The organism is Streptomyces sp. NPDC015346 (genome assembly GCF_043078785.1).
GTDB lineage: Bacteria > Actinomycetota > Actinomycetes > Streptomycetales > Streptomycetaceae > Streptomyces.
The window spans coordinates 637,105-692,555 of sequence record NZ_JBIBTW010000004.1 but is presented as its reverse complement, the minus strand read 5'-3'; the positions used below and the strand labels follow the sequence as shown (position 1 = coordinate 692,555).

At 71.9% G+C, this 55,451-nt stretch carries 57 protein-coding genes and 1 pseudogene (2 of these 58 only partly in view); 35 read left to right on the top strand and 23 right to left on the bottom strand.

Annotation, left to right across the window (positions count from 1 at the left end; translation table 11 throughout):
• Positions 1–516: the 5' portion of an N-acetylmuramic acid 6-phosphate etherase gene (murQ, locus tag ACF06X_RS18305; protein WP_392288277.1), read on the bottom strand. The gene continues 405 nt to the left of window position 1, outside the view; the window shows 516 of its 921 coding nt (coding positions 1–516); it begins with the start codon at positions 514–516; its stop codon lies beyond the left edge, outside the window.
• Between the two features lie 44 nt (positions 517–560).
• Entirely contained in the window at positions 561–1,532 is a 972-nt protein-coding gene (locus ACF06X_RS18300; RefSeq protein WP_392288276.1) for a MurR/RpiR family transcriptional regulator, read from the bottom strand.
• A gap of 100 nt (positions 1,533–1,632) precedes the next feature.
• Here ACF06X_RS18300 and ACF06X_RS18295 point away from each other — a divergent pair, with 100 nt between their 5' ends.
• Both ACF06X_RS18295 and ACF06X_RS18290 read left to right on the top strand, forming a co-directional pair.
• A complete protein-coding gene (locus tag ACF06X_RS18295; protein WP_392288275.1) occupies positions 1,633–1,989 on the top strand; it encodes a hypothetical protein in 357 nt (118 codons plus the stop codon).
• A gap of 13 nt (positions 1,990–2,002) precedes the next feature.
• Positions 2,003–2,284, top strand: coding sequence for a DUF4031 domain-containing protein (locus tag ACF06X_RS18290; protein WP_392288274.1), 282 nt, complete (start codon positions 2,003–2,005; stop codon positions 2,282–2,284).
• A gap of 60 nt (positions 2,285–2,344) precedes the next feature.
• On the opposite strand, the gene ACF06X_RS18285 is transcribed toward ACF06X_RS18290, so the two are convergent.
• Genes ACF06X_RS18285 through ACF06X_RS18275 form a run of 3 tightly spaced genes read right to left on the bottom strand, consistent with a single transcriptional unit; the run spans position 2,345 to position 4,854 of the window.
• Positions 2,345–3,133, bottom strand: coding sequence for an ABC transporter permease (locus tag ACF06X_RS18285; RefSeq protein WP_392288273.1), 789 nt, complete (start codon positions 3,131–3,133; stop codon positions 2,345–2,347).
• A complete protein-coding gene (locus ACF06X_RS18280) occupies positions 3,130–4,134 on the bottom strand; it encodes an ATP-binding cassette domain-containing protein (RefSeq protein WP_392288272.1) in 1,005 nt (334 codons plus the stop codon). The genes ACF06X_RS18285 and ACF06X_RS18280 overlap by 4 nt, the downstream gene beginning before the upstream one ends.
• Positions 4,135–4,188: 54 nt before the next feature.
• Positions 4,189–4,854, bottom strand: a complete 666-nt coding sequence (locus ACF06X_RS18275; protein WP_392288271.1) for a DUF4097 family beta strand repeat-containing protein — start codon at positions 4,852–4,854, stop codon at positions 4,189–4,191.
• 245 nt (positions 4,855–5,099) lie between these two features.
• Between ACF06X_RS18275 and ACF06X_RS18270 the strand changes: the two genes are divergently transcribed.
• The gene (locus ACF06X_RS18270; protein WP_392288270.1) at positions 5,100–5,867 is read left to right on the top strand and encodes a helix-turn-helix domain-containing protein; all 768 of its coding nucleotides are present in this window, start codon (positions 5,100–5,102) and stop codon (positions 5,865–5,867) included.
• Positions 5,868–5,912: 45 nt separating this feature from the next.
• On the opposite strand, the gene ACF06X_RS18265 is transcribed toward ACF06X_RS18270, so the two are convergent.
• Both ACF06X_RS18265 and ACF06X_RS18260 read right to left on the bottom strand, forming a co-directional pair.
• Complete coding sequence (locus tag ACF06X_RS18265) at positions 5,913–7,154, bottom strand: Cmx/CmrA family chloramphenicol efflux MFS transporter (RefSeq protein ID WP_392288441.1); 1,242 nt, start codon at positions 7,152–7,154, stop codon at positions 5,913–5,915.
• A 216-nt stretch (positions 7,155–7,370) separates the two neighbouring features.
• On the bottom strand, positions 7,371–8,105 hold the full coding sequence (locus ACF06X_RS18260) for a hypothetical protein (protein WP_392288269.1): 735 nt from the start codon (positions 8,103–8,105) through the stop codon (positions 7,371–7,373).
• Between the two features lie 142 nt (positions 8,106–8,247).
• On the opposite strand from ACF06X_RS18260, the gene ACF06X_RS18255 reads away from it, so the two are divergent.
• From ACF06X_RS18255 to ACF06X_RS18175, 17 genes are all read left to right on the top strand, one after another.
• The gene (locus ACF06X_RS18255) at positions 8,248–9,693 is read left to right on the top strand and encodes an MFS transporter (protein WP_392288268.1); all 1,446 of its coding nucleotides are present in this window, start codon (positions 8,248–8,250) and stop codon (positions 9,691–9,693) included.
• Between the two features lie 96 nt (positions 9,694–9,789).
• A complete protein-coding gene (locus tag ACF06X_RS18250; RefSeq protein WP_392288267.1) occupies positions 9,790–10,971 on the top strand; it encodes a trans-sulfuration enzyme family protein in 1,182 nt (393 codons plus the stop codon).
• Positions 10,972–11,138: 167 nt separating this feature from the next.
• Positions 11,139–11,654 carry a MaoC family dehydratase gene (locus ACF06X_RS18245; protein WP_392288266.1) on the top strand — a complete coding sequence of 172 codons (516 nt, stop codon included), beginning with the start codon at positions 11,139–11,141 and terminating at the stop codon, positions 11,652–11,654.
• A 56-nt stretch (positions 11,655–11,710) separates the two neighbouring features.
• Complete coding sequence (locus ACF06X_RS18240; RefSeq protein ID WP_392288265.1) at positions 11,711–12,562, top strand: class I SAM-dependent methyltransferase; 852 nt, start codon at positions 11,711–11,713, stop codon at positions 12,560–12,562.
• A 118-nt stretch (positions 12,563–12,680) separates the two neighbouring features.
• A complete protein-coding gene (locus tag ACF06X_RS18235; protein WP_392288264.1) occupies positions 12,681–13,730 on the top strand; it encodes a class I SAM-dependent methyltransferase in 1,050 nt (349 codons plus the stop codon).
• Between the two features lie 24 nt (positions 13,731–13,754).
• Positions 13,755–14,648 (top strand): diiron oxygenase, encoded by an 894-nt coding sequence (locus ACF06X_RS18230; protein WP_392288263.1) that lies wholly within the window; start codon positions 13,755–13,757, stop codon positions 14,646–14,648.
• Positions 14,649–14,696: 48 nt separating this feature from the next.
• Positions 14,697–15,584 carry a hypothetical protein gene (locus ACF06X_RS18225; RefSeq protein ID WP_392288262.1) on the top strand — a complete coding sequence of 296 codons (888 nt, stop codon included), beginning with the start codon at positions 14,697–14,699 and terminating at the stop codon, positions 15,582–15,584.
• Between the two features lies 1 nt (position 15,585).
• Positions 15,586–16,044: a holo-ACP synthase gene (gene acpS / locus ACF06X_RS18220; RefSeq protein ID WP_392288261.1), complete on the top strand. Its 459-nt coding sequence runs from the start codon at positions 15,586–15,588 to the stop codon at positions 16,042–16,044.
• A gap of 11 nt (positions 16,045–16,055) precedes the next feature.
• Entirely contained in the window at positions 16,056–16,313 is a 258-nt protein-coding gene (locus ACF06X_RS18215; protein WP_392288260.1) for an acyl carrier protein, read from the top strand.
• Positions 16,310–17,521 carry a methionine adenosyltransferase gene (metK, locus tag ACF06X_RS18210; RefSeq protein ID WP_392288259.1) on the top strand — a complete coding sequence of 404 codons (1,212 nt, stop codon included), beginning with the start codon at positions 16,310–16,312 and terminating at the stop codon, positions 17,519–17,521. Before ACF06X_RS18215 ends, metK begins: the two co-directional genes overlap by 4 nt.
• A 4-nt stretch (positions 17,522–17,525) precedes the next feature.
• Entirely contained in the window at positions 17,526–18,509 is a 984-nt protein-coding gene (locus ACF06X_RS18205; protein WP_392288258.1) for a carbohydrate kinase family protein, read from the top strand.
• 24 nt (positions 18,510–18,533) lie between these two features.
• Entirely contained in the window at positions 18,534–21,995 is a 3,462-nt protein-coding gene (metH, locus tag ACF06X_RS18200) for a methionine synthase (RefSeq protein WP_392288257.1), read from the top strand.
• Between the two features lie 56 nt (positions 21,996–22,051).
• Entirely contained in the window at positions 22,052–23,470 is a 1,419-nt protein-coding gene (ahcY, locus tag ACF06X_RS18195) for an adenosylhomocysteinase (RefSeq protein WP_392288256.1), read from the top strand.
• Entirely contained in the window at positions 23,470–24,135 is a 666-nt protein-coding gene (locus tag ACF06X_RS18190; protein WP_392288255.1) for a maleylpyruvate isomerase family mycothiol-dependent enzyme, read from the top strand. The genes ahcY and ACF06X_RS18190 overlap by 1 nt, the downstream gene beginning before the upstream one ends.
• 117 nt (positions 24,136–24,252) lie before the next feature.
• The gene (locus ACF06X_RS18185; RefSeq protein ID WP_392288254.1) at positions 24,253–28,014 is read left to right on the top strand and encodes an amino acid adenylation domain-containing protein; all 3,762 of its coding nucleotides are present in this window, start codon (positions 24,253–24,255) and stop codon (positions 28,012–28,014) included.
• A gap of 62 nt (positions 28,015–28,076) precedes the next feature.
• A complete protein-coding gene (locus ACF06X_RS18180) occupies positions 28,077–28,406 on the top strand; it encodes a DUF2087 domain-containing protein (protein WP_392288253.1) in 330 nt (109 codons plus the stop codon).
• Positions 28,403–29,029, top strand: coding sequence for a LysE family transporter (locus ACF06X_RS18175; RefSeq protein ID WP_392288252.1), 627 nt, complete (start codon positions 28,403–28,405; stop codon positions 29,027–29,029). The genes ACF06X_RS18180 and ACF06X_RS18175 overlap by 4 nt, the downstream gene beginning before the upstream one ends.
• Positions 29,030–29,137: 108 nt before the next feature.
• Here the strand turns inward: ACF06X_RS18175 and ACF06X_RS18170 are convergent, their stop codons facing one another.
• The 3 genes from ACF06X_RS18170 to ACF06X_RS18160 form a co-directional block, all read right to left on the bottom strand.
• The gene (locus tag ACF06X_RS18170) at positions 29,138–29,356 is read right to left on the bottom strand and encodes a type II toxin-antitoxin system VapB family antitoxin (protein WP_392288251.1); all 219 of its coding nucleotides are present in this window, start codon (positions 29,354–29,356) and stop codon (positions 29,138–29,140) included.
• Positions 29,357–29,483: 127 nt separating this feature from the next.
• Positions 29,484–29,693, bottom strand: a complete 210-nt coding sequence (locus tag ACF06X_RS18165) for a DUF397 domain-containing protein (protein WP_392288250.1) — start codon at positions 29,691–29,693, stop codon at positions 29,484–29,486.
• Entirely contained in the window at positions 29,650–30,528 is an 879-nt protein-coding gene (locus tag ACF06X_RS18160; RefSeq protein ID WP_392288249.1) for a helix-turn-helix domain-containing protein, read from the bottom strand. Before ACF06X_RS18160 ends, ACF06X_RS18165 begins: the two co-directional genes overlap by 44 nt.
• A gap of 217 nt (positions 30,529–30,745) precedes the next feature.
• Between ACF06X_RS18160 and ACF06X_RS18155 the strand changes: the two genes are divergently transcribed.
• The 4 genes from ACF06X_RS18155 to ACF06X_RS18140 all read left to right on the top strand — a co-directional run bounded on the left by ACF06X_RS18155 (position 30,746) and on the right by ACF06X_RS18140 (position 32,544).
• Entirely contained in the window at positions 30,746–31,126 is a 381-nt protein-coding gene (locus ACF06X_RS18155; RefSeq protein ID WP_392288248.1) for an ATP-binding protein, read from the top strand.
• 36 nt (positions 31,127–31,162) lie between these two features.
• Positions 31,163–31,555, top strand: a complete 393-nt coding sequence (locus ACF06X_RS18150) for a RidA family protein (protein ID WP_392288247.1) — start codon at positions 31,163–31,165, stop codon at positions 31,553–31,555.
• A 286-nt stretch (positions 31,556–31,841) separates the two neighbouring features.
• Entirely contained in the window at positions 31,842–32,036 is a 195-nt protein-coding gene (locus tag ACF06X_RS18145) for a hypothetical protein (protein ID WP_392288246.1), read from the top strand.
• A 202-nt stretch (positions 32,037–32,238) separates the two neighbouring features.
• A complete protein-coding gene (locus tag ACF06X_RS18140) occupies positions 32,239–32,544 on the top strand; it encodes a hypothetical protein (RefSeq protein ID WP_392288245.1) in 306 nt (101 codons plus the stop codon).
• Between the two features lie 13 nt (positions 32,545–32,557).
• Here the strand turns inward: ACF06X_RS18140 and ACF06X_RS18135 are convergent, their stop codons facing one another.
• Positions 32,558–33,298 carry a PIG-L deacetylase family protein gene (locus ACF06X_RS18135; RefSeq protein WP_392288244.1) on the bottom strand — a complete coding sequence of 247 codons (741 nt, stop codon included), beginning with the start codon at positions 33,296–33,298 and terminating at the stop codon, positions 32,558–32,560.
• Between the two features lie 173 nt (positions 33,299–33,471).
• On the opposite strand from ACF06X_RS18135, the gene asnB reads away from it, so the two are divergent.
• From asnB to ACF06X_RS18105, 6 genes are all read left to right on the top strand, one after another.
• Complete coding sequence (gene asnB / locus ACF06X_RS18130) at positions 33,472–35,298, top strand: asparagine synthase (glutamine-hydrolyzing) (protein WP_392288243.1); 1,827 nt, start codon at positions 33,472–33,474, stop codon at positions 35,296–35,298.
• Between the two features lie 39 nt (positions 35,299–35,337).
• A complete protein-coding gene (locus tag ACF06X_RS18125) occupies positions 35,338–36,288 on the top strand; it encodes a PrpF domain-containing protein (RefSeq protein ID WP_392288242.1) in 951 nt (316 codons plus the stop codon).
• Positions 36,289–36,381: 93 nt separating this feature from the next.
• On the top strand, positions 36,382–37,119 hold the full coding sequence (locus tag ACF06X_RS18120; protein WP_392288241.1) for an SDR family oxidoreductase: 738 nt from the start codon (positions 36,382–36,384) through the stop codon (positions 37,117–37,119).
• 31 nt (positions 37,120–37,150) lie between these two features.
• Positions 37,151–38,716, top strand: coding sequence for a class I tRNA ligase family protein (locus ACF06X_RS18115; RefSeq protein ID WP_392288240.1), 1,566 nt, complete (start codon positions 37,151–37,153; stop codon positions 38,714–38,716).
• Positions 38,717–39,003: 287 nt separating this feature from the next.
• Positions 39,004–40,314, top strand: coding sequence for a D-inositol-3-phosphate glycosyltransferase (mshA, locus tag ACF06X_RS18110; RefSeq protein WP_392288239.1), 1,311 nt, complete (start codon positions 39,004–39,006; stop codon positions 40,312–40,314).
• A 210-nt stretch (positions 40,315–40,524) separates the two neighbouring features.
• Positions 40,525–40,719, top strand: a complete 195-nt coding sequence (locus ACF06X_RS18105; RefSeq protein WP_392288238.1) for a hypothetical protein — start codon at positions 40,525–40,527, stop codon at positions 40,717–40,719.
• A gap of 141 nt (positions 40,720–40,860) precedes the next feature.
• On the opposite strand, the gene ACF06X_RS18100 is transcribed toward ACF06X_RS18105, so the two are convergent.
• The 7 genes and pseudogenes from ACF06X_RS18100 to ACF06X_RS18070 all read right to left on the bottom strand — a co-directional run.
• The gene (locus ACF06X_RS18100) at positions 40,861–41,913 is read right to left on the bottom strand and encodes a LuxR C-terminal-related transcriptional regulator (RefSeq protein WP_392288237.1); all 1,053 of its coding nucleotides are present in this window, start codon (positions 41,911–41,913) and stop codon (positions 40,861–40,863) included.
• A 97-nt stretch (positions 41,914–42,010) separates the two neighbouring features.
• Positions 42,011–43,048, bottom strand: a complete 1,038-nt coding sequence (locus ACF06X_RS18095; RefSeq protein WP_392288236.1) for a LuxR C-terminal-related transcriptional regulator — start codon at positions 43,046–43,048, stop codon at positions 42,011–42,013.
• Positions 43,049–43,208: 160 nt separating this feature from the next.
• A complete protein-coding gene (locus tag ACF06X_RS18090) occupies positions 43,209–43,640 on the bottom strand; it encodes a Fur family transcriptional regulator (protein ID WP_392288235.1) in 432 nt (143 codons plus the stop codon).
• A gap of 121 nt (positions 43,641–43,761) precedes the next feature.
• Positions 43,762–44,655 carry an SAM-dependent methyltransferase gene (locus tag ACF06X_RS18085; protein ID WP_392288234.1) on the bottom strand — a complete coding sequence of 298 codons (894 nt, stop codon included), beginning with the start codon at positions 44,653–44,655 and terminating at the stop codon, positions 43,762–43,764.
• Between the two features lie 205 nt (positions 44,656–44,860).
• Positions 44,861–45,340, bottom strand: a complete 480-nt coding sequence (locus ACF06X_RS18080) for a GNAT family N-acetyltransferase (RefSeq protein WP_392288233.1) — start codon at positions 45,338–45,340, stop codon at positions 44,861–44,863.
• A 137-nt stretch (positions 45,341–45,477) separates the two neighbouring features.
• On the bottom strand, positions 45,478–46,389 hold the full coding sequence (locus tag ACF06X_RS18075; protein ID WP_392288232.1) for a M48 family metalloprotease: 912 nt from the start codon (positions 46,387–46,389) through the stop codon (positions 45,478–45,480).
• A 347-nt stretch (positions 46,390–46,736) separates the two neighbouring features.
• A pseudogene (locus tag ACF06X_RS18070) lies at positions 46,737–47,099 on the bottom strand (BlaI/MecI/CopY family transcriptional regulator); the annotation flags it as partial.
• A gap of 91 nt (positions 47,100–47,190) precedes the next feature.
• On the opposite strand from ACF06X_RS18070, the gene ACF06X_RS18065 reads away from it, so the two are divergent.
• Positions 47,191–47,346 (top strand): hypothetical protein, encoded by a 156-nt coding sequence (locus ACF06X_RS18065; RefSeq protein WP_392288231.1) that lies wholly within the window; start codon positions 47,191–47,193, stop codon positions 47,344–47,346.
• 19 nt (positions 47,347–47,365) lie between these two features.
• Here ACF06X_RS18065 and ACF06X_RS18060 read toward each other — a convergent pair whose 3' ends face one another.
• The 3 genes from ACF06X_RS18060 to ACF06X_RS18050 form a co-directional block, all read right to left on the bottom strand.
• Positions 47,366–47,647: a metal-sensitive transcriptional regulator gene (locus ACF06X_RS18060; protein WP_137994181.1), complete on the bottom strand. Its 282-nt coding sequence runs from the start codon at positions 47,645–47,647 to the stop codon at positions 47,366–47,368.
• A 66-nt stretch (positions 47,648–47,713) separates the two neighbouring features.
• Positions 47,714–49,987 (bottom strand): heavy metal translocating P-type ATPase, encoded by a 2,274-nt coding sequence (locus ACF06X_RS18055; RefSeq protein WP_392288230.1) that lies wholly within the window; start codon positions 49,985–49,987, stop codon positions 47,714–47,716.
• 114 nt (positions 49,988–50,101) lie between these two features.
• Positions 50,102–50,386, bottom strand: coding sequence for a cation transporter (locus tag ACF06X_RS18050; RefSeq protein WP_392288229.1), 285 nt, complete (start codon positions 50,384–50,386; stop codon positions 50,102–50,104).
• Between the two features lie 163 nt (positions 50,387–50,549).
• Between ACF06X_RS18050 and ACF06X_RS18045 the strand changes: the two genes are divergently transcribed.
• Both ACF06X_RS18045 and ACF06X_RS18040 read left to right on the top strand, forming a co-directional pair.
• Entirely contained in the window at positions 50,550–51,509 is a 960-nt protein-coding gene (locus ACF06X_RS18045) for a hypothetical protein (protein WP_392288228.1), read from the top strand.
• Positions 51,510–51,560: 51 nt separating this feature from the next.
• Positions 51,561–52,265, top strand: a complete 705-nt coding sequence (locus tag ACF06X_RS18040) for a copper homeostasis protein CutC (protein ID WP_392288227.1) — start codon at positions 51,561–51,563, stop codon at positions 52,263–52,265.
• Between the two features lie 65 nt (positions 52,266–52,330).
• On the opposite strand, the gene ACF06X_RS18035 is transcribed toward ACF06X_RS18040, so the two are convergent.
• On the bottom strand, positions 52,331–53,083 hold the full coding sequence (locus ACF06X_RS18035; protein ID WP_392288226.1) for an SDR family NAD(P)-dependent oxidoreductase: 753 nt from the start codon (positions 53,081–53,083) through the stop codon (positions 52,331–52,333).
• Positions 53,084–53,163: 80 nt separating this feature from the next.
• On the opposite strand from ACF06X_RS18035, the gene ACF06X_RS18030 reads away from it, so the two are divergent.
• Together ACF06X_RS18030 and ACF06X_RS18025 are read left to right on the top strand one after the other, a co-directional pair.
• Positions 53,164–54,078 carry an aminoglycoside phosphotransferase family protein gene (locus tag ACF06X_RS18030; protein WP_392288225.1) on the top strand — a complete coding sequence of 305 codons (915 nt, stop codon included), beginning with the start codon at positions 53,164–53,166 and terminating at the stop codon, positions 54,076–54,078.
• A 152-nt stretch (positions 54,079–54,230) separates the two neighbouring features.
• Positions 54,231–54,938 carry an esterase/lipase family protein gene (locus ACF06X_RS18025; protein WP_392288224.1) on the top strand — a complete coding sequence of 236 codons (708 nt, stop codon included), beginning with the start codon at positions 54,231–54,233 and terminating at the stop codon, positions 54,936–54,938.
• A gap of 13 nt (positions 54,939–54,951) precedes the next feature.
• On the opposite strand, the gene ACF06X_RS18020 is transcribed toward ACF06X_RS18025, so the two are convergent.
• Positions 54,952–55,451, bottom strand: partial view of a HelD family protein gene (locus tag ACF06X_RS18020; RefSeq protein WP_392288223.1) — the end only. 1,528 nt of this gene lie beyond the right edge of the window; only the last 500 of its 2,028 coding nucleotides appear in the window; its start codon lies beyond the right edge, outside the window; it ends in the stop codon at positions 54,952–54,954.

The following is a 55,451-nucleotide window of genomic DNA, read 5'->3' as shown; positions in this document are numbered from 1 at the left end:
GCCGATGGTCAACGCCCCGGCCACCCGGGCGTGTTCGACCGCGCCGACGGCATACGGGGTACGGCCGGAGGCGGAGACGCCGACCACCGTGTCGTCGGGGGTCAGGCCGAGCGCGTCCAGGTCCTCGGCCGCGAGCGCGCGCGAGTCCTCGGCGCCCTCGACCGCCTCGACCATCGCCGCGGGCCCGCCCGCGATCAGGCCGACGACCTGGCTCGGGTCGGTGTTGAAGGTGGGCGGGCACTCGCTCGCGTCGAGGACGCCGAGCCGGCCGGCCGTGCCCGCGCCGGCGTAGACGAGGCGGCCGCCCCGCCCCATCCGTACGGCGGCGGCGTCGATCGCTGCGGCGATCCGCGGCAGCTGCGCGGCGACGGCGGTCGGGACGGTCCGGTCCTCCTCGTTCATGGTGCGGGCGATGTCGAGCGTCGGGAGCTGGTCGATCCGCGCGAGCTCGGGGCGGAACGCCTCGGTGGTGAGGGTGGCCAGTTGCGCCTGGAGCTGGGAGTACGTAGAGGACACGTGCGGCTCTTTCGGTGCTTCGTCGGCGTCGTCGTCGACGGTGATCAGCGGGTGCGGGGGGAGTGGCGGTGGGCGAGGGCTTCGTACGAGGCCGCGAGGGCCGGCGCCGCCGTCTCGTACGTACGCTGTGTGACGCACGTGAACAGGCAGTCCACGACGAGGAGTTGGCTGGTACGGGACGACATGGCGGCGGGGCGCAGTTCGCTCTCGCGGGCGGTCGAGGTGGTGAGGATGTGGTCGGCGTACTGCGTCACCGGCCCGTCCGGGCGGCCGGTGATCGCGACCGTGGTCGCGCCGTGGTCGAAGGCGACGCGCAGGGGTTCTATGACGTCGCCGGTCGAGCCGGAGTGGGTGATGGCGATGGCGACGTCGCCGGAGCGGAGCTGCACGGCGTTGGTGACGGCGAGGTGCGGGTCGCTGTGCGCGTGCGCGAGCAGGCCGATGCGGAGCAGTTTCTGGCCGAGGTCCTGGGCGACGAGGCCGGAGGCGCCGACACCGTAGATGTCGATGCGGCGGGCGCCCGCGAGGGCGGCGACGGCGGCACCGAGCTGGACGGTGTCGAGTCCGGCGGCGGTGTCGGCGAGGGTCTGCTGCTCGTCGTAGGCGAGCTTGGCGACGACGTCGGCCACGGGGTCGTCCACGGCGATGTCGGCGGTGACGGACGGGGCGCGGCCGGACTGCTGCTGGGCGGCGAGGCCGGCGAGGGCGAGGCGCAGGTCGCGGTAGCCGGGGTAGCCGAGGAGGCGGGCGGTGCGGACGACGGTGGCCTCGCTGGTGCCGGTGAGCTCGGCGAGCCCGGTGACGGTGAGGGCGGCGCAGCCGGCCGGATCGCCGGCGACGGCTTCGGCGACGCGCTGCATGGAGCGGGTCATGGACGGCGCGAGGGTACGGACCTTGGCGGCGAGGGCGGCGGGCGCGGGCGGGGCCTCACCCCCAGAGGCTGGTGTGGGGCCGGAGCCGGACCCGGCGGTCCGGCCGGCCGGGGGTCTGAAACTTTCCTTCACGTTATTGGTCACATGTGAAAGCTATTTTCGGGCACCGGGTGCGTCAAGACCCCGGGCGCCCGGATGCGGAACACCTTCGCCGCCCCCAGGCTTGTCGGGTGACAATGAGCTCATGGACGACATCGACCCCCTGGAACAGGCGCTGCACGCCGCCCGCGCGCTCGTCCTCGCCGATCTGGCGGCGCGGGACGTGGCCGCCGCGGAGGTCGTCTCGATGGTCGAGGAGGCGGTCACGCACCGGCGCTGGTGGGTCGAGCAGTGGCCCGAGGGCATCTCGTACGTCGCCGGTCTCGTGGCCCAGGACGTGCAGGACGCGCTCCTGGAGCGCTACGGCCGCTGGCCGCTCTGTCCCGTCTGTTCCTCGGGCGACCCGCACGCCCTGGACGTCGAGCCCGAACTCGGTCCGGACCCGCACTGGGTCTGCGGCAAGGCGGGCGTGGTCGTCGCCCCGGTCGGGGGCCTGAAGTGACGGGGGCCGCGCGGTGACTCTCTACATCGACCCGCCGACCTGGGCCGGCCACGGCCGCATGTGGTCGCACCTGGTCAGCGACGTCTCCCACGAGGAGCTCCACGCCTTCGCCGCCTCGATCGGGGCCCCGCCGCGCGCTTTCGAGCGCGACCACTACGACATCCCGTCGGAGCGGTACGCCGACGCGGTGGCGGCGGGCGCGGTCGAGGTCGGCTCCAAGGAACTCGTCCGGCGGATCACGGAGGCGGGCCTGCGACGTCCGAAGGGGCGGCCCGCGCCGGATCCTTCCGGCTGACCGCCCCGCGCCGGACCCTTCCGGCTGACCGCCCGCGCCGGGTCCGTCCGGCTGACGCGCCTACTTGGGGTCGCGATCGAACTGTGCCTTCGACCAGAAGTAGCCGAGGACGGTGAGGCCCAGGCACCACGCGATGCTGATCCAGCCGTTGCTGCCGATCTCGGTGCCGAGGAGGAGTCCGCGGAGCGTCTCGATGGCGGGGGTGAAGGGCTGGTACTGCGCGATCGGCTGGAACCAGCCGGGCATGGCGTCCAGCGGGACGAAGGCGCTGGAGATGAGCGGCAGGAGGATCAGCGGCATGGCGTTGTTGCTGGCGGCTTCCGCGTTGGGGCTGCCCATGCCCATGCCGACCGCGATCCAGGTGAACGCCAGGGCGACCAGCGCGAGCAATCCGAACGCCGCGAGCCATTCCAGGATGGTCGCGTCGGTGGAGCGGAAGCCGATGGCCGCGGCGACGGCGCCGACGAGGGCCACGCTCATGATCGCCTGCAGGACGCTGCCGACGACGTGCCCGAAGAGCACCGACCCGCGGTGGATCGCCATGGTGCGGAAGCGGGCGATGATGCCCTCGTTCATGTCGGTGGAGACCGACACGGCGGTGCCGACCACGGTCGAGCCGATGGTCATCAACAGGATGCCGGGGACGATGTAGGCGATGTACGCGGAGCGGCCTCCGCCGCCGCTGATGCCGGCGCTCATCGCGTCGCCGAAGATGTAGACGAAGAGCAGCAGCAGCATGACGGGCGTGAGCAGCAGATTGAGCGTCAGGGACGGGTAGCGGCGCGCGTGGAGCAGGTTGCGGCGCAGCATGGTGGACGAGTCACGGACGGCGAGGGAGAGAGCACTCATCGGACAGCCTCCTTCGGCTGGGTGGGCTGGGCGGGCTGGGCCTGGGCGGGCCGGCTGGGCTGAGTGGGCACGGTGGTGGGGCCGGTCAGGGCGAAGAAGACGTCGTCGAGGTCGGGGGTGTGGACGGTCAGTTCGTCCGCCTCGATGCCGGCGGAGTCCAGCCGGTCGAGGATGGAGCGCAGTTCACGCTGGCTGCCGTCGCTGGGGATCTGCAGCGCGAGCGCCTCGTCGTCCCGGGTGACGTCGCGGAGCGCGGTGGTGGCGTTCTGGTACGAGGCCGGGTCGGCGAACCGGAGCCGTACATGTCCTCCGGGGATGAGCCGCTTCAGCTCGTCGGCGGTGCCCTCGGCGGCGATCCTGCCGTCGTTGAGCACGGCGATGCGGTCGGCGAGCTGGTCGGCCTCCTCCAGGTACTGGGTGGTGAGGAAGACGGTGACGCCGCCGGTGACCAGTTCGCGGATGATGCCCCACATGTTGTGGCGGGAGCGGGGGTCGAGGCCGGTGGTGGGCTCGTCGAGGAAGATGATCCTGGGGCCCCCGACCAGGGTCATCGCGATGTCGAGGCGGCGCTTCATGCCACCGGAGTAGCTCTGGGCCGGCTTCTTGGCGGCCTCCACCAGGTCGAAGCGTTCGAGGAGTTCGGCGGCGACCCGCCGTCCCTCGCGGCGCGACAGGTGGTGCAGGTCGGCCATGAGGAGCATGTTCTCCTCGCCGGTGATCAGTCCGTCGACGGCGGAGAACTGGCCGGTGACACCGATCGCGGCCCGGACCGCCTGCGGGTCGGTGGCGAGGTCGTGGCCGCCGACGCGGATCTCGCCGGAGGCGGGGTCGGGGGTGATGAGGGTGGAGAGGATCTTGACGGCGGTGGTCTTGCCGGCGCCGTTCGGGCCGAGCAGGGAGAAGACCGTTCCTTGGGGGACGGTCAGGTCGACGCCGTCGAGGACGGTCTTGTCGCCGTAGGACTTGCGCAGCCCGTTCGCGGCGATGGCGGGGGTGGTCATGAGGGGTGCTCCTCGGGGGATGCGGGTCGGAGGCCGTGGGGCAGGGGCCGTGGGTCAGAGGCTGCGGGCGGTGATGTCGCCGTGGGAGGTGGTGGCGCGGATGTCGAGTCCGTGCGTGCCGTCGTTCTTGAGGGCGTTGTCGACGCGGCCGTAGTCGGTACCGGCGTCGAGAGCGGCGGAGACGCCGGCGGCGGCGTTGACCGCGATGTCGCCGGACTGGGTGCGCAGGTCGACCGTGCCGCGCACGGCCTCGGCGATCCGGATGTCGCCCCGTGCGGTGCTGATCTGGGCGGGGCCGTTCAGGCGGCCGACCTCGACGTCGCCGTCGAGCGCGGTGAGGTGGACGCTCGCGGCCTCGTCGATCTTGATGTGGCGGTACGCGCCGTCGAAGGCGACGTCGCCGAGCCGCCCGACGGCCCGGAATTCGGCGGCGGCCGCCTTCCCGTCGACGCGGGAGCCGGCGGGCAGCTGGACGGTCACCTCGAGGGATCCGGAGGCGCCGAGGATCCGGTTCTTCGCCGGCGGGGTCTCGATGCGCAGGACGCCGTCGCTGTAGGTGACCTCGGTCTGCTCAGCCGTCTTCACGTCGCGGCTCTTCGAGGCGTCGGCGGGCAGGACCTCGACGGTGGTGTCGGCCCGGTCGGCGGCGATGAACCGGATGCGTCCGGCGGGGATGTGGAGGACGGCGGAGACGGGGGCGGGGGTGGCGAACTTCTGCATCGTGCTGCTCCTTCTCGTGGGGCGGGCTCGCTGTCGGCCCGCCGTTTCCGACAAGAGAAACGCTACGTTGCGTTCAAGGATCGAGCAACAGTTTCGTTGCGAGGAATGGCCATCATTGCAGGTCAGCCATGCGATTTCATTGCAATGGGCTGAGATTTAACGCAACGGCGGAGGGTTCGAGCGTTGCAATGAAATGAGAGTGAACGCTATAGTGGGGTCACCACGGACCATGTAAGGAGACCGCGATGCCGGGCGGCAGACTCACTCAGCAGGAACGCCAGCAGATCGCGCTGGGACTGGCCGACGGCCTCGCCTACGCGGAGATCGCCAGACGCCTCGACCGTCCGACCTCGACGATCACACGCGAGGTCATGCGCAACGGCGGCCCCACCGCCTACCGCGCCGACCTCGCCCACCGCGCCACCGAGCACCGCGCCCACCGTCGCAGGCAGACCGCGCCCCGAGGCGCGCAGGCGCCCGCGCAGGCCCACGGGCGGGACGCCGAGGCCGTCCGCGCGTACGAGGAGACGTTCACGACCGTCCTGATGGCCTCGGGCATGCCGAAGATGATGTCCCGGGTGATGGCCTGCCTCACCCTCACCGACACCGGCAGTCTCACCGCTTCCGAACTCGTCCAGCACCTCCAGGTCAGCCCCGCGTCCATCTCCAAAGCGGTCACGTTCCTGGAGAGCCAGAGTTTCGTCCGCCGGGAACGCGACGAACGCCGTCGCGAGCGCTACGTCGTCGACGACGACGTCTGGTACCAGTCGATGATGGCCAGCGCCCGGTCCACCGCCCAGGTCGTCGAAACCGCACGTCAGGGCGTCGGCGTCCTCGGCGCCGGCACCCCGGCCGGGGCCCGCCTCGAGAACGTCGCCCGTTTCCTCGACTTCGTCACCGAGAGCATCACCCGCGCGGCGGAGCAGGCCCGCGAGGTCCTCCACACGAAACCCGAAACGGAAGCCGAAACGACCCCGGTCGGCAGCGCCGAGCCGGGGTCAGAGGGCCCCTAGGGGGCGATCGAGCGGGGAGGGGGTGGTCAGCGGATCGCGCGTTGGTCAGCGGATCGCCGCGTCGTCCGTCGTCCTGTCCGCGGCGTGCTCGTCGGGGCCTGTGCCTGTGGCCGTCCCCCTGGCCACCACGTGGCCCCGGGACGTGCGCACGTTCAGGCGGAGGGAGAGGGCGACCGTCGCCAGGGCGACCACGGTCATCGCCGCTCCCGCCCAGGCCGTCGCCGCGAAGCCGAAGTCGGCGTCGATGACCGTGCCGCCGAGCCAGGGGCCCGCGGTGTTGCCGAGGTTGAACGCGGCCGTGGTCGTGGCGCCCGCGAGGGTCGGGGCGGCGCCGGCCACGTTGAACATCCGGGCGTTGAGCGCGGGGGCCGTGTAGAAGGCCGAGACGCCGAGGAGGAAGGAGAGGGCGACCACGGCGACCGGGCTGGAGGCGAAGAGGGCCAGGGCGACCAGGAAGACGGTCGAGGCCGTGACGCCGCTGAGCAGCACGCCGAAGATGTGGGCGTCGGCGACCCGGCCGCCGATCGTCGTACCGATCAGGGCGCCGATGCCGAAGAGGCCGAGGATCGCGGAGACCCAGCGGGTGTCGATCCCGGCGACGTCGGTGATCACCGGCGCCAGGTACGAGAAGGCGCAGAAGACGCCGCCCGCCGCGAGAGCGGTGATCGCGACCGAGAGCAGCACCTGGCGGTCGCGGTAGATCACCAGCTCCCGCTTGAGGCGGGGCCTCTCGTCGGGCAGGGGGAGGTGGGGGATGCGGGTGACCACGCCGACGAGCGCGATCGCGGAGGCCGCGCCGACCGCCCAGAAGGCGGAACGCCAGCCGAGGTGCTCGCCGAGGAAGGCGCCCGCCGGGACGCCGAGGACGTTGGCGATGGAGAGGCCGCCGATCATGACGGCCATCGCACGCGCGCGGGAGCCCACGGGGACCATGGCGATGGCGACGGCGGCGCCGACGGCCCAGAAGCCGGCGCAGGCGAGCGCGCTCACGACGCGGGAGGCGAAGAGGATCCCGTAGTTCGGCGCGAGCGCTCCGGCGACCTGGCCCAGGCCGAAGACGGTGATCAGGGTGATCAGGGTCGTCTTGCGGGGGAGCCGCAGGGTCGCGACCGCGAGCAGGGGGGCTCCGACGACCATGCCGATGGCGAAGGCGGAGATGAGCAGGCCGGCGCGGGGGATGGAGACGTTCATGTCGTCGGCGATGGGCGGCAGCAGGCCGGACAGCATGAATTCGCTCGTGCCGAGCGCGAAGACGGAGAGGCCGAGGATGTAGACGGCCAGGGGCATGCGGGTCCGGCCTGGTGCGGTCGGGGTGGGTGTGGTGCGGCCGGGTGCGGTCGGGCTGGGCGTGGTGCGGGCAGGCGTGGGGCGCTCGGGTGACGTCGACGGCATGACATGCGTCAACGGGGTGTTTGTGCCTGACATTCCTCCGCGGACGGAGTGTCTTGGCATGTGGACCGGTTCGTAGGGTCCGCCGCTGAGCTCACCCGCTCACCTCCGCCTTCACCCGCTCAGATCCGCCAGCTCCCGTTCCAGGTTCTCGCGTGCCCGGGCCTCCCAGTGTTCCGTGCCGTACGGCGTGCGGAACAGGCGGGGCAGGGCGAGGAGTTGGCGCAGGATCGCCGCCCGGCCCTCGCGGAAGGCGTCGTCCGGGACGAAGCCGTACTCCTCGCGGACCGCCGCCGTATACCCCGTATAGGTATCCGGGTCGCTCGCGAGGATCGCGAGGTCGGCGTCGCAGAGGATCTCGCCGTTGCGGTCGCCCGGTGCGGGGTCGTGGGTGATCGTCAGGCGGACGAGGCGGGCCACCTCCGCCACCTCGCGCTCGGCCAGGCCGGCCTCCGTCAGGGCCTTCTCGGCCAGGGCCGCCGAGCGTTCCTCGTTCTCGGAGCGGTCCGGGCGGTAGACCGCGTCGTGGAACCAGGCACCCAGCCGGACCAGCTCCCACTCGCCGCTCGGCTCCGACCGGCCGCTCGGCCCCAAGTCGCCACCCTGTGAAGCCAGTTCGTCGATGCGGTCGAGGACCGCCCGCAGGTGGTCGACCGTGTGGTACCTGCGCTGCGGCTCGGCCCAGCGGGTGAGCAGGTTCCGGCCGTACGGGGCGGGGTCCGGCCCCTCGCGGCCGGCGCGGGCGGCGAGCAGGGTCGACGTCCAGCGCCGGAGCAGCTCCCGCTCCCGCTCCCCCTCCCCCTGCCCGTCCTGCCCGTGGTCGTGGTCGTGGTCCCCGGTGGTGGTCATGGGGGCATTCTGCCGCCCGCCGCCCGGAGCGCCCCCTTCCGGGGCCGTCCTCATCTCACCCTTACATACCCCCTACGGGTATGCTACGGTGCTGCGCGTAGGTACCCCCTAGGGGTATGTGGCCGCGAGAAGGAGCAGGGCAATGTCAACCGTCAACCCCCGGCGCTGGTGGGCACTTGCTGTGCTTGCCGCCGCCCAGTTCATGGTCATCATGGACACCTCGATCATCGGGGTCGCGCTCCCCGAGATGCAGAAGGACCTCGGCTTCACGCAGAGCGAGCTCTCGTGGATCTTCAACGCCTACGTCATCGTCTTCGGCGGTCTCCTGCTCCTCGGCGGCCGCCTCTCCGACCTCGTCGGAGCCCGCAAGATCTTCGTCTCCGGCTGGGCGATCATGATCGCCGGCTCGGTCGTCGCCGCCGCCGCGCAGACCGCCTGGGTCGAGATCGTCGGCCGCGCCGTGCAGGGCGTCGGCGGTGCGCTGATCGCGCCCTCCGCCATGACCCTGCTGATGATGCTCTTCATGCACGACCCGAAGGAGCTCGGCAAGGCGATGGCGCTCTACGGCGCCGCCGCCCCCGCCGGCGGAACCGCGGGCGTCTTCCTCGGCGGTGTCTTCACCGAGTGGATGAGCTGGCAGTGGGTCTTCATCATCTACATCCCGATCGGCCTCGCCACCCTGGCCGCGACCAAGCTGCTCCCGGCCGTCGAGGCCCGCCGCGGCTCCGTCGACATCCTCGGCGCCGTCGCCGTCACCGCCGGTCTCGCGCTCGCCGTCTTCGCCGTGGTCCGGGCCCCCGAGGTCGGCTGGGGCGCCACCGCCACGATCCTGGAGCTGGCCGGCGCCGCCGCCCTTCTCATCCTCTTCTTCGTGATCCAGAAGTCGATCCGCGAGCCGCTCATGCCGCTCAGCGTGTGGCGGGTCCCGCGCCTCGGCTCGGCCAACCTGGCCATGACGCTGCTCGGCGCCGCCTGGATCCCGATGTGGTACTTCCTCAACCTCTACCTCCAGCAGGTCCTCGGCTACGGAGCCTTCGCCTCCGGCGCCGCCCTGCTCCCGATGACCGTCCTGCTGATGATCTTCATGACGGCCATCACCGCCCGCCTCATGGGCAAGTTCGGCGCCAAGCCGCTGATCGCCGGCGGTCTGCTGGTCCTCGCGGCCGGTCTGGTCTGGCTGGCGGCCGTCCCGCCGACCGGCACCTTCCTGGTCGACGTCCTGCCCGCCTCGCTGGTCGCCGCGCTCGGCATGTCCCTCGCCTACATCCCGGCGATGATCGCCGCCATGTCCGGCGCCCCGCAGGAGCAGGCCGGTCTCGCCTCCGGCATCGTCAACACCACCTATAACGTCGGTTCCGCCCTTGGCCTGGCCGCGCTGACCGCGCTCGCCATGTCGCAGGGAGCCGACCAGCTGGGCAACCTGCCCGCCCTCACCGACGGTTTCTCCGCCGCCTTCGTCGGCGCCGCGATCGTCGCCGCCGCCGGCGGTGTCATCACGCTCCTCGTCATGAAGAGCGACAAGGCCCTCGCGGCCAACGCCGGTTCGCCCGCCGTCTCCGCCCCGCAGGGCGAGAAGGCCGCTGTGTGAGTCGCCCCGCCCAGGGGCCGCCCGATGTCCGCCCCGGACATCGGGCGGCCCCTTTTCCATGCACGCGAAGTCATGCCCGCATCCAGGAGGACACAGATGGACATCCGCACTCGGGCCGTTCACGTCGTCGACGAGACGCCCCCGCCCGCCGGCCGGCCCCTCTCCGTCCCGCTCGTGCAGTCCTCGGCGTTCGCCTTCGACTCGGCCGACGGGCTCGCCGAGGCGATGGCGGGACCGGACGGCCCGTACGTCTACAGCAGGCGCGGCAATCCCACCGTACGAGCGCTGGAGAAGACCCTCGCCGGTCTGGAGGGCGGGGCGTCCGCGCTCGCGTTCGCCTCGGGCATGGGGGCGATCAGCGGCGTCCTGCTCGCCCTGCTGCGGCCCGGTGACCGGGTGGTGGCGCAGCGGTGCCTGTACGGGGGGACGTACGCGGTCCTCTCCGACCTGTCCGAGCGGTACGGGATCCAGGTCGTGTACGTCTCCGGTGACGACCCGGCCGAGTTCGAAATGGCTGCCGGCCGGAGCGCGCGTACTCGCCTTCTGGTCCTGGAGACCATCGCCAACCCCACCGGCCAGGTGCCGGACCTGCCCGGGCTGCTGGGCGCGGCCCGCCGGCTCGGGGTCACGAGCGTCGTCGACAACTCGCTCGCCTCGCCCGTCCTCTGCCGTCCGCTGGAGCTGGGCGCCGACATCGTCGTGCACTCCACCACCAAGTACCTCGCCGGCCACTCCGACGTCCTGGGCGGCGCCGCCGTCTTCGCCGACGACGGGCTGCGGCAGGCGGTGTGGCCCCGGACGGTCGAACTGGGCGCCTGCGCCGACCCGTTCGCGGCCTGGCTGACCCTCCGCGGGATCGCGACGCTGCCGCTGCGGATGCGTGAGCACTGTGCCGGCGCGGCCGTGCTCGCCGAACGGCTCGCGGCCCGCCCGGACGTGACGGCCGTCCACTACCCGTGGCTCGCGGGCCACCCCTCGTACCCCCTCGCGCGCAAGGTTCTGTCGGGGGGCGGCGGACTGCTCTCCTTCGAGCTGGCGGGCGGGCGGGAGGCCGGGCGGGCCTTCATCGAGCGTGTACGGGTCGCGAAGCTCGCGCTCTCCCTCGGCGGGGTCGAGACCCTCGTGACCCATCCGGCGTCCACCTCCCACCGGGAACTGGGTGCCGACGCGCTGGCGGCGGCCGGCATCGCCGCGGGTCTGGTGCGCATGTCGGTCGGCATAGAGGCGGTCGACGACCTGTGGAGCGACATCGAGCAGGCCCTCGACCGCGCCGCCTGACCACCACCGCCCCGCCCAGCCCCCTCCAGCCCCCTCCAGCCCCCTCCAGCTCCCTCCAGCCCCGTCCAGCCCCCTCCTCTCTTCTTTTGGGTTGACAAAATAAATGAGTCATTCGTAGATTGGGAGCTGCCAGGAAACGACCACTCCTAGGTCAAGGGGGGCGCGCCATGCGCTACTTCGAGGACTTCCGGCCCGGCGATGTCCACGAGCTGGGCACCGTCACCGTCACGACGGAGGAGGTGCTGGAGTTCGGCCGGCGCTACGACCCGCAGCCCTTCCACACCGACCGGGAACTCGCCGAGCGCTCGTCGTTCGGCGGACTGATCGCCAGCGGCTTCCACACGCAGGCGATGTTCATGCGCCGCTATGTGGACGGACTGCTCGCCTACAGCGCCTGCATGGGCTCGCCCGGCATCGACGAGGTCCGCTATCTGCGGCCCGTGCGGCCGGGGGACGTCCTCACCGCCCGCGTGGAGATCCTGGGCGCCACCCCGTCGCCGTTCAATCCCGCCACCGGCACCGTCAAACCGCGGTGCACGCTCGTGGCCGCCGACGGGACGGCCGTGTTCAGCATGATCCTGCACAGCATCTTCCGGCGCCGTCCCGCCGGATCCGAGGCCGAGCATCTGTCGTCGATGCCCGCGGCCGAGGACCCCGTCGCCTGTGCACGGGTCATGGTCTGAGCACGGCCGTCCGCATTTCTTCCCATCTCCTCCCACCAAGTGAAGGGGGACCTCCTGTGGAGGCCGTATCCCGCACCGCCCAGTGGACCGCCGCCGCGCGCGCCCTGGAGACCGAGCGCGAGGACCGGCTGTTCGCCGATCCCTACGCGCGCACCGTCGCCGACACGATCGGCTTCGAGCTGCTCGAGCGTTACGCCGGGGCCGGCACCGTGCCGTTCCTCGCCATCCGCACCACCTACCTGGACCGGGCGATCGTCAAGGCGGTGGAGGAGCGGGGCATCCGCCAGGTCGTCTTCCTCGCCGCCGGCATGGACACCCGCTTCTTCCGCCTCCCGTGGCCCGACGGCGTCACCGTCTACGAGCTGGACCGCCCGGCCCTCCTGGAGGCCAAGGCGAAGATGCTCAGCGACGAGCCCGCCCCCGCGGGACGCACCCGGATCACCGTCCCGGTCGACCTGACCCAGGACTGGACCGGCCCTCTGAAGGAGGCCGGCTGGAAGAGCGACGAACCCGTCCTGTGGGTGGTCGAGGGCCTGCTGTTCTTCCTGCCCGAGCAGGCCGTACGGACCCTCATGTCGACGCTCTCCGCGCACGCCGCGCCCGGCTCCGTCCTGCTCGGCGACGTCATCTCCCGGGCCGCCCTGGAGAACCCGCTCTCCCGCCCCTTCCTCAACGCCCTGCGGGAGGACGGCAACCCGTGGCTCTTCGGCACCGAGGAGCCCGAGGCGCTGCTCGCCGCCTGCGGATGGGACGTACGGGAGGTCAAGCAGCCCGGTGAGGACGGCGCCGACTTCGACCGGTGGCCCTACCCGGTCCCGCCGCGCTCCGTCCCGCGCGTGCCGCGCTCCTTCCTGTTCACCTGCGAGGTGCCGACCGCCCCCGGCGCGGCCGCGGACACGGCCGCGTGAGCCCCGCGATCCGCCGGGCCCGCCCCGCGATCCAGCGCGCCCCGGGCGACCGCGGTGCCCGGGACGCCCGGGACGCAAGGGGCGCGAGCGTCCCCCCGATCCGAGAGGAGATACCCGCATGAGCACCAGCGCCCACGACTTCCACCAGAAGGTCATCACCGACGCCGGTGCGGCCGTCCGCGGCCTGACCGTCGCCCTCGGCGAGCGGCTCGGGCTCTACAAGTGCCTCGCCGAGCACGGCCCGCTCACCGCCGCCCAGCTCGCGGAGCGCACCGGCACGAACGAGCGGTACATCGAGGAGTGGCTGCACGCCCAGCTCTCCGCCGGCTACGTCGAGCGCCACCCGAGCGCCGCCACCTACACGCTGCCGGCCGACCACGTCGCCGTCCTCGCCGACCCGAAGGCCGTCACCTTCGCCGCCGGGTTCTTCACCGCCCTCAAGGCGCTGTACGCCACCGAGGACCTGCTCGTCGAGGCGTACCGCACCGGCGACGGCGTCGGCTGGGCCGAGCACGACGCGGCCCTCGACACCGGCATGGGCTCCTTCTTCCAGCCCACGTACGAGCACAAGCTCGTCCCGGACTGGCTGCCCGCCCTCCACGAGGTCACCGACAAGCTCGCCGCCGGCGGCACCGTCGCCGACGTCGGCTGCGGCGTCGGCCACACCACGCTGCTGATCGCCAAGGCGTTCCCCCAGGCCACCGTCCACGGCTTCGACTACTCCGAAGAGGCCATCTCCATCGCCCGGCAGCTCGCCGAGGAGGCCGGCCTGTCCGACCGGGTCGTCTTCGAGGTCGCCTCCGCCGACGACTACCCCGGCACCGGCTACGACCTGGTCTGCTTCTTCAACGCCCTGCACGACATGGGTGACCCGGTCGCCGCCGCCCAGCACGTCCACAAGTCCCTGGACGCGGACGGCACCTGGATGCTCGTCGAGTCGAACGTCTCGCCCGCCGACATCGACACCAACACCCCGGCCGCCCGGATGTTCATGGCCCTGTCCGCCGTGATGTGCCTGCCCGTCGCGGTCGCGCAGCGCGGCCCGCACGCGCTCGGCAACCACTCCGGCGAGAAGGCCTTCCGCGCCATCGCCGAGGAGGCCGGCTTCACCCGCTGGCGCCGCGCCACCGAGACCCCGGTCAACGCGGTCTACGAAGTCCGGCCGTAACCACCCGTCACGAGGAGCGAGATCATGGGCGTCACCGCCCCCCTGCCCGTCACCGACCGGTTCATGGAAGTCCTGGAGCGGCTCAGCTCCCGGTCCATCGAGGAGTACTACAACCCGTACCAGCAGTTCGACTGGCCCGAGAAACTGGAGGAGAAGCAGCTCTGGATGACCCCCGAACTGCTCACCGTGTACGGCACCCCGTACTACGACGAGCTGGGCGAGGAAACCATTCAGCGCCTCTCCAAGTGGGAGAGCGTCAACTTCTACAGCCTCAACGTGCACGGCATCCGCGAGCTCCTCATCGAGGTCGTCGGCCGCATCCACATGCCCGGCTTCGAGGTTCCCTCGGACTTCTTCCACCACTTCATCGGTGAGGAGAACGAGCACATGTGGTTCTTCGCCGAGTTCTGCCGCCGCTACGGCAACAAGATCTACGGCTCCACCGCGATGCGCGCCGACTCCGCCTGGGAGCCGGAGGTCGAGAACTTCCTGGTCTTCGCCCGCATCCTCTTCTTCGAGGAGCTGGTCGACCACTACAACATGCGGATGGCGCAGGACGACTCCCTGTGCCACACCATCCGCGAGGTCAACCGCATCCACCACCAGGACGAGTCCCGCCACATCGCCTTCGGCCGCGAACTCGTCTCGCTGCTCTTCACCCGGATGCGGGAGGCCGTCCCCGCCGAGCGGGTCGCCGAAGTGGAGGCGTACCTCAAGCGGTACGTCGTCTACAGCGTCAACTCCCTCTACAACCCGCACGTCTACCGCGACGCCGGCATCGCCGACCCGCTCGGCCTGCGCAACGCGCTGGTCGCCGACGAGCGCCGCCGCCCCCACGAGCGCAAGGCGATCCGCAAGCCGCTCGCCTTCTTCCTGAAGACCGGGATCTTCTCCGACGACACCCTGCCCGTCGTCTGAGCGTCGACGCGTCGCAGGAGGACCGCCCACCCGAGAGGTGAAGAGACCATGACCGTGACGACCCCCGCGAACGCCGGGGAGACGAGGGGCCTGCCGTCCCTCGGACCCGAGGCGACCGCCCTGCTGCGGCTCCTCGACGACACCTTCGAGAGCTGGGGAGTGGCCGCGGGCGCCCGCCCGATGACCATGCCCCCGCTCCTGCCGGCCGCCGACCTGGCGCGGCTCGACTACTACGACAACTTCCCCCACCAGGCCGTCGTCGCCGCCCCGCTCGACCTGGAGCGCCGCGAGACGCACACCTTCTGTTCCGACACCGGCTGCTTTCCGTGCGACGCGCTCGAACCCGCCGCGCTCGGACTGCCCTCGGCGTCCTGCTACGCCGTCTACCTCGACCACCAGGGCCGAGAGGTCGCCGACGACACCCTGGTGACCGTCTGCTCCTGGTGTTTCCGCAAGGAGACCCACTACGAAGGCATGCGGCGCCAACTCGGCTTCCGTATGCGGGAGATCGTCGCCATCGGCGCGCGTGAACACGCCGAGACGCACCTGGCCGACTTCACCGCCCGCGTGGAGTCCTTCGCCGCGGCGCTGGACCTGCCGCTGCGCAGGGAGGCCGCCTGCGATCCGTTCTTCGACAAGGGCGGCTCCAAGGCGGTGCTGCAGCGCCTCACCCCGGTGAAGTACGAGTTCCTCTACGAGGATCTGGCGATCGGCTCCGTCAACACGCACCGCAACTTCTTCGGTGAGCGCTGCGACATCACGCTCGCCTCCACCGGAGGCCCCGCCTTCACCAGCTGTGTCGCCTTCGGCCTGGAGCGCTGGCTGTCCGCGCTGACCCGGCGCCACGGCGGCTGGGAGGCGGCCACGCGGGCGGTCCTCGACGCGAACGCCCGCACGCGGGCCGACGTGAGCGTGGCGGCAGGGCCGGTGATCTGACGTGCCGGCCCGACCCGTCGCCCCGCCGGCGGGCGGCCTGGGCTGGGCGAATCTCGGCATGGACATCGTGTCCGTCAACCGTGTCCGCCGACTCCTCGCCGAGTACGGCGAGACGTTCTTCGAGCGGATGCTCACCCCCGGCGAACTCGCCGACTGCCGCACCTCCTCCGGGCTCGACGTGCTGAGCCTGTGCGGGCGGATCGCGGCCAAGGAGGCGGCCTTCAAGACCCTGCGGGTCAGGGGCAGGTTCCTGCCCTGGCCGGACATCGTCGTACGGCGCTCCGAAGGCGGCTGGCCGCTGGTGGAGCTGCACCGGTCTGCCGCCGAGATGGCCGCCGAGTCCGGCATCACCGAGATCACCGTGTCCATCAGCCACGACGTGGACTACGCGGTCGCGGTGGCCGCCCCGATCATCGTCGCGCCCCCCACCCCTTCCGTACCCAGCGTAGACAGCAACTAAGGAGAGCAACCATGGCCGACGGCCTGCAGCAGGTGAAGAGCTGGATCCTCGACCGTCACCCGGAGCGCGACGACATCGCGCCCGACCTCGACCTGATCGAGAACCGGCTCATCGACTCGCTGTCCTTCGTCGAGTTCGTCTTCCTGCTGGAGCAGGAGAGCGGGCAGTCCATCCAGATGGAGACCCTGGAGGTCGACGCCATCCGGACCCTCGCCGCGATCGACACCCACTTCTTCGCGAAGACGCGGGCGGAGGTGGGCCAGGCATGAGCAGCCGCCGCCTGTTCACGTCGGAGTCGGTGACCGAGGGCCACCCCGACAAGATCGCCGACCGGATCAGCGACACCGTCCTCGACGCGCTGCTCGCCGAGGACCCGAACGCGCGGGTGGCGGTGGAGACCCTCCTCACCACGGGCCTGGTGCACGTGGCCGGCGAGGTCACCACCACCGCGTACGCCCCGATAGCGAAGCTGGTGCGGGAGGCGATCCTCGACATCGGCTACGACTCCTCCACCAAGGGGTTCGACGGTGCCTCCTGCGGGGTGTCGGTGTCCATCGGCGCGCAGTCCCCGGACATCGCGCAGGGTGTGGACACGGCGTACGAGAGCCGCGTCGAGGGCGGTGCCGACATCCTCGACGCGCAGGGCGCCGGCGACCAGGGCCTGATGTTCGGCTACGCCTGCGACGACACGGCCGAGCTGATGCCGCTGCCGATCGCGCTCGCCCACCGGCTCTCGCGCCGGCTGACCGAGGTCCGCAAGAACGGGACCGTGCCCTATCTGCGGCCGGACGGGAAGACCCAGGTCACCATCGAGTACGACGGCGACCGCGCGGTCCGTCTCGACACGGTGGTGGTGTCCTCGCAGCACGCCTCGGACATCAGCGTCGAGGGCCTGCTGACGCCCGACATCCGGGAGTTCGTCGTCGAGGCCGAGCTGAAGGCGCTCGCCGAGGAGGGCGTCAACCTGGAGTCCGACGGCTACCGGCTGCTCGTCAACCCGACCGGCCGCTTCGAGGTCGGCGGCCCGATGGGCGACGCCGGGCTCACCGGCCGCAAGATCATCATCGATACGTACGGCGGCATGGCCCGCCACGGCGGCGGTGCCTTCTCCGGCAAGGACCCGTCCAAGGTGGACCGCAGCGCCGCCTACGCGATGCGGTGGGTGGCGAAGAACGTCGTCGCGGCCGGCCTCGCGCGGCGGTGCGAGGTGCAGGTGGCGTACGCGATCGGCAAGGCGGAGCCGGTCGGCCTGTTCGTGGAGACCTTCGGCACGGGCACCCTCTCCGACGAGGCCATCCAGGACGCCGTCAGCCGGGTCTTCGACCTGCGGCCGGCCGCGATCATCCGCGACCTGGACCTCAAGCGGCCCATCTACGCGCAGACCTCGGCGTACGGCCACTTCGGCCGCGAGCTCCCGGACTTCACCTGGGAGCGCACGGACCGCGTGGACGCCCTGAAGAAGGCAGCGGGGGTTTAGGAAAATGCGTATCGCTGTCACGGGATCCATCGCGACCGACCATCTGATGACCTTCCCCGGCTGGTTCACCGAGCAGCTGCTCGCGGACCGGCTGGACCGGGTCTCCCTGTCGTTCCTCGCCGACAACCTGGAGGTCAGGCGCGGCGGAGTGGCAGCGAACATCGCCTTCGGGCTCGGCGTACTCGGGCTGCGCCCGGTCCTCGTGGGCGCGGTCGGCTCCGACTTCGAGCCGTACCGGATCTGGCTGAAGGACCACGGTGTGGACACCGACTCGGTGCGGGTCAGCGAGTCGCTCCACACCGCCCGGTTCGTCTGTACCACCGACCGGGCGCAGAACCAGATCGCCACCTTCTACGCCGGAGCGATGTCGGAGGCCCGCGAGATCGACCTGCGGGACGTCGCCGCCCGGGCCGGCCGTCTGGATCTGGTCCTGGTCTCCCCGGACGACCCCGAGGCCATGCTCCGGCACACCCGCACCTGCCGCGAGCTCGGGATCCCGTTCGCCGCCGACCCCTCGCAGCAGCTGGCGCGGCTCGGCAGGGACGAGGTGCGGGAGCTGGTGGACGGCGCGCGCCGGCTGTTCACCAACGAGTACGAGGCGGCCCTGCTCGTCGAGCGGTCCGGGTGGTCGGAGGCGGAGCTCCTGCGCCGCGTCGGCTCCTGGGTCACCACGCACGGCGCGGCGGGCGTCCGGATCCACGGCGAGGGCCGCGAGCCGCTGGCGGTGCCGGCGGTGGAGGTCGCGGGGGTCGTCGACCCGACGGGTGTCGGCGACGCGTTCCGGGCCGGGTTCCTCGCCGGGACGGCGTGGGGAGTGCCGGAGCGGTGCGCGGCCCAGCTGGGCTGCGCGGTGGCCGCGACCGTCCTCGACTACGTGGGGACGCAGGAGTACCGCCTGCACCGGGACCCGCTGCTTGACCGGATCAGGACGACGTACGGGGTCGGGTGCACGGCCTCGCTGGTGACCCATCTGAGGGGACTGTCATGAGGGAACTGTCATGAGGGGGCTCACATGAGGCGTTCACTGCGCGAGGAGTTCGCCACCCGGGTCGTGGTGGCCGACGGGGCGATGGGCACGATGCTCCAGGCCGCCGACCCGTCGATGGACGACTTCCAGAACCTTGAGGGCTGCAACGAGATCCTGAACCTGACACGGCCGGACATCGTCGCCTCCGTCCACGACGCCTACTTCTCCGTCGGCGTGGACTGCGTCGAGACCAACACCTTCGGCGCGAACCTGGTGGCGCTGGCCGAGTACGGCATCGAGAACCAGGTGTACGAGCTGTCCGAGGCCGGCGCCCGGATCGCCCGTACCACCGCCGACGCCCACACGGCCGCCGACGGCCGCCCGCGCTGGGTCCTCGGCTCCATGGGTCCGGGTACGAAGCTGCCGACGCTCGGCCACATCACGTACGAGCCGCTGCGGGAGGCGTACCGGCAGAACGCCGAGGGACTGATCCGCGGCGGCGCGGACGCCCTGCTGATCGAGACCTCGCAGGACCTGCTGCAGACGAAGGCGGCCGTCGTCGGCGCCCGCCGGGCCCTGGAGTGGTGCGGGCTCGATCTGCCGCTGATCGTCCAGGTGACGGTGGAGACCACCGGCACGATGCTGCTGGGGTCCGAGATCGGGGCGGCGCTGACCGCCCTGGAGCCGCTGGGCATCGACATGATCGGCCTGAACTGCGCCACCGGCCCGGCCGAGATGGCCGAGCACCTGCGGTATCTGTCGAAGCACGCCCGTATCCCGCTCTCCGTCATGCCGAACGCCGGGCTGCCCGTGCTCGGCAAGGACGGGGCGCACTATCCGCTCTCGCCGGCCGAACTGGCCGACGCCCAGGAGCGTTTCGTACGGGAGTACGGCCCGGCGCTCGTCGGGGGCTGTTGCGGTACCACCCCGGAGCACCTGCGGGCGATCGTGGAACGGGTCCGGGGCGCGGCGGTACCGGCACGCACCCCGGTGGCGGAGCCGGGAGCTTCCTCGCTGTACTCGCATGTGCCGTTCCGGCAGGACACGGCGTATTTGGCGATCGGGGAGCGGACGAACGCCAACGGTTCGAAGAAGTTCCGTGAGGCGATGCTGGAGGGCCGCTGGGACGACTGTGTGGAGATGGCGCGCGACCAGATCCGTGAGGGCGCGCACATGCTGGATCTGTGCGTGGACTATGTGGGGCGTGACGGTGTCGCGGACATGGCGGAGCTGGCGGGCCGTTTCGCGACTGCCTCGACGCTGCCGATCGTGCTGGACTCCACCGAGGTCGAGGTATTGCGGGCCGGTCTGGAGAAGCTCGGCGGCCGGGCGGTCATCAACTCCGTCAACTACGAGGACGGAGACGGGCTGGAGTCCCGGTTCGCGAAGGTCACGGCGCTCGCGAAGGAGCACGGGGCGGCGCTGATGGCCCTGACGATCGACGAGGAGGGCCAGGCCAGGACGGTCGAGGCGAAGGTCGCGATCGCCGAGCGGATCATCGCCGATCTGACGGGAAAGTGGGGGATCAGGGAGTCGGACATCCTGATCGACACGCTCACCTTCACGATCTGCACCGGGCAGGAGGAGTCCCGCAAGGACGGGCTCCACACCATCGGGGCGATCCGCGAGCTCAAGCGCCGCCACCCGGACGTGCAGACGACGCTTGGCCTGTCGAACATCTCCTTCGGTCTCAACCCGGCCGCGCGGATCGTCCTGAACTCGGTCTTCCTCGACGAGTGCGTGAAGGCGGGCCTGGACTCGGCGATCGTGCACGCGAGCAAGATCCTTCCGATCGCCCGCCTGGAGCCGGAGCAGGTCGAGGTGGCCCTCGATCTCATCTACGACCGGCGGCGGGAGGGCTACGACCCGTTGCAGCGGCTCCTCGAACTCTTCGAGGGCGCTACGGCGAAGTCCCTGAAGGCCGGCAAGGCGCAGGAGTTGCTCGCGCTGCCGCTGGAGGAGCGGCTGCGGGCGCGGATCGTGGACGGGGAGAAGAACGGTCTGGAGGCCGACCTCGACGAGGCCCTGGCCGAGCGTCCGGCTCTGCAGATCGTCAACGACACGCTGCTGGAGGGCATGAAGACGGTCGGGGAGCTGTTCGGCTCCGGTCAGATGCAGCTGCCGTTCGTGCTCCAGTCCGCCGAGGTCATGAAGACCGCCGTGGCCTACCTGGAGCCGCACATGGAGAAGACCGACGACGACGGCAAGGGCACGATCGTGCTCGCCACCGTCCGGGGCGATGTCCACGACATCGGGAAGAACCTCGTCGACATCATTCTCTCCAACAACGGCTACAACGTCGTGAACCTGGGCATCAAGCAGCCGGTCTCCGCGATCCTGGAAGCGGCCGAGGAGCACCGGGCCGATGTGATCGGCATGTCCGGTCTGCTGGTCAAGTCCACGGTGATCATGAAGGAGAACCTGGAAGAGCTCAACGGCCGCGGTCTCGCCGGCCGCTTCCCCGTCATCCTCGGCGGCGCCGCCCTGACCAGAGCCTACGTCGAACAGGATCTCCACGAGATCTATCAGGGCGAGGTCCGCTACGCCCGGGACGCCTTCGAGGGCCTGCGCCTCATGGACGCCCTGATGGGAATCAAGCGCGGGGTGCCCGGAGCCGTACTCCCCGAGCTGAAACAGCGCCGAGTACCGAAACGCGACACCGCGGCCGTACTGGAAGTACGCGAGCCGGAGCCCGCCGGCCGCTCGGACGTGGCAGCGGACAACCTCGTACCGGAACCGCCGTTCCTCGGCACGCGTGTCACGAAGGGTATCCAGCTGAAGGAGTATGCGTCCTGGCTGGATGAGACGGCGCTGTTCAAGGGGCAGTGGGGTCTGAAGGACGCGGCCACGATCGAGGCGGAGGGCAGGCCTCGGCTGCGGGGTCTGCTGGAGCGGCTCCAGACCGGCCGCCTTCTGGAGGCGGCCGTGGTCCACGGCTACTTCCCGTGCGTCTCCAAGGGTGACGATCTGATCGTCCTGGACGAGGACGGCGGCGAGCGGACCCGTTTCTCCTTCCCCCGCCAGCAGCGGGGCCGCCGCCTGTGTCTGGCCGACTTCTTCCGCCCGGAGGACTCCGGAGAGGTCGACGTCCTCGCCCTGCAGGTCGTCACGGTCGGCTCCCGGATCGGCGAGGAGACCGCGAAGCTCTTCGCCGCCGACCACTACCGCGACTACCTCGAACTCCATGGCCTGTCCGTGCAGTTGGCCGAAGCACTGGCCGAGTACTGGCACGCACGGGTACGCGCCGAGTGGGGCATCGCGGGCGCCATGGAACCGGCCGGCATCGAGGGAATGCTCCGCACCGAATACCAGGGCTGCCGGTACTCCCTCGGCTACCCCGCCTGCCCCGACCTCGAAGACCGCGCGAAGATCGCCGACCTGCTACGGCCCGAACGCATCGGGGTCCAGCTGTCGGAGGAGTACCAGCTCCACCCCGAGCAGTCCACGGACGCGATCGTCGTCCACCACCCCGAGGCCAGCTACTTCAACGCCGGCGGGCGCAGGTGAGCGACCGGCGTCGCCCGGACACCGATACCGATCTGACGATTCAAGGAGCTTCACCCATGCCTGACGTTCCCCTCGACGGTTTCACGGACTTCAAGGTCGCGGACATCTCGCTGGCGGAGTTCGGCCGCAAGGAGATCACGCTGGCCGAGCACGAAATGCCCGGCCTGATGTCGATCCGCCGCGAGTACGCCGCCACCCAGCCGCTGGCCGGCGCGCGGATCACCGGCTCCCTGCACATGACCGTGCAGACGGCCGTCCTGATCGAGACCCTGGTCGCCCTCGGCGCCCAGGTCCGCTGGGTGTCCTGCAACATCTACTCCACCCAGGACCACGCCGCCGCCGCCATCGCCGCCGCGGGCATCCCCGTCTTCGCCTGGAAAGGCGAAACCCTCGACGAGTACTGGTGGTGCACCGAACAAGCCCTGACCTGGCCCGACGCCCCCGGCCCCAACATGATCCTCGACGACGGCGGCGACGCCACCCTCCTCGTCCACAAGGGCGTCGAATACCAGAAGGCAGGCGCCGTCCCCGACCCGGCGACGGCCGACAACGACGAACTGCGGGTGGTGCTGGAGCTGTTGGGCCGATCGACCCTGGACTGGACGGCGATGGCCGCCGACATCCGCGGCGTCACCGAAGAGACCACCACCGGCGTCCACCGCCTCTACGAAATGCACCGCGAAGGCCGCCTCCTCTTCCCCGCCATCAACGTCAACGACGCCGTCACCAAGTCCAAGTTCGACAACAAATACGGCTGCCGCCACTCCCTGATCGACGGCATCAACCGCGCCACCGACGTCCTCATCGGCGGCAAGACCGCCGTCGTCTTCGGCTACGGCGACGTCGGCAAGGGCTGCGCGGAGTCGCTGCGCGGCCAGGGCGCCCGCGTCATCATCACGGAGATCGACCCGATCTGCGCGCTGCAGGCGGCGATGGACGGCTACCAGGTCGCCACCCTCGACGATGTTGTCGAGACGGCCGACATCTTCATCACCACGACCGGTAACAAGGACATCATCATGGCGTCGGACATCGCCAGGATGAAGCACCAGGCCATCGTGGGGAACATCGGCCACTTCGACAACGAGATCGACATGGCCGGCCTCGCCCAGATCCCCGGCATCGTCAAGGACGAGGTCAAGCCGCAGGTCCACACCTGGACCTTCCCGGACGGCAAGGTGATCATCGTGCTGTCCGAGGGCCGCCTGCTCAACCTGGGCAACGCCACCGGCCACCCCTCGTTCGTGATGTCGAACTCGTTCGCGGACCAGACGCTGGCCCAGATCGAGCTGTTCACCAAGCCCGAGCAGTACCCGACCGACGTCTACGTCCTGCCCAAGCACCTCGACGAGAAGGTCGCCCGCCTCCACCTCGACGCACTCGGCGTGAAGCTGACGACCCTGCGCCCCGAGCAGGCCGCCTACATCGGCGTCCCCGTCGAAGGCCCGTACAAGCCGGACCACTACCGCTACTGATGTGTACCGCCGACGCGCGTGATCCGTGGCTGCCCGACCGGCTGCTGCGGACGGAACGTGACGCGCTGATGCCGCTGCTGCGCCGCACGCCGGAGACTTCCTTCGAGCTGCGGACCGCGTGCCCGGGGTGGACGGCGCGCCAGGTGCTCGCCCACTGCGCGGCGGCCCTCGTCAGGATCGTCGAGGGCCGCCTGGAGGAAGGCGTCTTCCTGCCGGAGGCGAACGCGGCCGATGTCGCCGAGCGCGAGTCCTGGCCGCTCGGCCGGATCCTCGACGAGCTGGAGCGCGGCTTCTCGGAGGCCGGTCCGGCGATCGCGGAGCGGACCGACGGGACGCTGGACGCGGTGGCGCTGGGCGAGTGGGTGCACGCCGGGGACGTACGGGAGGCCTTCGGCGAACCGGGGGCGTACTGCGGCGCGAGCCTGGAGCTCGCGCTGCCGCTCCTGTCGGTCACCAGCCGCAGGCGCGAGACGCCGGCCCTGGTCGGCTTCCTGCCGGACCGCCCCGCTCCCGTGAGCCTGGGCAACCCCGTGGACGGCCGCCCGCCGGCCCGCTACCACGGCGACGCGGCGACCTTGATCCGTATCTACTCCGGCCGCCCGCTGGTGCGTACCCGCTACGAGCTGACGGGCGCGACGGAGCAGGAACTTCTCATCTACCGCTGAGGGCGGCGGCCCCGGCCGGGGCCCCGGGGCCGCCGCACTCGGACGAAGCGCATGAAGCGCATGAAGCGCATGAAGCGCATGAAGCGCATGAAGCGCACAGTCACGAAGGGCACTGTCATGCAGAGAACCCTCGACCGGTTGCTCCGGGTCCAGGTGGCCGAACGCCCCGACGACACCGCCGTCGTGTACGGGGACGAGACGCTCACCTTCCGCGAGCTGCACGAGGGCGCGACCGTCCTCGCCACCCACCTCCGCGCCCTCGGCGTCACCGCCGACGACAGCGTCGGCGTCCACGTCGAACCCTCGCTCGAGCTGGTGATCGGCGCCTGGGGTGTCGTCCACTCCGGCGGGGCGTACGTCCCGCTCTCCCCGGAGTACCCCGAGGAGCGCCTGCGCTACATGATCGAGGACAGCGGCGCCCGGATCGTCTTCACCCAGGAGCGCTTCCGCGACCGCGTCACCGAACTCGCGCCGCCGGGCACCACCGTCGTCACCCTCGAGGACGCCGTCCGGCACGCCTGGCGCACGGCCACGCCCGGCGACGAAGAGACCGCCCTCGGAGCCCCGGTCGACGGCGCCGGGTGGGACGAACGACAGCTGGCGTACGTCATCTACACCTCCGGCTCCACCGGCCGGCCGAAGGGCGTGATGGTCGAGCACCGATCCATCGTTGCCCAGATGCGCTGGATGGCCGCCGAACACGGTCTGGGACCCGGCGCCGTCGTCCTGCAGAAGACCCCGATGAGCTTCGACGCCGCCCAGTGGGAGATCCTCGCCCCGGCCGTCGGCGCCCGGGCGGCCATGGGCCCGCCCGGGGTCTACCGCGACCCGGAGCGGCTGATCGACGCCGTACGCGCCCATGGCGTGACGATGCTGCAGTGCGTCCCCACGCTCCTCCAGGCGCTGCTCGACACCGAGCGGTTCGCCACCTGCACGACCCTCCGCCGCGTCTACTCGGGCGGCGAGATCCTCTCCCGGAACCTCGCCGTCCAGCTGCTCGCCGAGCTGCCGTCCGAGGCGGAGCTCGTCAACCTGTACGGCCCCACCGAGTGCACCATCAACGCCTCCTCCCACACCGTGGACCGGGCCACCGTCGCCGAGGGACCGGCCGCGATACCCATCGGCAGACCGGCGTACGACACGGCCTTCCACATACGCGACGGCGAGCTGTGCATCGGTGGAGTCCAGGTGGCGCGGGGGTACCTGGACCGGCCCGAACTGACGGCGGAACGATTCATCACCACCGAGACCGGTGAACGCCTCTACCGCACCGGCGACCTCGCGCACTGGAACGAGGACGGCACCGTCCAGTTCGCGGGCCGCGCCGACAACCAGATCAAGCTCCGCGGCTTCCGCGTCGAACTGGACGAGATCGCCCTCGCCATCGAGCAGCACGACTGGGTGAGGAACGCGGCCGTCATCGTCAAGAACGAGCCCCGCACCGGCTTCCAGAACCTCGTGGCCTGCGTCGAGCTCTCGCCGAAGGAAGCCGCCCTGATGGACCAGGGCGACCACGGCGCCCACCACCAGTCCAAGGAGTCCAAGCTCCAGGTCAAGGCCCAGCTCTCCAACGCCGGCACCCGCGACGCCGCCGACCTCGCCGGCCGCCCGGTGGTCGAACTGCCCGGCCGGATCCCGCCGCAGGGGGTGCGCCGCACGGTCTTCGCCCGTAAGACGTACCGCTTCTACGAAGGTGGCGCGACGACCGCGGCGGACATCCTCGCCGCTCTCGACCGCCGCCCCGAGGGCATCGGCTCCCGCGCCGTCGGCACCCTCACCGCCGCCGATCTCGGCGCCGTACTGCGCTGGTTCGGGCAGTTCGGCAGCGAGGAACGGCTCCTGCCGAAGTACGGATACGCCTCACCCGGAGCCCTCTACGCGACGCAGCTGTACGTGGAGACGCGCGGGATCGCCGGCGTGGAGCCGGGGACGTACTACTACCACCCCGTCCACCACCGGCTCCATCTGACCGAACCGGTCGCGGACGGGGACGGGGACGTGGACGTGGAGGGCGAGCCCTTCCTCCGGGTCCGCTTCGTCGGCAAGAACTCCGCCGTGGAGCCGGTCTACAAGAACAACATCCGCGAGGTCCTGGAGATCGAGACGGGCCACATGGTCGGCCTCTTCGAGGAGATCCTGCCGAGGTACGGACTCGACATCAGGATCAGGCCCTCGGGCGACTCCTTCGAGATCGTCCCGTACGACGCGGAGAGCCGCACCGAACCGGAAGTGGACCTCTACGTCCAGGCGCACCCCGGCCGGATCGCGGACCTCCCGGCGGGCCAGTACCGGTACCGCGACGGCGTCCTGTGGCCCGTCTGCGCCGACCTGGTCGAGAAGAAACACGTCATCGCCATCAACCAGGCGGTCTACGAGCGCGCGAGCCTCGGCGTCACCGTCGTCAGCCGCACCGCCGACGCCCGGCTCGCGTACATCGACCTCGGACGCACCCTCCAGCGCCTCCAACTGGGCGACCACGGCCTCGGGTTCATGTCCTCGGGCTACAGCTCGATGTCCGGGCACCCCCTTCCGGCCGCCCGCCGCATGGACGCGATCCTGGACGCGGCCGGGCTGCCGACCGGTCCCTCGTACTTCTTCGTCGGCGGCAGGGTCAGCGAGGAGCAGCGGCTGAGCGAGGGGATGTACGAGGACACGGTCCACATGAAGGGCCCGGCGGAGATGATCCGCGACGACCTCGCCCAGCAGCTGCCCGACTACATGATCCCGAACCGGGTCGTGGTCCTGGACCGGCTGCCGCTCTCGGCCAACGGCAAGGTCGACGTGAAGGCGCTCGGCGAGCTGGCCGTCGTCAACGCCGGTCTGCACGGCCGGCCGCGGGTCGCCCCCCGGACCCGTACGGAGACCCGGCTGGCCGGGATCTGGGCGGCGGCGCTGAAGTACGAGGACGCCGAGGACCCGGCGGCGACCGTCTCCGTACAGGACGACTTCTTCGAGGCGGGCGGCAACTCGCTCATCGCGGTGGCCCTGATCACGAGGATCAACCGGGAGTTCGGCGCCTCGCTGCCGCTCCAGATCCTCTTCGAGTGCCCGACGATCGAGAAGCTCGCCCACCGGGTGGACGGTGCGGCCGCGACCCCTGCGTCACGACTCGTCCGCCTGCACGCGGAGGGCGCGCGGTCGCCGGTCCACTGCTGGCCGGGGCTCGGCGGCTACACGATGAACCTGCGGGTGCTGGCCGAGGAGGTCGGCATCGACCGGCCCTTCTACGGGGTGCAGGCCCACGGCGTCAACCGGGGCGAGACGCCGTACGCGACGATCCGTGAGATGGCGGCGGCCGACGTGGCGGCGATCCGGCGCCGGCAGCCGACGGGTCCGTACACGCTGTGGGGGTACTCCTTCGGCGCGCGGGTGGCCTTCGAGTCGGCGCATCTGCTGGAGGCCGCGGGGGAGCAGGTCGAGCACCTCTTCCTCATCGCGCCGGGCTCGCCGAAGGTGCGCTCGGAGTCGGCGGCGGGCGGCGCGTCGTACGCGAATCCCGCGTTCGTGACGATCCTGTACTCGGTCTTCGCGGGCGCGCTGGAGGAGCTGCCCGGGGTCGCGGACCGGGAGTCCTTCACGGCGTACGTCGCGGAGCGCTTCCCCTCCCTCGACCCGGAGCTGATCGGGCGGATCGTCGCGATCGTGGAGCGGACCTTCGAGTTCACGTACACCTTCCGCGAGCTGACGGAACGGCGGGTGGGCTGCCCGGTGACGATCTTCAAGGCGCGGGGCGACGACTACTCCTTCCTGGAGACGGCGGAGGGCTGGTCGGCCCGCCCGCCGACGGTGGTGGAGCTGGACGCGGACCACTACAGCCTGCTGCGGCGGCCGGACGTGCGGGAGCTGGTGAAGAAGATCAGGTACCGGCTGGGCCAGTAGGGGCTCATGGGGAGGGGAAAACCCTTTGCCGGGGCGGGGCGCCCCGCGCCAGGCTTCCCCGCATGACTTCCCCTTCCCCTTCCCCCTCGCCTTCCCTGCCCCGCCCGGTGGCGGACCTCTTCTCCGCGGACGGGCGCCTGACGGCGATCCCGCGCAAGGCCCCGCGCCGTGAGCAGCTCCTCGACCACCTGGCCGAGACGCTCTTCGCCCCGGGCCGCTCCTACAGCGAGCGCGAGGTCAACGAAGCGCTGCTCACCGTCCACGAGGACTTCCCGGCCCTGCGCCGCTATCTGGTGACCGGCGGCTTCCTGTCCCGTACGGCCGACGGCGCCTCCTACCGCCGACAGCAGCAGCTCGGCCCCACCGGAGGCGCGATCCCGTCCGTAGCGTGACCGCCGCGGTGGTGGCCGGCCTGCTGGCCGGCTACGGCATCGCGATCCCGGTCGGCGCGGTCGGCGCCTATCTGGTGGCGGTCACGGCACGCACCGGCTGGCGTACGGGAGCGGGCGCGGCGCTCGGTGTCGCGACGGCGGACGGTCTCTACGCCCTGCTCGCGGTCCTCGGCGGCTCGGCGCTCGTCCCGCTGCTCGCCCCGGTGATGGTCCCGCTGCGCTGGGCGTCGGCGTGCGTCCTGGTGGCCCTGGCGGCCCGCGCCGCGTGGACGGCGCTCCGTGCGTACCGAGCGCGGACGCTCGCGGGGAGGGCGAGCGACGAGAGCCCTCTCACCCCCCTGCGCGCCTACCTGACCTTCCTCGGCATCACGGTCCTGAACCCGATGACCGTGATCTACTTCGCGGCCCTGATCCTGGCGACGGGCCCCGAGGGCCCGTCGACCCCCCTGGACCGAACGGCCTTCGTCCTGGCAGCCCTTGTCGCCTCCGCGAGCTGGCAACTCCTCCTGACCACCGGCGGCGCCCTGCTCGGCAGGAGCCTGACGGGCCCGAAGGGCCGCCTGGTGACAGCCCTGACGTCGAGCGCGCTGATCACGGGCCTCGCGGTGCACTTGGTGGTGTAGCGGCTGGTGCGGTCGGCGGCACCTGTCCGCGCGCCACCCGCCCGGGCCGTGGATCGCCGATATGGCGTCGGAGGAGCCGCCGGACCGCTGAGGTGTCGGCGAGGTAGTTCACAGCCCTGACCGCTCCCGTTCCTCCAGGACCTCGAAGTCGAGGAAGTTCTCGGCGTTGCCCTGGAGCCAGCGCAGCGCCCTTGCGCGGTCATCCGAACTGATCGCCGCCGCTACGGTCAGTGCTCGGGTGATGGTGTCGCGCTTCGTCTTGGTCCCGAGCTGCCGCTGGGCGAGGGCGAGCATGTCGTCGTCGATGTCGACCAGGGTCTTGGACATGAGGCCTCCACGCCGCGATCGTACTGAGGCGCCCGGTGCCGGGACGCAGGGTCGGGCGCCATGAACCGCAGGCGCCTCGGAGTGCTAACGGGCACGGACTGACGCGCCGGTTCGGCTACGGCGGCCGCTACGACGCCGAAGCCTTGACGGCGTCGACGAAGGGGGTCCAGGCGGCGGCGGGGAGGAGGAGGACGGGGCCGTGGGGGCGCTTGGAGTCCCGGACGGGGACGAGATCGGGGTGCCCGTCGGCGACTTCGAGGCAGTCGCCGCCGGACGTGTTGCTGTAGCTGCTCCTACGCCAGGTGGCGGCGCTCAAGTCGATCTGGCTGCGCACCATTTCGGTATCCCTCTGCCGCTTCCTCGATCATGGCGAGGGACGCCTCCGGCGGCAAAGCGGCGGCCCTCAAGAGATCGTACGACCTCCGATACTGCTTCACGAGGGCCGGATCGTCGATCGTGTTTCCGTGGTGCTGACCCTCCATGTAGACGAGCGGCGGCGCGTCGGCGAAGTCCAGGATTATCGCGTTGCCCAGCATGAAGGCGTGCGCGCCGGAGTTCCACGGAAGGATCTGCGTAAAGATCCGGCTCCGCTTGATGAGGGCGGCGATGTGGTCGAGCTGCGCGGTCATTTGCTGTGGCGGCAGGATCGGTAGCCGCAGCAGGGACTCATGCAGGATGACCCAGTACTCCGGGGTCTTGTGGTTCGCCTCGAAGAGCTGGGCCCGGGCCAGACGGCCGTTGATCTTCTCGTCGATCTCCTCGGGAAGTCCCTGTGTCCATTCGCCGCGGAACAGCGCCCGCATGTACGGGCCCGTCTGCAGAAGGCCCGGGAACACGGTCGGTGACCACTGCTCGATTGACCGGGCGTACTTCTCCGCCTCCAGTACACGCTCGAAGTACGGGGCATGGCCCTTCCGCCTCGCCTTGCGGACGTCCTCGCAACGGCGCTGGAAGAAGCCGTCCGTCCCCAGGACGCGGTCCACGTGCTGGGCCAGATCGAGGGGCATCCGGCGCTTGCCGTGTTCGATCTCGCTCAGATAGGTCGCTCCGTAGAAGCTGCCCTCGACCAGGCCCTCCAGCGTGAGGCCCGCCTGGTCCCTCTTGAAGCGGAGCTCCTTTCCGTAGAACTGGGGGACGCTCGCCGAGCCGTCGATCTCCTTGCGTGCAGCCACGGTTGACCGCCTTTCGCACCTTGCGCTGTGGAGCGGGAAACGCTTCCACCGTAGGGCCCGGCGCGGCAGCGTGTGACCTGTTCGTCACAGCACGCAACCAAAGGTGGTCCCTCATGGATGACGACATCCGCCCCGACATCGACGCCCTGCGCGCCGCGCTCGCGGCCCACGGCATCACACTGCTCGCCGCCGTCCTGCGTCGTCAGGCGGCCGAGGGATGACCCCGCCGTCGCTCCGGCTGGAGCTGCTGGCCCTGCCGAAAGCGGTGCCGGAGCTGCGGCATGTGCTGCGGGAGCGGTACGGGGGTGAAGGGTGCGCCGATCTTCAGCTCTGTGTCAGCGAGTTGCTCGCCAACGTCATCACGCACGTGGGGGAGGGGACCCCGGTCACCCTCCACGTACGCGCGACCGCCGACGGCCGCACCCGCGTCGAGGTGACCGACCCGGACCCGAGGGTCTGGCCGGTACTCCGGGACGCGACGGGTGGCGACGAGTCGGGGCGGGGCCTGGCGCTGCTGGACGCCGTGTCGGTGCGGTGGGGCGTGGAGGCGGGGCCGGGGCCGGGCAGCAAGACGGTGTGGTGCGAGCTGTTGGGGTGAACGCGATCAGAGTGGTGCGGATGGCACCATGGCGGGATGGATGACACCCGACAGACCGTCAGTTCAGGATCCCCACTGGAGCCGCAGATCGGTTTCTCCCGCGCGGTGCGAGTGGGGCGGCACGTCGCCGTCGCGGGGACCGCGCCCATCGGGGAGGACGGCTCCACCGTCGGGCCCGGCGATGTCCACGCGCAGACCGTGCGCTGTCTGGACATCGCCGAGCAGGCGCTGCGGGACGCGGGGGCCTCGGTCGCGGACGTGACGCGGACGCGCGTCATGCTGACCGACATCACGCTGTGGAAGGAAGCCGCACGGGCGCACGGCGAACGCTTCGCCGCCGTCCGGCCCGTCACCACGTTCGTCGAGGTCTCTCGCTTCATCGACCCCGACTGGCTCGTCGAGGTCGAGGTCGACGCGGTGATCGGCTGATCGGCTGCTCGGCTGATCGGGGAAGCCGACGCGACGCATGGCGGGGCTGTCCGAGTGGCAGGACAGGCCCGGGTGGGTGATGGTGGTGTCAGTGCGTCCGTGATCGTGGGGCGTCCGGCCAATAGGCCCGCAGCGCGACCAGATCCACGTCGCCGGGACCCGAGCCCCTCGTGAGCACCCTTACCTCCGGAGGTGTCGCATGGTGTCTCTTCGCTTGCTCGCCGGCGCAGCCGGTACCGCCTTGGTCCTCGCTTTCCCCTCAGGGGTTCACGCCACGCCACCTGGCGTGTCGGCCGACTGCGCCAAGGCGATAGCGGTCGCCGAGAAGACGCAGAAGGACTTCGAGTCCTGGGTGAAGTGGTACAAGGAACGCATCGCCGAAGGCGGGCACCCTGGTGCCGCCGAGCGACAGGCCGTGGCCGACGCGAAGGCCGACCGCGACAGGACGGCGTCCCAGGCGCAGCGCATCTGCGGCCCGTGACCCCCTGCCGGTGACCCCCTGCCGGTGACCCCATGCCAAAAGGCCGGTGCCCCCCGAGGGCACCGGCCTTTCGGTGTCGGTTCATCACCTGTGTGACGAGATGCCGTTGGGGACATTCGGGTGGTGTGCGGCGCGGACCGGAACTGCCACGCACCTCCGCGCGCTCTTCCTTCCCAGTCGCACCACAACTGAGGAGGCACTCATGAATGGTCTGCAGGCTTTCCCCACGGCCACGACCTCGCTGACGGAGTTCGACGCCTACCGGTACCCCGGCGTCCTGGTGTCCGGCGACTACGAGCTTCCCGCCCCGGCCCCCGCTCCCGACCCCGCCAGCCGGCTGTCCGTCCCCCTGGAGCCGGCGGACCGCCGCCGACTGGAGCTGCACGCCGCCCTCACCACGGCGGGCATCGCGCCGCTGCCGGGCGATCTCGCCGCCATCGAGGCGCTGTGCGCGCTGGACGACACCACCCACATCGCGCTCCAGCGGTGGATCAGCCGTACGCCCTAGGGCTTTCCCGCGGTCAGTCGATGTGCACGATCTGGAACGCCTCCGCCATCCGGCCCGGCGGCAGGCCCCCCGCCGTCGCGTGCTCGCTCAGCCACTCCCGTAGCAGCCCCGCCAGGTCGTCGAAGTGGGCCGTCTGCGAGGTGTGGATCCGCAGGGCCTCGACCTTGCGGTCGAAGACGCCGGTGACGTCGACGTACTGATTGGGCGTCGGGCCCGTCATCAGCCACAGCTCGTGGACGATCCACGGCTCCAGGCCCTCCTCCTTGAGCAGCGAGGGGTGGGCGAAGGGGTTGCGGGCCTCCGGGTAGATCGCGCGCAGGCAGGCGTCGCCGACCGCGCGGTGGTCGGGGTGGAGGTCGGCGACGCGGGCCCAGTTGATCTCGGGCGAGGGGATGATCGCCCGCTGCGGGCGCACCTCGCGGATCACGCGGCACAGGTCGCGGCGGAGCTCGACGCTCGGTTCCACGAAGCTGTCCGGGTAGCCGAGGAAGCGGACGTCCGCGACGCCGCTGAGCTTGGCCGAGTGGACCTGCTCGGCGCGGCGCAGGTCCGCCATCGCCTGGCGCGGGAGCCGGTCGTCGTAACCGCCGGCGCCGCCGTCCGTGACGATGCAGTACGTGACGCGGGTGCCGCGTTCGATCCACTGCATGACCGTGCCGCTGACGCAGAACTCGATGTCGTCCGGGTGCGCGGCCACCACCAGCAGGGATGCCGGGGCGCTGCGGTCTCTGAGGTCGGTCGCCAATTCCTCCATGAGGTCAGCCTGTTGGCGGGCCGGGGGCGTCGCAAGGCCATGTCGTGGCGTGAACTGGACATGGCACTTACGCGCCATTCAAAAACTTGGTAGATTCAAATCACTGGGAGCGACATGAGATAGGCGGCCGCCCGGGGACGTGGTGGTCGCAGACGAACCGGAGGCGACCGGCAATGTGCAGGATTTTCGGCTCCTTCGCCGCCGGGGCGGCCCGCCCCGAGCCGGCCGAACTCTCGGCGGTGTCGGCCCGCCAGCGACACGGCGGCCCCGACGAGCACCAGGTGCTCAGCGGGGCCGGCTGGTCCCTGGGCTGCGACCGGCTCGCCGTCACCGACCCGTGCGGCGGACAGCAGCCCTACCGGCTGCCGCACCTGCCCGGCGTCCTCGCCGTCCTCAACGGCGAGATCTACAACCACACCGAGCTGCGCCGGCACCTCGCCGCCCGCGGCCACCGCTTCCCCGACCGCTGCGACGGCACGGTGCTGCCCGCGCTCTACGCGGAGTACGGCCCCGCCTTCGCCGAGCACCTCGACGGCATGTTCGCCGTCGCGATCCTCGACCTCAGGACCGGCGGACCCGCCGGCCCCCAACTGGTCCTCGCCGTCGACGACATGGGCATGAAGCCGGTCCACGTCCACCACGACCCGTCCGACGGCTCCACCCGCTTCGCCTCCGAGATCCCCGCGCTCCTCGCCTTCGACAGCGTACGGATCTCCCCCCGCGAGGACTCCCTGGACACCGTCCTCGCCACCCGTACCTCCTTCTCCACCCACACCGCGCTCGACGGCATCGACGTGCTGCCGCCCGGTGCCACCGCCGTCGTACGGCCCGGCTGCCGGCCGGTCGTCCGGCGCAGGCCCCCGCATCACCCCGCTGAAGCCTCCGCGCCGGTCGGCGACGCGCAGGACGTGCTGCGGCACGAGGTGCGGCGGCTCGCCCGCTCCGAGATGCCCGTCTGCGCGATCACCAGCGGCGGTCTCGACTCCGGGCTCGTCACCGCGCTCGTCGCCGAGTACGCCCGCGAGAGCGACGCGCCGCCGCCGCACACCTTCCACCTCACCTACCGCGGCAAGTGGCCCGACTCCGAGGCCGCGTACGCCCGCGCCGTCGCCCGCCGCGCCCGGACCGTCCACCACGAGGTCGCGCTCGACCCCGACGAGCTCGGCTCGCTGCTGACCCGTACGGTCCGCCATCTCGGCCAGCCCAACGCCGACCCCATCGCCCTCTCCACGTACGCCCTCTTCCGCGCCGTACGGCAGGCGGGCTTCACGGTCGCGCTGGCGGGGGACGGCGCCGACGAGCTCTTCGGCGGGTACGAGCGGATGCGCGCCGCGCTCGACGCGCCGGCGGGCGCGGACTGGGCGGGGGCGTACGCGGACGCGCTGTCGGCGGCCCCCCGGATGCTGCGCGAGCACCTCTACACCCCGGCGTACCGCGCGTACCTCGCCGACGAGGGCTCGGCGGCCGACCGGATCGAACAGGAGCTGCGCTCGGCGGAGGCCGTGGGGGCCGACCGGCTGACGGCGATGACCGCGTTCGAGACACGGTGGCGGCTGCCCGCCTACCACCTGCGGCGCGTGGACCATCTGTCGATGGCGTGGGCGGTCGAGGCGCGGATGCCGTTCTGCCAGCCCGGTGTGGTGGCGTACGCGCGCTCGCTGCCGCCGTCCGCCCGGCGGGGCAAGCGGGCGCTGTACGAGGCCGGGCGCGAGCTGCTGCCGACGTCGGTCCTGAACCGTCCCAAGCAGCCGTTCACCCTGCCGATCGCGGCCATGCTGGCGCCGGGCGGCCCGCTGCTCGACACGGTCCGCGACCTCCTCTCGCCGGCCCGGCTCGTCCTCGGCGGCAAGGTCCGCGCCGACCGCGTCCAGAAACTCCTCACCCGCCACCTGGAGCGGCCCTCGCACCAGAACGCCCTGGCCCTGTGGGGCCTCGCCGTCCACGAACTCTGGTCGGACGTGGTCCAGGGCATGCGGATCCCGGTGGGCTGTGCGGCCTGAGACCCCGCGGGGGCGGGGGCCGGGTGGGGGTGCGGGGGCGTGATCGCCACCGTCGTACGGGCCGAGGACGCACCGGGGCCGACGCTCGTCGTGCAACGGGCCCAACTACCCGTCGGCGCCCTGGGGTTGCGCGGCGAGCTGACGGCGCTGCGCCGGGCGCTCGCCGGGACGCCGTACGCGCGGGTCGGCAAGATCGCGCTGTACGGGCCCTCCGCCCGGCCCGGACGCGATCTCGACTACCGCTTCGTCCAGGCCATGCCCGACGGCGGCTTCGACTTCCGCACCGGCTGCGGCCACTCGCTGCTCGCCTGCGTGGTGGCCGACGGGCCCCCGGGACCGGTCACCGTCCACGCCGTCACGACGGGCGACGCCATCCGCTGCGAGCCGGAGCCGGAGCCGCACCCGGGGCCGCACCCGGAGCCGGAGCCCGGGGTCGCCCACACCCTCCGCTTCCTGCGGGCCCCCGACGCCCCCGGGATCCTCCCCACCGGGCGGCCCGTCGACGTCATCGACAAGATCCCCGTCTCCCTCGTCCGGTACGGCAATCCGTACGTCCTCGTCGACGCCGCGCACGTCGGCCTCCGCACCGCCGACGAGCTGTTCCGGGCCGGGGACGTCACCCTGCGCCGGCTGCTCGGTCTGCGTGCGGAGGCCGCCCGCCGGCTCGGGCACCCGCCCCACTCCGCCCTGCCCAAGATCGCCGCGTTCGTGGCGGACCCGGCGGACCCGGCGGACGCGGCCGGACGCACCGCCGTCCGCGCCCTCACGGTCGGCGGCTGGCACCCCCGGCTCGCCCTCACCGGAGCCGCCGCCCTCGCCGCCGCCGCGCACCTCGAAGGGACCGTCGTGCCGCCCCTCGACGGCCCCCTGCGCACCCCCGGCGGCCCCGTCACCGTCTCCGCGGACCGCCTCGGAGTGGCCGTCCACCACAAGCGGGCGACCGTCCTCGACCGGCTCGAACTGCCCTGGCGTATCCACGCAACGGCGTGAACGCGCACCCCTCCCACCGGGCCTGGACCCCGATTCCTCTGCCACGCTGAATTCGACCGCATTCGCCCGCCGGGCAGGGGAGAGCAGACGAGCATGAAATTCGAGAATCTGCGTGTCGTCGTGACCGGAGCGTCCCGCTATTTCGGTCGCGCACTCGCCGTCGGATTCGCACATCTCGGCGCCGAAGTGTATGTCTCGGCCCGCACCGTCGAGGCCGCCGAGCGCACCCGTACCGAAGTCATGGGCTCCGCCCGCGACCGTATCCACGCCTTCGGCTGCGACCTCAGCAGGCCGGCCGAGATCCGGGAGTTCGCCGCCCGGGTCGGCGAACGCACCGACCGCGTCGACCTGTTGGTCAACAACGGCGCCCGCTGGCTCGACGGCATGGACCTGGAGGCGGCCAGCGACGACCAGATCGTGGAGACCATCGAGTCGACCGCGGGCGGCACCGTCCTGATGGTCAAGCACTTCCTGCCGCTGCTGCGCGGCTCGCTGCGCCCGGACATCGTCAACATGGTCGCGGTCCGGGACGCCGAGGGCGCCTCCGCGGGCGCCGCCCACGAGGCCTTCTGGGCGGCGAAGAGCGCCCAGGCCGGTTTCGCCGACATTCTCTCGCGCCGCCTGCGGCCCTCCGGCGTACGCGTCTTCTCCCTCTATCCGCCGGATTTCTCCACCTCCGATCCGCGGTTCGCGGAATGGGACGGATCGAATCCGGACGGAATAGCACCGGACGAGAAGCTGACCACCCAGGCCCTTTTCGAATGCATCGTCTACGCGGTCGAGCAGCCTCGCGATTGCTTCATCCGTTCCTTCCACTTCGAACCTCGCTGAGCTCACCGCACCACAGCGTCAAGGAGGTCCCATGAGCACCCCTGTCTGGATCACCGCGACCCCTCCGGCCACCCACGGCGAACTCCACATCGGTCACCTCGCGGGGCCGTACGTCGCCGCCGACGTCCTGACCCGCTTCCTGCGCGCCGAGGGCGAGCCCGTGCGGTTCACCACCGGCACCGCCGACCACGCCAGCTCCGTCGAGGTCCGGGCCCTGCGCCACCACCGCAAGCCCGAGGAGGTCGCCGAGGGCTACCGCGCGGCGATCACCGCCGACTGGCTGCGCTCCGGCGTGGAGTTCGACCACATCGTCCGGCCGCGCCGCGACCGCGGCTACGGCCGCTGGGTGCAGGACCTCTTCAGCCGGCTGTACGCGGACGGCGTCATCGCCCCCCGCACCCGCCTGCTGCCCTACTGCGAGCCGTGCGAGCGCTGGCTGTACGGCGCCCACGTCACCGGCGGCTGCCCGCACTGCGGCGCGGTCAGCGATGGCGGAATGTGCCACGAGTGCGCCCGGCCCAACGACGGCGGCGACCTGATCGCGCCGCGCTGCTCGCTGTGCGACACGCCGGCGCTCCCCAAGCGGTGCCGCCGCCTCTACGTCCCGCTCGAACCGTTCCGCGAGACGCTCGCCGACTACTGGGCCGCGGCCGGGCTCCCGCCCCGCCTCGCCGCGCTGTGCGAGTCGCTCGTCGAGGACGGGCTGCCGGACATCGCGGTCGGCCACCCGGCCGCCTGGGGGCTGCCGGTGCCGGTCGAGGGCTTCCCCGACCACCGTATCGACGGCTGCTTCGAGGCCGCCGCGATGCACCTCTTCGGCTACGACACCAAGGGCCCGCTGCCTCGCCGCGCCATCCACTTCTGCGGCTTCGGGCACGCCTTCTGCCACGCTGTGCTGCTGCCGGTGCTGCTCCTCGCGCAGGACATCAAGCTGCCGCAGGACTTCTGCGTCAACGAGTCGTACGTCGTCCAGGAGGGCGTCCAGGAGGGCAACGTCTGGGCGCTCGACCTGCTCACCGAGTACGGCTCCGACACCCTGCGCCGGCACGTCCTGCAGGCCCGCCCGACCGGCCGCCGGACCGTCTTCCACCGCGACCGGCTCGCCACGGCCCGCCAGGAGCTGGACGAGAGCTGGAACAGCTGGCTCTCCCGGCTCTTCGCCTCCGTACGCGAGGAGTGCGCGGGCCTGGCCCCGCAGGCGCTGCCCGGCGGCACCGGCTGGGAGACCCTGGAGCGGCGGCTCGGCCGGGCAGTGGAGGATCTCCGGGACGCGTACGGGCCCGACGCCTTCGATCCGCGCCGGGCGGTCGCCGTCCTGGACGAGATGGTCCGCTCGGTGGCCGACTTCGGGCACGTCAACGCCCATGAACGCTGCCGGCCGACCACCGCCTGCCGGCATCTGCCCGCCCTCGCGGCCCAGTTGGCCGTGGCGTCGGCGCTCTCCGCGTGGGCGCGGCCGGTGATGCCGGAGGGCGCCGACCGGTTGGCGGCCGCGCTCAAGGTCGAGCCGGGACGGGCCGTCGACGTGTCGGCGCTGAACGGACCCGTGCCGGGGACCCGGCTGGCTCCGCCGTCCGGCCCGGTCTTCGGCTTCTGAGCCGCCGTCCCCGGCCGCCCGGGCGCGCGCGAACGCCCGGATCCCGCAGGCCGCCCGGGCAGGCGCGAACGCCCGGATCCCGCCGACCGCCCGGGCACGCCCGAACGCCCTGGCACCGCTGAACGTCCGCCTCAGTGCCCGCCTGACAATCCGCCTGACCGTCCGTCTGGACGTCCGCCTGAACGTCCGCCCGGACGTCCGTCGTCCACCGCCCGACAGTTCATCCTCACCGCCGCGTGGCCGTGCGCGACGCAGGGACACGTGGCCCACCCTCACAGGAGCCCCACGTGTCCCTGCGCGTCGCCATGCTCAGCGTCCACACCTCCCCGCTCCACCAGCCCGGTACCGGGGACGCCGGCGGGATGAACGTCTACATGGTCGAGCTCTCCCGCGCCCTCGCCGAACAGGGCGCCGAGGTCGACCTGTTCACCCGCTGCCGGGGCGAGGGCAATCCCGCGCTCGTCGATCTCGCCCCGGGGGTACGGGTCCGCCATCTGCACGCGGGCCCGCGCCGGGCCCTCCCCAAGGAGGCCATGCCCGACCTGGTCGTGCCGTTCTCGCTCGCGCTGCTCAAGGAGCGGCGCCGCTACGACCTGGTCCACTCCCACTACTGGCTCTCCGGGCAGGCCGGCCGGATCGCCTCCGTCGGCTGGCGGATACCGCTGGTCCACACCGCCCACACCCTGGCCAGGGTCAAGAACGCGGCCCTGGCGGCGGGCGACACCCCCGAGCCCGAGCTCCGCATCCGGGGCGAGCACCAAGTCGTCGGCGCCGCCGACCGGTTGATCGCCAACACCGCCGACGAGGCCGAGGCGCTGCGCTCGCTCTACGGGGCCCAGACGCCGCGCACGGAGGTCGTCCGGCCCGGGGTGGACCTGCGCACCTTCGGCCCCGGTGACGGGCGGGCGGCGGCCCGCGCCCGGCTCGGGCTGCCGCCCGACGCCTTCGTCCCCCTCTACGCGGGCCGCATCCAGCCCCTCAAGGGTCCTGACGTGCTCGTACGGGCCGTGGCGGAGCTCCTCGCCCTGGCACCGGACCTGCGCCGCCGGCTGCTCGTGCCGGTGATCGGCGGCCACTCGGGGGTGACCCGGGAGGGCACGGCCTGGCGGCTGGCGCGCGAGCTGGGCGTCACCGACGTGCTGCGGCCCTGTCCTCCCGTCCCGCAGGCGCTGCTGGCGGACTGGTACCGGGCGGCGGACGTGCTCGTGGTGCCGTCGCGGAGCGAGTCGTTCGGCCTGGTGGCGCTGGAGGCGCAGGCGTGCGGGACGCCGGTGCTCGCGGCGGCGGTCGGCGGGCTGCCGACGGCGGTGTGGGACGGGGTGACGGGGATGCTCGTGCGCGGTCACGACCCGGTGGAGTACGCCCGCCGGCTGCTGTGGCTCGCGGCGCATCCGCGGGCGCGGACCACCATGGGGGAGGCGGCGGTCCGGCACGCCCGGGGGATGAGCTGGCGGGACTCCGCCGTGCGGACGATCGAGGTGTACGAGGCCGCCGCACGAGGTGGGGCAGGAGCGGCGGCACGCTCCTGCCCCGGCGGCCTCTCTCTCCTGGAGGAACGAGAAGGCCGTACCACAAGCCTAGCATCTCTTTTGGTCTAACCAAAGGTATGGGGAGTCCCGGATCTCTCAATTCCGTTCTCCGGATGGCACATTGACGCATCCACGCCATGGCGAGTCCACGCATGGAGAAACTCTGGATCGGTTTCCCGGGGCGGGCCAATATGGAGATGTCTTCAGGGAGCGCCCGGCGGCACGGGCCCCCGGAAGGCGGAAGAAGACCGAATTCGCATTCCCACTCCTGGAGGAATCATGTCTGCTGCGCGTAACGCCGGTATCCGCAAGACCGTCCGCCAGTTCGCGATCGCCATGGTGGCCTGTACGGCCGTCGCCGGCGGCGCCTCGCTGGCCGCCGGCGGCACCGCGCCCGCCCCCGCCCAGCTGCACCAGCAGGCGGACGGCACCAACGACGACTGGCCGGCGCCCTCCCCGGCGCCCACCAACTGAACCGGCACAGGCTGAATTCGGCTGGGGAGTCAGCGGTAATCAGCTGAAGACGGAGGAGAGCCCCGCAATCGCCCGAAGCGATTGCGGGGCTCTTTTCGCTCCCGGTGGAGAACGGAGAGGGACAACGGGAGAGGGGCGATCTCAGTCGAGCCAGCCCATGCGCAGCGCGCGGACGCCCGCCTCGAATCGGCTCGTCGCCCCCAATTCCTGCATGAGTTCCGAGAGCATGCGGCTGACCGTCCGCAACGAGACCCCGAGGTTCCGGGCGATCTTCTCGTCCTTCATCCCCGACGCGAGCATCTGCAGCGCCGCCCGCTGCTGCTCCGAGAGGCCGTCGCCGCCCCGGTCGGCCGCCGTCTCGTCGCCGTAAGGGGAGGCGGTGTGCCAGCAGTGCTCGTACAGGCTCAGGTACGAGCGGACGAGGACGCGGCCACGGGCCAGGATCGCGCCCTCGCGCGGGGCCTCCGGGCGGAGCGGCACCACGGCGTACTGCTCGTCGGCGATGACCATGTTCATCGGCACGACGGACGCGATGCGCACCTCCACGCCCAGCTCGACCCGGCGGTTGAGCAGCTCCGCGTGCTCGGGCCGGGCAGCGTCCCGGCTGTGGTAGATGGCGCGGACCCGCACCCCGTGGTCGATCTTCCGGCGGTCGCGGTCGAGGATCCGCTCCGGGATCGCCCGGGTGGGCCCGCTCGGATACATCGAGCAGGAACTCTCCTGCACGACGTCGACGATGTCCTCCAGCGCCTGCTGGATCCGCCGGTAGTCGGTGATCGCCTCCACCGCGATCCCCGAGCGCGTCAGCGACCCGGCCCGCAGGAAGGTTCCCGCCAGCGTCTCCAGCGTGCTGTACGCCTTGTCCGCCTCGGCCAGGTGCTCCCGCAGCCGCTCGCGCTCCCGGTCGAGCAGCCGCAGCAGCGCGATCTCGGGATCCACCGCGGCCACCGTGTCCGTGTCCGGCTGCCAGTTGGCGTCCCGTACGTCGGAGATCGTGGCGTGGGCCCTGGTCGTCGGCACGATGAGGCCGAGGGAGGTCAGCTCCTCACGACATCGTTCGTACTCCTCCGGCGCGAGCCGCACACTCGCGCAGGCCTCCCGGAAACTGGACACACCGCGTCGGCGCAGTTCCTGATAGAGGGTCAGGGCCGCTCCGACGGTCCGCTCGTTCGTGCCGTCGCCCACCGTGGCCATGGCGAAGTGACCCCCCTCGTCGCTCCGAGTCGCCCCCCACCTCACCCTGTCACACGGCGCGGCGAGCGGTCATCGGTCGATCTTGTCCGTGCCGTCGTCACCCTAACTCCGCGTCCCGTTCGCGTGGTTCCCCGTCCAGCAGGCCGAGCCGGGCGGCCTTCACGCCCGCCTCGAAGCGGCTCGCCGCGTCCAGCTCCTGCATCACTTCGGAGATCAGCCGGCTGACCGTCCGCAGCGACACCCCCAGGTTCTTCGCGATCTGGTCGTCCTTGATGCCCGAGGCGAGCATCTGGAGCGCGACCCGCTGCTGCTCGGAGAGGCCGTCGCCCCCGTGCGCGTCCGACTCCTCGTCGCCGTAGGCGGTGGCCGCGTGCCAGCAGTACTCGAAGAGCGCGCGGTAGGAGCGGACCAGGCCGGGCCCGCGGGCCAGGATCGCGGCCGAGTCCGGATCGTGCGGATCGGTCGGCAGCAGGGCGAAGTTCTCGTCCGCGAGCACCATGTTCATCGGGACGACAGGGGAGAAGCGGAGTTCCACGCCGAGCGCGGCCCGTTCCGCCAGGTGCTGCGCCATCTCCGGTACGGAGCTGATGCGGCGGCTGTACATGGCGCGGACGCGCACCCCCCGGGCGATCCTGCGCCGGTCGCGCTCCAGCTCCTCGGCCATGTCCTCGCGCCGCACGGAACCGGTGTGCATCACGTGCAGGGAGTGCTCCACGGTGTCGGTGAGCCCGGCCAGTTCGCGGCGCACGCGCTCGGCGTCGGCGACGATCTCGACCTCGACCTCGGAGCGCGGGGCGTCGGAGGTGCGGAGGAAGGGGCCGGCCAGGGTGGCCAGGGCGGTCTGCGCGCGGCTGGTCTCGGCGAGCCGGCTCTCCAGCCGGTCGCGCTCGTACTGCAGGAGGCGGACCAGGGCCACGTCGGGGTCGACGACCGCGGGCGCGGCCGACTCGGCCGGTTCGATCAGGCCCAGGGTGGCGAGTTCGCCCCGACATCGCTCCCGCTCGTCGGCGGAGAGGTCGAGCCCGTCGGCGACCTCGTCGAAGGCGTGGTCGGAGGCGGGGCGGGCCCGGAGTTCGAGATAGACGGCGAGAGCCTGGTCGCTTCCCGTACGCGTCCCGGTGGCGTTTTTGGACACTGCGCAGCAGACTCCCCTCGGATCCCTGTGGATCCCGTTGAATCGCCCCGCTAGACCCTGCCACAGAATCGAACGCCACGCATGGTGTTCAACGGGTCTCAGCTGGTCGGAGGGGGTCTTCCGGCCATGGCTGGTGCCGATCCGGCCACCCTGGCGGGGGTCAGTCGGACGCGGCCTCGCGGGCGCAGTCCGGGCACAGGCCCTTGAAGACGATCTCGGCCTCGCTCATGCTCCAGCCGGACAGGCCGCGGCGTGGCGGCTCGGGGGCGTCCGCCGCCACGTTCTCCACGCGCCCGCACCGTACGCACAGGGCGTGCTGGTGCGGCGGTCCCGAGATCTCGAAGACGGCCGGGAGCCCGGGCCGGTCGAACTTGCTGACCAGACCGGTCTCCTGGAAGTGCCGGAGCATTTCGTACACGGCCTGGCTGGTGAGGGTGCCGAGGCGCTCGCGAGCGGTAGCGGTGATCGCCTCCACGTCGAGGTGGCCGGCCGAGGCGAGCACCGTGAGCACCTCGAGACGCGGGCCCGTGACCCGCAGCCCGACGTCGCGCAGGCGCTGGATCACCGCCTCGCGGCCCGTCAGCTCATCCACGACTGCCATCTTCTCCGCCCGCCCGCCACCTGGTCGGCTCAAACATTTGTGGGCATCGTACCTCTTGCCCTTTCGGAATGGGGGTCAGCCGTCCGGTCAGCCCCTCCGGTCAGCCCTCCGGTCACCCGTCCGTACGACAGACGAGCAGCACGCTCTCGGTACGTTCGTCGATACGGTGCCGGCGCCGGCCCTCGATGTGCAGGCCCGCGGAGTGCAGCTCGGCCGCGAGGTGCTCGGGGTCGATGATCCACTTGTCGGTGGTCAGGACGACCCGCTCGGTGGAGAGCTTGCCGGTCCTTGCCGCGTAGTACGTGATCCGCTCGCTCATCGCGCGCAGGTCGAAGACCTGCCGGGCCACCACCCATTCGTCGATCCCGTCGAACCGGGGGACCTGGAAGGCCCAGGTCCGCTGGGGTTCGGCGATCAGGCCGGGCAGCAGGTGCGAGGTGTAGTCCAGGGCGAGGGCGCCGCCGGTGTCCAGGTGCGAGGCGATCTCGCGCAGCAGACCGGGGCGGGCCCTCGGGGGGACGGCGGACACCATGGCGCCGGCGAGCAGCGCGAGCCGGTACGTACGGTCCAGGCGGAGTTCGGTGAGGTCCGCCCGGGTCGTCCCGATCAGCTCGGCGACCTGCGGCCCGATGCGCCGGGCCCAGGTCTCGATCCGCGCGAGGGCGGTGGCGTCCCGGTCGACGGCCTCGACGGCGAAGCCGTGCCGTGCGAAGGGGACGGTGAGCCGGCCCGCGCCGGAACCGAGGTCGAGCACGGGGCCGCCGGTGGCGCGGGCGAGGCCGAGGTAGCGGACGATGTCCGCGCTGTGCGGGCCGAGGAGCGCGTCGTACAGCCAGATCGAGTCGGGGTCGCCTGGGGCGACGGACTCCAGACCGGGGAGGCTGTCGGAGGTGACGCGGATGCCGGCGCCGGGGCCGGGAACGACGCCGCTGTCGTATCGGGACGGCAGGACCGGCGCGAGCGCTGCGGGCACGACGGGCAGTGATGTGCCGCTCGGTGTGTGCATCGCTCCTCCAGGGGCTCGCTCGGTCCATGCCGTCCGGGCGGGGCGCCCGTGCCGCCGGGGCCGCGCCGCTGGGTCAATCCTGGCGGGGGCGGGGGGACGGGATCCAGTGGATCGGGCGGCGTGAACACGCGATGGCGTACTTCGGCCACGCACGAGCCGCGTTTCGTGGAGGGGGCGAGGGAGGGGCGGGAGGTGTCGGTGGCCTTTAGAGGGCGAGGCTCCAGCGCGTGGGCGTCAGCGGGGCGAAGCCCTGCTTCTCGTAGAACGGCAGGGCCGGGTCCTGCGGCGCGGGCAGGGTCACGCGCATCTCCCGTGCCCCGAACCGCCGCATGCGGTCCGTCGTCGCCGTCAGGAGCGCGGAGCCCGCGCCACGCCGGCGTGCGCCCTCCGCGACGCAGAGCGCGTACAGCTCGCCCTCGCCCGGGACCGGCACCCCGCCCGCCACCGCGCCGATGATCGCGCCGTCCGTGTCGGTGGCCACCAGCCAGCCCAGCCAGCCGGGTGCGCCGCCCGGAATTTCAATTTCCGCGCGGATGCGGGGAAGAGCGCATTGAGTGGCGGCCAGGCGTCGGGCGGGGATTTCGCCGAGTATTCCGTCGTAACTGCCCCGAATGACATCGGCAAGGAGCCTGGATATCGTGGTCGCGTCCGCGGCGGCCGCCGTCCGCACGTCAGCCAGCTGCATTGGTTCGTACCTCTCGACGTGCCGAGCCTGAGCGCCAACATACCCACAATAGCCGGGAATTCAGGCCGATGTGACCGATGCGAAATCTACGAATTCACTTAGTAAATACGTACTGGCCGGTCGCTGAACCGAGTCAATTATCCGGGGATGGAACAACACGCGACGATCAACGGCGCCACCGCCGCCGCGGCCGCCGCGATCGTCGACAGCCCCCGCAGCACGGGGTGTCCCGCACGGTGCGGGGTGAGGATCCGCCGCATCCGCAGCGCCGCCGAGGGCCCGCCCGCCGCGAACGCCTCGCGCGGCGCCTGGCCGGAGGCGAGCGCGTACAGCGCCGTGGCCAGGGCGTCCCGTGAACAGCGCCGCAACGCCCGGTCGTCGGCGGTCATCTCCAGCAGCAGCGGTACGGCGGTCCCGCCGTGCCGCGCGAGCGGGAGCCGGGGGAACACGGCGGCGAAGGCCTCCGCCGCCGCGACCAGCAGGTGGTGCCGGCCGGCGATGTGCGCCCGCTCGTGCGCGAGGGCCGCCGCCAGTTGGGCCGTGGTGAGCGTGTCCACGGCGCCCGAGGAGACGACGACGCTGCGTGAGCGGCCGGGAAGGCAGTACACGGCGGGCCGGTCGTGATCGAGCACGGTCGCCCGCAGAGCCGGGTCGTACCGCCCGACCAGGCGCAGGACACCCGCGTGCCGCATGCGGGCCCGCCGGGCACGCAGCAGTTCGCGGACGAATCCGGCGGTGGGGAGGGCGAGAACGGCGAGCGCGAGAGAAAAGGCGAGACATTCGCGCCCGGTCATTTCCAGAACCCGGGTGGGGGTGGGGAATTGGAGCGTGAGCGCCCGGTCGGCCAGCCGGTGACTGCTGTCTCCGGAGAGCACGAGTTGCGCGGGCAGTAAGGCGGCGGAGGCGGCGAAGACCGCGCCGCTGACCGCCCAGACGGCGAGACCCAGGCGTGGCACCTGCTGGGCCCAGCGGGCCCGCACGAGGAGCCAGGGGATGAGAAGCCCGGAGAGCAGGGCGAGCCCGAGCGGCGGCAGCGCGTGATGGTTCACGCGGCGCCGCCACGGGGACGCGCGTCGGCGGCGGCACCACGCCGGCCGGGGCGCGGAGCGCCTTCGGCGACACTCGCGTGTGCGGCGGTGCCGGTGTGTCCGGCGGCGTTCGCGTGTGCGGCGGCGTTCGCGTGCACGGCGGCGTCCGCGTGTGAGACGTGCGCGTGTCCGGCGTGCGCGGCGGCGCTCGTGTGTCCGGTGGCGCCGCCATGTCCGGCGGTGTCGGCGTGTCCCGCGCCGCTCGGGTGTCCGGCGGCTCCCGCGTGTCCGGCGGCTCCCGCGTGTGCCGCGGCGTCCGTGTGCCCGGCCGTACCCGAAGCCCCCGCCCGGACCGCGCCCCCGGGCGGTCCCCCTGCCCCCCGTGCCGTGCGGAGGGCCGCGTCCAGCGCCTCCATGTCCTCGTGGGAGATGGTCTCCACGAAGCGCAGGAGGGCGGCCGGGCGGTCCGCGCTGTCGCCGAGGGCGTCCTGCATCAGGGCCGCGGTGTACTCCTCGCGGCTGCGGACCGGTTCGTACAGCCAGGCCCGGCCCGCCTTCTCGCGGCGGAGCCAGCCCTTGCGGTGGAGGATGTCCGCCACCGTCATCACCGTCGTGTAGGCGACCCGGCGCCCCAGATTGATGTCGTCGACGATCTCGCGGACCGTCGCGGGCCGTTGCCAGGCCCACAGCCGGTCCATGATCTCGGCCTCCAGCTCACCCAGCCGACGCACGCGCGTCCCCTCCCCCTCAGGTCCTGCGGGCCGCTCATCGTACGGGCCGCTCACCCGGCATAGATATACCCCCTAGGGGTACGATGGCGGGATGTCGACCCTGATGACGAACCGCCCCTGCGTGAAGGTCTGCGGCCCCGGGCTGCCCGGTTCGGCGGAGCTGGTGCTCCTCCGGCGGGTGCTCGGGCTCTGTCTTCGCCTGAGCATCACGCCGGCCGTCGACTGTCCTTCACGCAAGGGCGGTTGACTTCCTCGATCGAGGAGGCTTACGTCCTGATCAGCCGGGCGATGGCCTTGGACGCCTCGCCCACCTTCACCTTCGCCTGGTCCCCGCCCTGGGCGATCGCCTCGGTGACGCAGCAGCTGAGGTGCTCGTCCAGGAGGGCCACGGCGCAGGACTGGAGGGCCGCGTTGATGGCGGAGACCTGGGTCAGGACGTCGATGCAGTAGACGTCCTCGTCGACCATCCGCTGCACCCCCCGCACCTGCCCCTCGATGCGCCTCAGGCGTCTGATGATGTCTTCCTTGTGCTGTACGTAACCGGCCACGGCGGCCTCCTGTCAGCGGTCGGTGTTCAGCGGTCGGTGTTCAGCGGCCGGGGTCGGCGGCGGTGTTCAGCGGTCGGCGGCCTGGAAGCCGCGCAGGCGCAGGCTGTTGCCGACGACGAAGACCGAGGAGAAGGCCATGGCGGCCCCGGCGATCATCGGGTTGAGCAGTCCGGCCGCGGCGAGCGGCAGGGCGGCGACGTTGTAGGCGAAGGCCCAGAAGAGGTTGGAGCGGATGGTGCCGAGCGTCTTGCGCGAGAGCCGGATGGCGTCGGCGGCGGCCCGCAGGTCCCCTCGTACGAGGGTCAGGTCGCCGGCCTCGATGGCGGCGTCCGTGCCGGTGCCCATCGCCAGGCCCAGGTCGGCCTGGGCGAGGGCGGCGGCGTCGTTGACACCGTCGCCGACCATGGCGACCGAACGCCCTTCGCCCTGGAGGCGCTTGACGACGTCGACCTTGTCCTGGGGCATGACCTCGGCGATGACCTCGTCGATGCCGACCTCGGCGGCGACGGCCTCGGCGACGGCCTTGTTGTCCCCGGTGAGCAGGATCGGGGTCAGACCGAGCGCGCGCAGCCGCCTGATGGCCTCGGGGCTGGTCTCCTTGACGGCGTCGGCGACCTCCAGGACCGCGCGGGCCCTGCCGTCCCAGGCGACCGCGATGGCCGTCTTGCCGGTCTTCTCGGCCTCGTCCTTGGCGGACTTGAGGCTCTCGGGGAGCTCCATGGCCCACTCCTGGAGGAGCTTCTCGCGGCCGACGAGGACGGCGTGGCCGTCGACGACGCCCTGGACGCCGAGGCCGGGGATGTTGGCGAAGTCCTCGGGGGCGGGGAGGGTGCCGACCTTGGCGGCGGCGCCGGTGGCGACGGCCTGGGCGAGGGGGTGCTCGGAGGAGTGCTCCAGGGCGCCCGCGAGGCGCAGGACGTCGGTCTCGGCCACGCCGTCGGCGGTGTGGACCTTGATGAGGGTCATCCGGCCGGTGGTGACGGTGCCGGTCTTGTCCAGGACGATGGTGTCGACCTTGCGGGTGGTCTCCAGGACCTCGGGGCCCTTGATGAGGATGCCGAGCTGGGCGCCGCGGCCGGTGCCGACCATGAGGGCGGTCGGGGTGGCCAGGCCCAGCGCGCAGGGGCAGGCGATGATCAGGACGGCGACGGCGGCGGTGAACGCGGCCGTCAGTCCGGAGCCGGTGCCCAGCCAGAAGCCAAGCGTGCCGAGGGCGAGCGCGATCACGATGGGCACGAAGACGGCGGAGATCTTGTCGGCCAGGCGCTGGGCGGCGGCCTTGCCGTTCTGGGCGTCCTCGACGAGCTTGGCCATCCGGGCGAGCTGGGTGTCGGCGCCGATCCGGGTGGCCTCGACGACCAGGCGGCCGCCGGCGTTGAGCGTGGCACCGGTCACGCTGTCGCCGACGCCCACCTCGACGGGGACGGACTCACCGGTGAGCATGGAGGCGTCGACGGCGGAGGAGCCCTCGACGACGGTGCCGTCGGTGGCGATCTTCTCGCCCGGGCGGACCAGGAAGCGGTCCCCGACGGCGAGTTCGGCGGTCGGTACGGTGACCTCCCGGCCGCCCCGCAGGACGGTGACCTCCTTGGCGCCCAGCTGCATCAACGCCTTGAGCGCCGCGCCCGCCTTGCGCTTGGAGCGGGCCTCGAAGTACCGGCCGGCCAGGATGAACGCGGTGACACCGGCCGCGGCCTCCAGGTAGATGTTCCCGGCGCCGTCCGTGCGGGCGATGGTGAACTCGAAGGGGTGCGTCATCCCGGGCGTACCGGCGGTGCCGAAGAACAGCGCCCACAGCGACCACAGGAACGCGGCGATCGTGCCGACCGAGATCAGGGTGTCCATCGTGGCCGCGCCGTGCTTGGCGTTGGTCCAGGCGGCGCGGTGGAAGGGCCAGGCGGCGTAGACGACGACGGGGGCGGCGAGCGTGAGGCTCAGCCACTGCCAGTACTCGATCTGCAGGGCGGGGATCATCGCCATCGCGATGACGGGGACGGCGAGGGCGGTGGCCGTGATCAGCCGCTGCCTGAGCGGCCGCAGCTCGTCGTCGGCCTTCTCGTCATCACTCGGCCCTTCGTCGCCGGCGGACTCCGCCTTCGGCGGGGTGGGCTCGGCGGCGGTGTAGCCGGTGGCCTCGACGGTGGCGATCAGGTCGGCGACCGAGATGTCGGCGTCCGCGTCGAAGGTGACCTTCGCCTTCTCGGTGGCGTAGTTGACGGTGGCCTCGACCCCGTCCATGCGGTTGAGCTTCTTCTCGATACGGGCCGCGCACGAGGCGCAGGTCATGCCGCCGATGGCGAGCTCGACCTGGGCGGCGCCGGGTGTCGTCGTGGTGGACAAGGTGCACCTCTTTCTGTGGAGACTCGTGGCGGCCGGCCCTGAAGTCGGGAACTCGGGGGCCGGGGCCCATGGACGGACGGGCCCCGGCGGCCGGGATGGGGCTCGGCCGGACGGTCAGGCCCGGCCGGTCAGCTCGTAGCCGGCGTCGTCGACGGCGGCGGCGATCGCGGCGTCGTCGGGCGCTCCGCCGGTCGTCACGGTCACCAGGCCGCCGGCGACGTCGACGTCCACGGAGATGACTCCGTCGAGCGCGCCGACCGAGGTGGTGATCGCGGTCTTGCAGTGTCCGCAGGTCATGCCGGACACGGCGTAGACGGTGGCCGTGCTGTCGGCGACGGCGGTGGTGGTGCCCTCCGCGCCGGTCGAGCAGCTGTTGTCAGGAGTACAGCAGGAACCCATGTCTTCCTCCTCGCTGGGTTGGATACCCTCGGGGGGTATCCGTCTGGGTCCATGTATACCCCCCTGCCGTATGGCGACGCAAGCGATTCCCCGGCTTGACTTGATACCCCCCAGGGGTATGGTGAGGTGCATCGAACGGTTACTCACGTACGGGAGAGCTGCCATGAACACCGGAGTGAAGATCACGGCCTTCGCCGCCGCCCTCGCCGCGACCTTCGGGACCGCGTACGGGGTCGGCAGGGGCGTCGGACCCGTGGACGAGCCGCGGAAGGCCGTGCACGGTGAGCACGCGGCGTCATCGGAGCACGGCGCGGGCGCGGGCCACGGCGGGGACCACGCGGCGGCGGCCCAGGCATCACCCGCCGGGGGCCTGCAGGTCTCGGAGGGCGGCTACACGCTGGCCATGGAGACGCCGAGGCCGGCCGTCGGCAAGAGCGTGCTGAGGTTCTCGGTCAAGGACGCGAGCGGCAGGAAGGTCACCGCGTTCACGACCGAGCACGGCAAGGAACTGCACTTCATCGTGGCCTCGCGCGATCTCACGGTCTACCGCCACCTCCACCCCGTGCGGGCGGCCGACGGGACCTGGTCGACGCCGGTCGACCTGCCCGCGGCCGGTGGCTACAAGGCCTTCGCGGACTTCAAGCCGGCGGTCGCGGGAGCCAAGGGCGTGACCCTCGGCGTGGACCTGTCCGTACCCGGTGCGTACGCGCCGCAGCCGCTCCCGGCCGCCGCGCCGACCGCCGCCGTCGACGGTTACCAGGTCACGCTCGGCGGGACGCTCGACCCGGGCAAGGCCGGCGAGCTGAAGCTCACGGTCACCAAGGCGGGCAAGCCGGTCACCGACCTGGAGCCCTACCTCGGGGCGTACGGCCACCTGGTCGCGCTGCGCGACGGCGACCTCGCCTACCTCCACGTCCACCCCAACGAGGGCGGGCCCGGTCCGGACGTCTCCTTCACGGCGACGGCGCCGAGCGCGGGGACGTACCGGCTCTTCCTCGACTTCCAGCACGGCGGGAAGGTGCGGACGGCGGCGTTCACGGTCCACGCGGGGCCGGGGCACGCGACGACGCCCGCGCCGAGTGGGAACGCCACGCACGATGCGGACGGCCACTCGCACGGCTAGTCTGGTCATTGGACTAGACCTGTAGCCGTCATTCATGGAGGAATGGGCTCGATGAGCAACCGTGCAGTCCTTGAGGTGATCGCCCTCGACGAGCGGGACGCCGTCGCCGCCCAGGCCGGAGGGGCGGACCGCCTCGAACTGGTCACCGACATGGCGGCGGACGGCCTCTCCCCGTCCCGGACCGGTTTCACGGCGGTTCGCGCCGCCGTGGACATCCCGTTGCGCGTGATGCTCCGACTGACCGACGGATTCGCGGCGGGGGACCCCGGCCAGCTCGACGCGCTGGTGGCACGGGCCTCGGAGCTTCGGGAGGCGGGCGCGGACGAGTTCGTCCTCGGCTTCCTCACGGCTCACGGCGACCCGGACCTGGTGGCGGTCGAGCGGCTGATCGCCGTCCTGGACGGCTGCCGCTGGACCTTCCACCGGGCCATCGACCGCGCCGCCGACCGCGACGCCCTGCGCAAGCAGCTCGCGGACCTGCCGGGCCTCGACACCTACCTCACCGCGGGCGCGCCGACCGGCGTCGACGACGGCCTCCCCGTCCTCAAGTCCGAGGCCGCCCGCGCCGCTTCGGGCGAGCCGGGCTACGAGCCGCAGATCCTCGTCGGCGGCGGCCTGCGCCTCGACCACCTCCCCGAACTCCGCGCGGCCGGCCTCACCGCCTTCCACATCGGCGGCGCGGCCCGCCCGCAGGGCTGGACCCAGCCGGTCTCCTTGGAGGCGGTTCGCACCTGGCGCGAGGCGCTGGACGCCTAGGTCGTGTCCGGAAGGTCTCGCTTGGCGCTACTTTCCGGACACCCCTAGGGAGTGTCCGGCGGATGTCAGCGGCCGCCCGCCACGCGGAGGATCGTGCCCGTCGTGTACGAGGCGTCCTCGGAGAGCAGCCAGGCGACAGCGGCCGCGATCTCGTCCGGGCGGCCCGCGCGGCCGAGAGGGGTGACGAGGGCGACCTTGGCCGGGCGGTCCGGGTCGCCCATCGTCGCGTGCATGTCCGTCTCGATCGTGCCCGGCGCGACGGCGTTGACGCGGATGTGCTGCGGGCCCAACTCCTTGGCGAGGCCCACGGTCAGCGCGTCCGTCGCCGCCTTCGTCGCCGCGTAGTGGACGTACTCGCCGGGGCTGCCCAGCGTCGCCGCCGCTGAGGAGATGTTCACGATCGCGCCGCCGCCCCGCGCGCTCATGTCACGGGCCGCGCGGCGGCAGCACAGCAGGTAGCCGAGGAGGTTGACGTCCACCACCCGGCGCAGGTTCTCCGTCGTGGCGTCCGTCAGGCGCCCCAGCGGGCCCGTCACGCCCGCGTTGTTGACCAGGCCCGTCACCGGGCCCAGTTCGGCCTCCGCCGTGTCGAAGAGCCGCTCCACGTCCGCCTCGACGGCCGTGTCCGCCCGTACGACGACACAGCGCGCGCCGGCCTTCCGTACGGCGGCGGCCGTCTCCTCGGCGGCGGCGGAGTCCCTGACGTACCCGAGGACGAGGTCATGCCCCTCGTCGGCGAGCCGTACGCAGGTCGCCGCGCCGATCCCCCGGCTGCCGCCCGTGACGACGGTCACCGGCCGCTTCTCCGTGTCGGTCATCGTGTGCACCCTTCTCGTGGTCGCGCCGCCCACACCGTAATTCCCTGGCCGCCCGGTCCGCCCCTCGTTACCCTCCCGCCATGCCCGCCCCCAAGACGCACCCGCGCCCCGACGAAGTCGACATCGACGAGGACCTCGTACGCCGGCTCGTCGGAGGGCAGTTCCCCCGGTGGGCGGGGCTCCCGGTCCGCGCGGTCCCCTCCGCCGGCACCGACAACGCCATGTACCGCCTCGGCGACGCCATGGCCGTCCGGCTGCCCCGGCTCCCGTCCGCGGCCCGGCAGGTCGACAAGGAGCAGCGCTGGCTGCCCCGCCTCGCCCCGCACCTCCCGCTGCCCGTCCCCGTGCCGCTCGCCAAGGGGGTGCCCGCGGAGGGCTACGACCTGCCCTGGTCGGTGTACGGCTGGCTCGACGGCGAGAACGCCTTCGACGCCCCGATCGGCGATCTGGCGCACGCGGCGGTCGAGTTGGGCCGGTTCGGCGCCGCCCTGCGGCGCGTCGACGCGTCCGGCGGCCCTCGCTCCCTCCGGGGCGGGCACGTCACCGAGTGGGGCGGGGCGCACATGGCGGGCGCCGTCCGCGACCTCGGCTCCGACGGCACCCTGGACGCGACCGCGGTGACCGAGGCGTGGGAGTCCGTCCTGCGGCTCCCGCAGTGGGAGCGCGACCCGGTCTGGGTCCACGGCGACCTGCTCCCCGGCAACGTGCTGGCCCGCGACGGCCGGCTGAGCGCCGTCATCGACTTCGGCGGCCTCGGTACGGGCGACCCGGCCTGCGACATGATGGCCGCCTGGACCCTCTTCACCGCCGACACCCGCCCCCTCTTCCGGGAGGCCGCCGAGGTCGACGACGCCACCTGGGCGCGGGGGCGGGGATGGGCGCTGTGCTGGGGCGTGGTCACGGAGCACCACTACCGGCTCACGAACCCGCCCCTGGCGGCCGTCGCCCGCCGCGCCTTCACGGAGGCGCTGCCCGAGTACGAAGCGGGTGCTTGAGGCGGCCGCGCGTGAGGCGGCCGTGCGTGAGACGGGGGGCGCGTGAGGCGCTGGCCGCCCCCAACTCCCGGCCCGCACAGGGCTGTTCTTCTTGGCTCGCAGGCCTCACCATGCCCCTGACTACTCGTGCGTAACACCGCAGAGGGGGAAGCGTGTTGAGGCTCCGCGCCAGGATCGTTCCACTGTTCGCCGTCGTCGCGTCCCTGCTCATCCCGCTCACGACCGCCCACGCGGCCCACGCGGCCGAGGCGGCGGAAGCGACCGCCCGTACCCCCGTCGTCTTCGTCCACGGCTACAACGCCGACCCCGGTGTCTGGGGCGGCCTGCGCGAGGACCTCAAGGCCGACGGCTACACAGACGCCGAGCTGTTCTCCTTCGGCTACGACACCCACCGGTCCGTCAACGAAGTCCTCTCCGGCGAACTCGCCGCGTACATCGAGACCGTGAAGCGGCAGACCGGCGCGGCCCGGGTCGACCTCGTCGCCCACTCCTTCGGCAGCCTCGTCACCCGCTGGTACGTCAAGTTCGACGCCGCCGGCCAGTCCTCCGTCGCCCACTGGGCCTCGCTCGCCGGCCCCAACCACGGCACCAGCACGGCCTGGGCCTGCGCCCTGTGGGACCAGGCCTGCCGTGACATGACCCCCGGCTCCTACGTGCAGAAACGGCTCGCGGAGGGCGACGAGACACCCGGCGCCGTGCGGTACGCCACCTGGTGGTCGAACTGCGACGAGGTCATCAACCCCGACAGCAGCGTCCCGCTGACCGGCGCCGTCAACCACGCCGCCGGCTGCCTCGACCACAACGCGCTCCTCGGCGACGACACCGTCTCCCAGAGCGTCCGCGCCTTCCTCCGGAGCTAGCCGACCCAGAGAGCTAGCGGGCCAACTGCTCCGGGAGCGGCGAGGAGTGGAGGACCGTCAGGCCGGACACCGCGCGGGTCAGTGCCACATACAGCCGCCGCAGGCCCGTGCGTTCGTCCGGTTCGCCGTCGACGACGGCCGCCGGGTCGTCCAAGACCACGTAGTCGTACTCCAGGCCCTTCGCGAGCGACGCCGGGACCAGCGTCAGTCGGGACGCGGCCGTTGTCTCCTCGCCGGGGGAGAGGTACGTGAGGCCGGCGGCGGTCAGCGCCTCCGCCAGCGGTGCGATCCGCGCGTCGGCGGCGATCAGGCCGATCGAGCCCTCGTGGCCGAGGGACTCGACGCAGGCCGCGACGACCGCCGCGTCCAGTTCCTCCGGCGCGGCGTGCCGGATCTCCAGCGAGCCCGGGTTCTCCCGGACCGACTCGACGGCCGCGAGCCCCGGCGACATGTGCGGCAGCAGACGGGAGGCGTACGCGATGACCTCGCGCGGCACACGGAAGCCCGCCGTCA

Coding starts and splice junctions, on each gene's coding strand:
- ACF06X_RS18295 (WP_392288275.1), top strand. CDS start 1,633: ATGGACGACATCGACCCCCTGGAACAGGCGCTGCACGCCGCCCGCGCG.
- ACF06X_RS18285 (WP_392288273.1), bottom strand. CDS start 3,133: ATGAGTGCTCTCTCCCTCGCCGTCCGTGACTCGTCCACCATGCTGCGC.
- ACF06X_RS18280 (WP_392288272.1), bottom strand. CDS start 4,134: ATGACCACCCCCGCCATCGCCGCGAACGGGCTGCGCAAGTCCTACGGC.
- ACF06X_RS18275 (WP_392288271.1), bottom strand. CDS start 4,854: ATGCAGAAGTTCGCCACCCCCGCCCCCGTCTCCGCCGTCCTCCACATC.
- ACF06X_RS18270 (WP_392288270.1), top strand. CDS start 5,100: ATGCCGGGCGGCAGACTCACTCAGCAGGAACGCCAGCAGATCGCGCTG.
- ACF06X_RS18265 (WP_392288441.1), bottom strand. CDS start 7,154: ATGCCCCTGGCCGTCTACATCCTCGGCCTCTCCGTCTTCGCGCTCGGC.
- ACF06X_RS18260 (WP_392288269.1), bottom strand. CDS start 8,105: ATGACCACCACCGGGGACCACGACCACGACCACGGGCAGGACGGGCAG.
- ACF06X_RS18255 (WP_392288268.1), top strand. CDS start 8,248: ATGTCAACCGTCAACCCCCGGCGCTGGTGGGCACTTGCTGTGCTTGCC.
- ACF06X_RS18250 (WP_392288267.1), top strand. CDS start 9,790: ATGGACATCCGCACTCGGGCCGTTCACGTCGTCGACGAGACGCCCCCG.
- ACF06X_RS18245 (WP_392288266.1), top strand. CDS start 11,139: ATGCGCTACTTCGAGGACTTCCGGCCCGGCGATGTCCACGAGCTGGGC.
- ACF06X_RS18235 (WP_392288264.1), top strand. CDS start 12,681: ATGAGCACCAGCGCCCACGACTTCCACCAGAAGGTCATCACCGACGCC.
- ACF06X_RS18230 (WP_392288263.1), top strand. CDS start 13,755: ATGGGCGTCACCGCCCCCCTGCCCGTCACCGACCGGTTCATGGAAGTC.
- ACF06X_RS18225 (WP_392288262.1), top strand. CDS start 14,697: ATGACCGTGACGACCCCCGCGAACGCCGGGGAGACGAGGGGCCTGCCG.
- ACF06X_RS18215 (WP_392288260.1), top strand. CDS start 16,056: ATGGCCGACGGCCTGCAGCAGGTGAAGAGCTGGATCCTCGACCGTCAC.
- metK (WP_392288259.1), top strand. CDS start 16,310: ATGAGCAGCCGCCGCCTGTTCACGTCGGAGTCGGTGACCGAGGGCCAC.
- ACF06X_RS18205 (WP_392288258.1), top strand. CDS start 17,526: ATGCGTATCGCTGTCACGGGATCCATCGCGACCGACCATCTGATGACC.
- metH (WP_392288257.1), top strand. CDS start 18,534: ATGAGGCGTTCACTGCGCGAGGAGTTCGCCACCCGGGTCGTGGTGGCC.
- ahcY (WP_392288256.1), top strand. CDS start 22,052: ATGCCTGACGTTCCCCTCGACGGTTTCACGGACTTCAAGGTCGCGGAC.
- ACF06X_RS18190 (WP_392288255.1), top strand. CDS start 23,470: ATGTGTACCGCCGACGCGCGTGATCCGTGGCTGCCCGACCGGCTGCTG.
- ACF06X_RS18185 (WP_392288254.1), top strand. CDS start 24,253: ATGCAGAGAACCCTCGACCGGTTGCTCCGGGTCCAGGTGGCCGAACGC.
- ACF06X_RS18180 (WP_392288253.1), top strand. CDS start 28,077: ATGACTTCCCCTTCCCCTTCCCCCTCGCCTTCCCTGCCCCGCCCGGTG.
- ACF06X_RS18170 (WP_392288251.1), bottom strand. CDS start 29,356: ATGTCCAAGACCCTGGTCGACATCGACGACGACATGCTCGCCCTCGCC.
- ACF06X_RS18165 (WP_392288250.1), bottom strand. CDS start 29,693: ATGGTGCGCAGCCAGATCGACTTGAGCGCCGCCACCTGGCGTAGGAGC.
- ACF06X_RS18155 (WP_392288248.1), top strand. CDS start 30,746: ATGACCCCGCCGTCGCTCCGGCTGGAGCTGCTGGCCCTGCCGAAAGCG.
- ACF06X_RS18150 (WP_392288247.1), top strand. CDS start 31,163: ATGGATGACACCCGACAGACCGTCAGTTCAGGATCCCCACTGGAGCCG.
- ACF06X_RS18140 (WP_392288245.1), top strand. CDS start 32,239: ATGAATGGTCTGCAGGCTTTCCCCACGGCCACGACCTCGCTGACGGAG.
- ACF06X_RS18135 (WP_392288244.1), bottom strand. CDS start 33,298: ATGGAGGAATTGGCGACCGACCTCAGAGACCGCAGCGCCCCGGCATCC.
- asnB (WP_392288243.1), top strand. CDS start 33,472: ATGTGCAGGATTTTCGGCTCCTTCGCCGCCGGGGCGGCCCGCCCCGAG.
- ACF06X_RS18120 (WP_392288241.1), top strand. CDS start 36,382: ATGAAATTCGAGAATCTGCGTGTCGTCGTGACCGGAGCGTCCCGCTAT.
- ACF06X_RS18115 (WP_392288240.1), top strand. CDS start 37,151: ATGAGCACCCCTGTCTGGATCACCGCGACCCCTCCGGCCACCCACGGC.
- ACF06X_RS18105 (WP_392288238.1), top strand. CDS start 40,525: ATGTCTGCTGCGCGTAACGCCGGTATCCGCAAGACCGTCCGCCAGTTC.
- ACF06X_RS18100 (WP_392288237.1), bottom strand. CDS start 41,913: ATGGCCACGGTGGGCGACGGCACGAACGAGCGGACCGTCGGAGCGGCC.
- ACF06X_RS18085 (WP_392288234.1), bottom strand. CDS start 44,655: ATGCACACACCGAGCGGCACATCACTGCCCGTCGTGCCCGCAGCGCTC.
- ACF06X_RS18080 (WP_392288233.1), bottom strand. CDS start 45,340: ATGCAGCTGGCTGACGTGCGGACGGCGGCCGCCGCGGACGCGACCACG.
- ACF06X_RS18065 (WP_392288231.1), top strand. CDS start 47,191: ATGTCGACCCTGATGACGAACCGCCCCTGCGTGAAGGTCTGCGGCCCC.
- ACF06X_RS18050 (WP_392288229.1), bottom strand. CDS start 50,386: ATGGGTTCCTGCTGTACTCCTGACAACAGCTGCTCGACCGGCGCGGAG.
- ACF06X_RS18045 (WP_392288228.1), top strand. CDS start 50,550: ATGAACACCGGAGTGAAGATCACGGCCTTCGCCGCCGCCCTCGCCGCG.
- ACF06X_RS18040 (WP_392288227.1), top strand. CDS start 51,561: ATGAGCAACCGTGCAGTCCTTGAGGTGATCGCCCTCGACGAGCGGGAC.
- ACF06X_RS18035 (WP_392288226.1), bottom strand. CDS start 53,083: ATGACCGACACGGAGAAGCGGCCGGTGACCGTCGTCACGGGCGGCAGC.
- ACF06X_RS18030 (WP_392288225.1), top strand. CDS start 53,164: ATGCCCGCCCCCAAGACGCACCCGCGCCCCGACGAAGTCGACATCGAC.